The organism is Photorhabdus sp. S10-54, from assembly GCF_963878145.1.
GTDB lineage: Bacteria > Pseudomonadota > Gammaproteobacteria > Enterobacterales > Enterobacteriaceae > Photorhabdus > Photorhabdus kayaii.
This window is the reverse complement of sequence record NZ_CAWNXG010000015.1, coordinates 57,672-112,362: the sequence shown is the minus strand read 5'-3', so window position 1 is coordinate 112,362 and position 54,691 is coordinate 57,672. Positions and strand designations below refer to the sequence as shown.

Genomic DNA, 54,691 nt, shown 5'->3' with positions numbered 1-54,691 from the left:
TTTGGCAACCGGAAGTTTTGGTCGGAAGGTTACTACGTCAGCACAGTGGGGTTGAATGAAGCGACAATCCGTAAATATATCAGAGAGCAAGAAAAGTCAGATTTACTTCAGGATAAACTAAGTACACGAGAGTATAACGACCCCTTCAAGGGGTAAGCCAAAGCAGCAAAGACACTTAGCTTGAACGAAGAGAAAGCAGCGTCATTTAGGCGCAGTCGGTAACATGCCCTTATAGGGCTAGAGCAAACCACCCGCTGTGCGGGTGGTTATGATTTTGTTTTCATGACTATCTAAAAATTAAATTCTGTCTTTTCTTTTAGTCAGTAATAAATTAGCCAACAACCAAATTATTTTGCTTTTAGAGTTAATTATTTTTAGCCTAAATAAAAATTTATTTTTCTTCCGGATAAATTCAGCATCTTGTCTTTGATAAGAAAAATCGGATAAAAAAGAAGAAAGTTCATCAAACCTTTTGGAAGCTAGCATTTTCCACATTAACTGGCCTTTTAAGCTTAGGGCTTTTGACTTAACCTTTTTCATAAAGATTTCACGATCTTTTTTGTGGTATTGTAGGTTCATATCTTGATAGATTTTATCCCAAGCTTGGATTTCATCTATATAATTCTTTACATCCCACTTCTTATTCATGATGGAATCATTTCGGTAAATATAATTATAGAGATATTCTGGGATGTAAGAAAATTTCGCCTTACAGATACACAACAAAATAAATGAAATATCTTCTCCTACAATTAAGCTTTCATCAAACCAAATTTTATTTTTTAGCAAGAACTCGCGTTTTATTAACATGCAACAAATGCCAAAATAATCAAAATTCAAAAAATTGAATGCTAGATTATTTAAATTTCGATAATCTTTAGAATAAATCTCTTTGCCTGTATAAACGTTTTTGAACAAACAAAAAGTAATATCACTCTTTGTTTCACAATTTTTTCTCAATACTGATTCAATAAACGACGGCTCAAAAGAGTCATCACTATCTAGGAAGATGACGTAATCTCCTTTGGCTTTACTTAAGCCAAAGTTTCTTGCTGCGGAAATCCCTCTGTTTTCTTGAGAAAACACCTTAATATTAAAGTATTGTTCAGACAGCCGGTTAAGAGTATCCATTGTGCCATCAGTCGATCCGTCGTTGATAATGATAATCTCAGTGTTTTTATATGTCTGATTCAGAACACTATTAATAGCATTTTCTATAATATCTTCGACATTAAAGGCCGGGATGATAATTGAAACTAATATATCATTATTCATAATAGTACAATCCGCTAGTTACTTACAGGAATCTTTTAGATTTATTCAACAAAGAGCTTTCAATACTGAATATATACTCTGATATAAATACATGTGTGAATTGAACCAACATCGGTGTTCCTGCTCCTAATTGTCAAATTTAAAGACATTTAATTGATTATCAATCTGATTGATATGAGGTATTATACTGCTTTTCCCTCATTAATTGTATCAATTAATGACTAAGGTGAAGATTTACTGTGAAAAATGTTCTCTATCTAGCAACATTATTAATCCCTCACTAATAAATCAGTCCTGTATCATCACACTTCCATCATCTTTTTATAGCTTTTAAGCTATATTTTTGCTGTTATACCAGAACGGACATTAATTTTAGCACAATTTAGAAATATAGCTTCCTATAGACTGATAATTGCTGCAAGATTAAAAACGGCTATCCGAATCCAAATTTGTAGAACATCAGAATTTTCTGTATAAATAATCGGTATATTTTGCACCAATAAAGTTTACACAGCAGGATCATTTTTCATTATATGAAATCAATTACATAATATAATTATAATACTAATTAAAATAAAAAATTATTCAGAATAAAATTCTGATGAAAATATTTATCGTTAACCTAAAGAACGATGTAGAATGAAAAAAATCCATACAATATCAAGCTGAAAAATTAGAGCTTAATGTTGAATTCATTGAGGCTATAAATGGCCGAGAATTATCACAAGATGAAATTAAAATACTTTCCCCAGATTTTTATAAAAGTGCAATGACTTTGGGTGAGCCAGGTTGCTCTTTAAATCATTTAAAAATTTACTAAAAAATGATTAAAGAAAATATACAATTAGCTTTGATTATGGAGGAGGATGCTGAAATAGGTAGAGATATTAGAGAAATATTGGATTTTTCAATAACTATAGACAATAAAAAACCCCACATACCAACATGTTTTTTAAGCAAAGTTAATGAGTACATAGATACTTTCAAAAAACCACTCATCAAAGATTACCATTTAGTTAGTGTTATATACCTAATAGATTTCGAGTTGCAGCGAGGCGGCAAGTGAACGAATCCCCAGGAGCATAGATAACTATGTGACTGGGGTGAGTGAAAGTAGCCAACAAAGCAGCAGCTTGAAAGATGAAGGGTATAGATGCGGCTTTAACTCATGGTTATTTTATAAACAAATCTGCCACAAAACGTTTATTTGACTTCTTACGGCCTGTATGGATAGTGGCAAACGAGTGGAAATTACTTAGAGAAAATAATGTAATCAAACTTAAAGCTGTTGTGCCTTCCGTTATAAATCTCACAGAACATTCCTGTAACTCATCTATAGGAAATGAAGGACATTCAACAGTAAACGAGTTAGATATACAAAAAATAAAACGCAAATTTTTAACAGCCTTGCGTTTGATATTTTGGCGTGTATTTATCCGTTCATGGGTAAAAAAAGTCAGTCCATAATTATAGATACAATCAAATATGTATAACTATGAATTACATAACAGTCCTTTCATTCAACTTATCTTTTAAAGCTCCTTTGTTATTCAATATCGGAAACAATTGAGATATCAACCTCATTACTATAATCGAATTATATACCCGTTATCTTTCAAGTTGCCTCTTTGTTGGCTGCACTCGCTCACCCCGGTCACATAGTTTGCTATGCTCCCGGGGATTCACTCCCTTGCCGTCTCGAGGTATCTTGAAATCCATAGGGTATAGATTTATTAATGACTTTCCCGTTTTTATGATTTTATCTAATAATAATATTAAAGGCTTTTTTAACGCTAGGCGTATCCGTGCGGCTAGTATTAGCTGAATTCATGTCTCGCCGCTTCTGCTAAAAAGTGGCTTCGGTCTCGATATTGTGCCGGACTTTCTTTGACACGATTATCAATACGTTGAATGAGCGTATCAGGCAGTGAGACATTAATACGCTGCTGCTTTCCGGAAAATTCAGACAAATCAACATCAATAACAAACCAGCTATCAACATATTGATATTCTGTGTTTTTCTCATAAACCAGATAGCCAGTATCCTGAATATGTTCAACTGTTCTATTATTTGCGACCATATCTTCTACTGTTAGCAAGATAGCCTCACGCGCCATTATCGCGATGTCTTCTTTATTATCAGCGGCAGAAAAACAGCCATAATTTTCAGTACACAACGCAGGAATAACCAGACCATACGCAGTATTTTCATCTTTCGGCAACTCAACACCTACTGAGAAAAACATGATGACCTCCAAAGTCTTATAGACAATAGGTAAATCTTTTTTAGGATACAGAACTGGGAATATTTTTCCAGTTGTGGATGACTACCTCTAAGTTCACCCCCAAAGGTAATTAGCCCTTTATCAATTCAGTCGATTTCATATATCTTCTTAACCTAACATTAAGATACACACATGCACACAAAGCAAATTTATTTATCTTAAGTGAACTATATCAAAACAATGGATAGGAGAGAGATTGACTAATGTATAGTGCTGCAAAATATAGTGTTACGGTAGGTCTAAACCCAGAATTCAGAGAATTATTGCTTAGGATACATTGTGATGAAATCTCTGAGCAAATAAAGCAGATGACGCCAAATTTCATGCCTATTTATTAGACAAATGGTGCTTATAATACATTCATAGTTAGGGTGTTTTTCTTTCAATTATCATTTTGATTATTTATTGACACTCAGATCTGCCCAATTTTTAACATGTCGGGTCCCATTGAATACTTTTAAAAGCTGCTTTGACAAAGCTTGCTGTCAGTTAGTGAGCTACAGAAAACATTGGTTTATCAGAAACCGTCAATTTGGCGAAAAGTGCCGTGCCGGGCAGCCGGAAAATTAATGGCAAAGCACTGACCGGGGATGTCAGTTTGAATGCCGGGGATGTGGGGGCATGCTGGGCGCATAGTGGCGCTATTTCGATTGGCGGCGGGGGAACATGGACAACAGAGGAGTTTTTGCAATGGCTAAAAAGCCAAGGGGCCTTTAATTATCCATATTGGATGTGTAAAGGGTCCTGGTCATACGCCTCAAATCGCACAATCAATGACACAGGCTGCGGTAATGTCTGTTTAGCCGGTGCTGTTATCGAAGTCATGGGTGTAGACGGTATAACAACAATTCGTGTCACAACACCAACAACTACTGATAATAATGGCATCCCCAATGCACAATTTACGTATATTAATCATGGAGGAGCTTACGCTCCGGGCTGGCGTAGGGACTATAACACAAAAAACAAACCCTCTGCCGCAGATGTGGGTGCTTTACCGATTTCGAGTATTTTAAATGCTCAAACAGGCAGCTTAAGAATCAATAATGCTTCAAATTGGCCGCACCTCGAATTTGAAGCGGCAAACAAACAATTGATTGGAATTGAAGCAACTCTGGGTGGTCGTTTTACAATTTACGCTAACGATGCAGCTGTCAATCGCAGGTATACCCTATTAACACCAGAAAAAAACGGCACGTTAGCAACACTTGATGATGTTTTCGCTGTAAATAATATTCCGGTTGGTGCTCCAATTCCGTGGCCATTACCGAATGTGCCTGCTGGCTATCTTGCATGCAATGGTCAATCATTTAATAAATCGCTATATCCACAATTAGCCACTGCTTATCCATCAGGTGTGCTTCCTGATTTGCGCAGTGAATTTATTCGTGGTTGGGATGATGGGCGCGGTGTAGACAGTGGTCGGGGGATTTTGTCATGGCAACCACAACAAGTTCAGTGGCACCAGCACGTTGGTGGTCACGGTGGTCGGGCGCAAGGAGCATTCGGTGTAACAAATCTAGCCGGCCATCCTGGCTCGTATCGTGATGATGCACAGCAAACTTTACCGTTCACAAATAACGGTAGTGATTATCAAGGATTTACAAATAGCGGTGCTGTCGGCAACGAAACCCGTCCCCGCAATATTGCATTTAACTACATAGTAAGGGCAGCATAATGACAGAGCAAAAATACTCTTTAGAACCTGAAACGGCAGTCTTAGGTAAAGATGGATTGGCAGAAAATGCGGGCTGGTTGACGATCTACCATGCAGCACCTCATTCAAGGGAATTTATTGGCTCGACACCAGAATATCTGATGAAGGGGGTAGGCATACCGGCGAGCTCCTACACAGATGCGCCAACACTGCCCAAATCTGACTCTATGGCTGTTAGGCGCACAGCAGACGGAAATCACTGGGAAATTGTACCCGATTGCCGCGGAAAAACAGCTTACAATACACAAACTCGCTTACCGCAAGAAATTACTGATTTGGGTGAATTACCCGGAACTCTAACATTCAAACAACCTGCGACTCATTTTGATAGATGGGATGGCTCGAAGTGGGTAACTGACAAAGCGGCAATAAAGGACAGTGAAATTGAACAGGCAGAACAACTACGCGGCATACTGTGTGCACAAGCTAATGAAACCATTACATTGCTCCAATATGCCGTTGATGCTGAATTGGCTTCAGAAGAAGAACAGGCACTGTTGCTTGCATGGAAAAAGTATCTGGTATTGTTGAACCGTGTTGATACTTCATTGGTCCCCGATATTAAATGGCCTGAGATGCCAGAATGATAACAATAAGGGCTGCTTATGCAGCCCGATAACAAAAACACATATCATTATAGTTTTTTAGGCCAGTTAGTGTCTGGTTGTAGCGAGCAACATAATATCACACAATTAAACAGTGAAGTACTATGATTAAGCCGATCACCTGGCTTTCGTTTACTTCGGCATTTCCGGCCACTGAACATTAGGTGCTTGCAGAATATCTACACGAGTAAGCAATACTCTGTATTTCTTCCATTCCAGCAAAGCGGCTTTCTCTGAGTCTGTAGCGACTTCTAAGTCAACAGAGTCTTGTAGCAATGAGAGCGTTTCATTTGCTTGTTGTAACAGTGCTGCTTGTTGTTGCTTAGCTTCATTAATCTGATGAGATTTGAGAAGGTCTTTATCAACTATCCACTCTTTACCGTCCCATTTATCATAATCCGTATCGGGTTTTTTGAAGGTTAGTGTTGCGGGTAATTCCCCAATTTCTGTTATCTCAATCTGTGCTTGCGTTAACGTGTCGTAAGCTATTTTGCCACGGTAATCAGTAAGTATTTCCCAACACTTACTGTCTTCACTGCGACAAACGGCTTCGTCATGAGATGTCGGCAGTTCTGGCGCATCAGAATAGGCACCCGCTGATAAACTGACACCCAGCATGACATATTCAATGTCAGAGACTGTGAATTCTCTTGTTATCTGATTCGAGTGATAAACCTTTATCCAGCCTGCTTGAATTGCTAATCCGTCTTCACCCAATACGGCTGTTTCGTGTTCTAAAGAATATTTTTGTTCTGTCATTATGCTGCTCTCACTATGTAATTAAATGCGATGTTACGTGGACGGGTTTCGTTTGCAGTACGTACGACACGTGATGCGTCAAATGTTACGTTATCAGCACCAGTTTCCCCCGCTGATTGATTTACAGCAAGTCCCGACGACGAGTTAAATTTTCTATCAAAACAGCCAGTTACGTTTTCTAGCTGTGACCAGCTTCGATGACGACGAATTGTAAAACCGCCAATAATGTTTTGAAGTGCGTCACCTTGACACGACCCGCACACCCGACCCGGATCAACACCTCGGCTATCATCCCACCCCCGGATAAACTCGCCCCTTAAATCGGGTACCCTACCGGCAGGATAAGCTTCTGCTAGCATTGGGTATAAAGACTTATCGAATGATTGACCGTTGCAAGTGAGGTATCCAGCCGGGGTATATCTATGTGGATACGGAAGCGGGACGCCGACGGGGACGTTGATATCATCTAGCATTGCTAACATGCCGGATTTCTTCTGTACACTTGCGTAATAGATTGTATCGCCGTTTTTGTCTCTATATGAGATTGTTAATGGGTCTTGCCCGTCGGGATTTGCATAAATTTGAACGTATCTACCATCTTTTTTTTCTAATTTGATTCCAGGATATTCATGATTAGCAACAACATTTAAACTACCGCATGTAAACTCATCTTGTGATTTTTTCCGCGCATATGTGCTATCTGCATCTGTTTTAGATACCGCATTATTTGCCTTATTCACCGTTTCCACTAAACCAAGGTTTTTTATAAACTCACTTTTATTAGGGATATCTGCGCCATTTTGGTTTTTTGCCAATCTGCTGTTGGCATTATCTGTAGCCCTGTTCGCTTCATCATGAGCATTTTTAGCTGCTACATTTGCCGTATTTGCAAAATCGTATGCATTCTTAACTGCTTTTGGCGTCGCCGCTAAGGTTTCACTTGTGCTATTTGTCGCACTACTCAGTTGTACAACGCCCTTCTGAGTCAATGAGGCATCAGAAACACCACTCAATTTGCTCTCAGCGATTTTTCTAACATCGTGAACCGCTTTCGGCGTCGCCGCTTGATCTTCTCTGTCAGAATTTGTCGCGCTGTTGAGTTGCGATATGCCTTTCTGCGTCAATGAAGCATCAGGGATTTCTGTAGTAATTTTATGTTTTAATGCTAAATCCAATTGCGCTACGAGTTTCTCCAGGTCTCCATCATCCATAACGTCTTCACCGGTTTTTTCTGCAATGTATTTCCCTATCACCGCGGCAATAACCGAAGATTGGCGCCAAACTTTATTTAATCGTTCACTCCTCGCTATTCCTGATTTAAATCCCTCCTCAATAAAATCTGCACTTTCATATTCTTCTTGTGATAAAGTATTCGCGTTTTCACCAATGGCAAATGCTTTAAAATCATTTTTAGCCATTTCTAACCCTCCACTATATGGTAATTAACCGTTATCCCCATAGGTTTAAGTGAGAGATAACCCTGATGGATGATTTCTTTAGTAATAGTACTAATTGATTTACCTTTAACAGTCACGGTAAATGACATATCTAAGTTGTCTTCGAAAGATACAGACAGGCCATTATTTGAGTGAATAAAACTCAGGATGTTATTAAACGATTCGGCAGTTCCATCCCAGTTATTTGCGCCTATTTTAGCTTTGATGACGACGCGATAATTATCATCATCCAAGTTGATATAACTTTTATCACTGTCAAACCGCCCTTTCCATCTGCCACTATCAAATCCTAAGTCAGTAATATCAAAGGAGAAGTAATAGGAATCAATCGGAGTCTGAATCATTCGATTTCTTCCTACCCATTCACCAATAATATCAAGCTGTTTGCCAACCGCTTTATCAAGATCAAAACTGCTAATCAGTAAGTCTGTTGTCAACGCATTCTGGTTGAAAATATCCGTCACAGCTTCAAGCATCCTGACATATTTTTTACCTTCCATGTGATATGCAGGAATCAATTTCATATATTTGTTCATTCGATCACCGTTATTATTTTAATATTTTCAGGTGAACATGTCGGCGCTTCATTAAAAGCAATGTTAATGTTCTCCGCTCCTAATGTCGATGCTGATTTTCCCACTATCACAGATAATACTTCATATGTCTGTCCACCGTTTTTATTGCATAAATTTGCCGGTACAAATAAACGAGTCACATATACTCCATCACCAATATAAAGGGATTTTATATAGTTAGACATTTCATTACGAATATTATTGCCAATATCTGATGTATATCCGATAAAGGGTTTAATGTGTATTTCAACGTAAATTGGCACCAGTGTAGGGCGATAGAAGTTTATCGTTTTTTTATTACCATAATCATCGGTAATCGTTTCAGAGGTGGTGCCAAATGTCGGTATGCCCGGCGTTTTTTTCAATAAGATAGTCCGGGCAATCTCTTTCGAGTCTCCACCATCAATGACAAGTGCAATGCTATGAGCGGGTATGCCATTTTCATCCGCTTTGTCCGAGTCGTTGTCATATCCCCGGTAACGTGAAACCCCATGCAGGTTGGCAATTGCTCCCATCAGTCCATCTATAATAGTTCTCGAAGGCAGCGCAACGGAAACCGCTTGCCGTATTCGCAGTTCTACATCGGTTTCAATTCCCCGACCAAGTGTAGCCGCAACCGGGTTCGTCACGGTTTGCCAGCCCAATGTTGGCGTAGCAATTTGATTAACCGTGTGAGGTAATGCGCCGATTGCACCCGATTTTTGACAAATCGCGGTCACAATAGCCTGCCCGTGTGTATCTATAATGACTTCATCCGGTAGTGACCAAGCGTTTCCCGCATCATCCCGGACAGAAGCGTTACGGATAACGGTGCCAGCTCGACCAGTAACCAAAATATCCACTGTTGAGTTACTGGCGCTTTTTCTGGTGATGCCGTTGATTTTGACATTGCGGGAAAGCCCTTCGCCCACCGCGGTTGCCGGGCTAAATGAGTTATAGGAGGCAATGGTTGCGTTGTTACAACCGTGAATAACGTATGCTATTAGCGATAAAAAAACACCGTCTTTACTGTCAGATTCAATGTAAATATCGTCCCCATAAATATCCCTGAATATCGTCTTCCAGCTATTCAAGATGGTTTGATAATCAGGAGCATTGATCCCATTTTTATCAATAGCAGGTAACATTGTGTTGATAATACTTTCATACATCAGCAGTTACTCCTGTCTGTCCATAAATCGTGTCAATCGTGGCTGTAATGGTGATTTTTCTTGTTTCCGGGTTTCTTTCACTACGGTATTGGGTAATGCTCTCTACACCCGGCGTTTGCAGTATTCGCTGTCTAATAATCAGGTCATAAAAACCCGATGTGCCTTTACCCAACACGTCGTCGTAATCTGTCCCCTCTCGGTTATCAAGAAACCATTCGCCACTGCGCAACATCAGGCGAGTTTTCACTGCCTGTGCGACCGCTTCCGGTGAGTTGATAAGAAAACCCGCCTCTCCACGACCAAATACATAGTCGTTGTCAATTTCTCTTCTGTATCTCATTGAGGTTTCCCCGTCTTACCGCCACCTGATTGCACACCACTATGTACATGGTTTTTAAGGCTAATCCCTGCCGCTGTCACATCATTACTCACCGTGACCGGGCCTTGCATGGTTGCGGTGCCACCACCAGCGCCCATGCCCTGTGATAAATTGCCGTTAATGGTGACGTTGCCATTTAGGAAGATGTCAGGTGAAGTGATTTCAGTACCGCCATTGGCTGTCGCAATAAGTTTTGCCGATGTGATAATCGTGACGTTATGGCTGTTGGGATCGAGTTCGATATAAGCCGCTCCATCATCACTTCTCAACTGAGCAGCGTTTGTGCTGATACCCGATATTTTTTGTTGCTGGGATTGTGGGCCAATAATGGCAAATCCATCAGACAGGTTGTGCTGCCGGGGATCGACCGGCTCCTGCACACCGCCAGATTGCCACCAATAATCAATGCAGCGATCAGCAAATACGACCAGGCATTCATCACCGGCTTTTATCGGGAAGGTTAATGTCACACCACCGCCCCTTGGGAATATAACCGGCACATCCACTAACAGCGGTAAGGATACCGATTCCAGTTCCCCATCTTTTTGCCTGATTTTCCATCTGATGGCCGGTTGCGCGGTGATGGTTACCGCATCAGCATTAAATGATTGAATAATGCAAGGCAAGGAGACATACAATCCGGCGCTAATGACTTCTTGCATAGCAAAAAAGACCGCTTCAGGTCTATTGAGTCGTTCGTCAGTATTTATCATTCGCTCTCTGCCTTATCCTTATTGTGAGTTGATTGATTCAGCAAAGTATGATCGCTCTTGGCGATACACATTATTGTCATGTACCACTCTGTTTCGCGGGTATCGCCGGAATACTCCACATTGAAGACAATGTAATCACCATCAGCATCCAACATTGCCGGTTGTGCTTTTGCATCCTTATGATCACCAGATTGAGCAGCTTGTTTAGTCGCCGGATCAACCGGTTTGATTGAACGGTTATCCAGTCGGATTAATGTCCCGGGGCGGATATTCGGATTAATTAAGCATGTAACGTTAATACCTGAGCCAATAGTTTGTTCAGGCATACCGATAAGGCCTGTTTTTGATGTAAGGACAATGGCTTCAGTTAAGTATTTATTTTTGGGTACAATGTGTAGTTTGTTATCTTCATAGCGCCAATTAGCATCACATTGTTTTGCCAGATTAGAAACTTCATTGCGGTGCATGCCAAAAAGTACTTTTCCCCTGGGTGATGCTGATTTACTGAATTCAGGGCGTAGACCGGCGGTAATGCCATATTTGGCAATATCACGCATTAGCAAATGATCTAAATCTGCTTGCGAATATCCAGCCGCAATGGTGGTATTCACGGTCGCATAATTGTGTGCTTCATCCCCGTCCGCTGCATGAATTACAACACAAGTATCCGTTGCGTTGTCTCTTTTTACATACGTGTACTGAATTTGGCCTGAGAATATTTGTCCTGAGTTCTCCTTGTAACCCGCCACAAATTTAATCTTTTTAAATTCATTTTTACGTAATTTATTACTAGTTTCGTTATTGAGGTTATATATAGTAAAAATACCAGTAGCAGGATTGGAAGATTCCGTTCTGCTAATGTTAAATGTGATTTTCAGATCTGATAAATTTACTTTTTCGCCATCTTTGTCTACAACGATAAGGTGGCATTCTCTTATCCATTGTTTTGACATAATTCACCTAATTAATAGAAATAAAAGAACCGCAATTAAGCGGCGTATGTAATAAATTATTACAGAATATCTTACCCTTCCTCTCATCAAGTTAACTTATTACAAAGTATAACCTGTCCTCTTTACCAAGATTATTCCTGAAAGGTTTCTCCTGATTTATATCACCATAAAAAATTAATGAGCCGTTAAAACCAAGATGACGATATTGTTCCAGTAAGTCAACCCCAAAAACCAACGGTAAACCTGTGACAATAAATTCACTGTCCGGCGTCATAATATCCAAAATCCAACCCGCGATATCACGCCACATTAATCTCATTTTATAGTTAATGCCATTTAGCTGAATATCGAATTGCTGATTTTGCGGTGATAAAGGAATTTCTACAACCCTAGCCATTTTTTACCTCGCTCTATAATAAAATCAAGAATAATTTTTGGCATTGATGGCTTCACCGTGACTTTGGCGCCCATATTAACTACAGGTGCTGTATCTTCAGGATTTTTCATATTTTCCGCCGGCGCGGCCTTATTCGGTGACGTTTCAACAATAACAATTTCACGTAGGTTTAAAACTACCGATAAAACATTTTCACTGGTTTTATCTGTTGTGACACTGATATCTTTAATCAACATATTTTTATATAAGCGCTTTCCCGTTACGACATCAAACGGTTTATGTGATGCCCTTAGGTCAAGTAACTGTTGATATATATCGCGCGGGCTGGTTCCAAGGTTTAGCCCGGTAGAAATATCAAATACCTTTGTTGTATCAATAATATCAAGCAGCGAACCACCACCGGCGAAACCTAAATCCATTCTCACTTCCGATGGGCTGTCATAAGCATGATCACTGAATGTCACCCCCTGCTGGACCGGATGATCGGTGATATTCGATACATCCGTATGTGTTTCTGAAATAATGACACTCGGTACAATGACACCTATTTTTCTCTTTTGCTGAGAAAACATGACTGATAATATATCCATTGTTATCTCACCTGTGTTTGCATATTTCGAAGGAGCATACTGTGAGTGCGTTCTATCGTTTCTCCGGTCAGTCTCGCCGTTTCTTTGGGAGATTCAACGCCATTAATCTCAATATGATAATTTACTTCTCCTATTCCCGGCATATTATTGCTGGCAGATATTGGCACACGATATAATAAAGCGGGAGTAAATTCCTGATGATTCACCATATTATTGATATTTGTCACCGCACCATTGATCATTCGGTGATCAATGGACATATTTCGCAAAGAATGAACCACATGATTTAAATGTCCAGCCCGCTTTGGCGGTTTATTCGCTGGCTGTAGCTCTGCCATAATCGCTGACCTGATAAATTCTGGTGAATAGGGATTACCACCACTTTCCACTATCATCATGCTATCAATCAGCCGTTGCATCACATCAGGATCAGTGAGATCAAGGACCGTATCCTTAGAAACTCCCATCATTTTAGATACATTGGCAATGTACTGTTTGGTTTTATTATGATCTTTCTTTGGTGCCCATACCGGAACAATACTTGCAATAGTCTGTAGCTTTGTTCCTGTAGTTTTACCATGAAAATAACGACTCAACTGGTGAGCAGTAGCCCTTAATCCACTGAATGCATCTGGATACTTAGCAAATCTGGGTTTTGGGTTATCTTCAGGTACCGCTCCTGTCTGATGTACAAAGTTCATATTTAATGGATTGTTATTCCGTACTCCTCGCGAAGACTTTAATCTTTTTAGCTTTGCGGCTGTAAGCTCACTATTAAAGATATTCGTTGGCGGATTAACTGGAGTATTTAACTCCTTAGGAGCATCGTGATGCTCAACAATGCCAGCCTTAAGATGATCTTTATTTAATTGCTTATTCTTTCGTTTCTTCTTCGTTTTACTTGATCGTTCTGATACTTTACTGGAAATATCAGCAACTTTCTGGCTATGTTCTTTGTCGATTATCGTTTTCTTATCATCAATTTGTTCTTGGTATTTTTCATATTTATCTTTGCTGAAAAATGGAGTCAGGTCAGAAGCAATATAAATCCCATGTGTTGACATCCAATTATTAAGTTGATCATATGTTATAAGTGGTTTTTTATTTGCATCATATTCTCTTTTCCGCCGTGACAATGTTTCAGCTATTGTTTCGTGATTTTTCTTTGCTTCTTCCTGTAATGCATTTAATCGACTATTAAAATCAAATAATACTCCCAGAACAATTTTTCTTCCTGTAAATTTCCACAATTCATTCAATGTCGCCAATAAACCTTTCGCAGAAATTTCTCCTTTGTCTAACCATTTGACTAATTTCTCAACGGCATTAAATATGTCATCACTATCAAGTGTGCCGATATTTTGATTAGCACAATCCGTTGTTACTTTTAATAACTGCTCACCCATCGATGCAGCCAAGGAAGCAGTATTAAAATGGCGACCATTTGTAGCATGGGATTGAGCATCAATACACGGCAGAAATGTCTCTACGCTTCCCACAACTAGGCTGACACCACTATTAATAGATTTAATTTTTTCAATTGTTGCATCTGTTTTTTGCAACTGTCCGCAAAGTTTGTCCAGCCCATTAGCGGCTTGAGCGATAAAATTAACCACCGCTAATGTGGCTTCTTCAATTTCCGCCCTCATTTTGAGAATACTAGACGTGATTTCGGCAGTAACAGCCATAAATTTACGCTGCCCTACTTCATCAACATCAAACTTAAGTGATACCAGGAAATCTTTAATTATTTCAGCATTACTGCTCATTTCGCCACCTCTCTATCATGGCCTCATTTTCCGATTTAACATCAAGGGCATCGTTCATCAATGCAATATCAGCCAGATCAAGGACGCTGTTTTTCAACGATTCATAACGGCACATGCCCGCAATGACCGGGCGTAATAGATAATCACGCCCTTTCGGGAGGGTTTCAAAATTTAAACTGGCTTGTCCTGGGATTACATTGCGCTCTCTAATGGGGCGGGAAAAAAATTTCCCAATGAGTCTCGGATAATAAAACCGACAATTTTCAACAGTTCGAAGCCGTTGATGTCATCGAACATCAATACCTGCCCATCAGGTTCATAAATCCGGTTCCAGATACCATTCTGTTCACGGGAAACAACGGATAAGCAAATATCATTAATTTCATGCCGGTTGGATTTTCCTAATGCGCTGATGGATTCCACCAAATAAGGGAGCACTTCTTCAAAGCCCTCTATCCCATCATCACTTTTAGCTGTCACGATCTTTTTCATCAGCAGCCCAAGTGCCGGAATAGCCGGCGCTAAAGCCACCGCTAAATCCTGTTGCTGAAAAGCGTTTAATTTACCACTGCGATATTTTTTGCCATCAATTTCAAATTCCATGATCACTTATCCTCAAGCTCATTCAAACTACCGCAGCATAAGTCCGATGTTGAAAATGCGGACAAATGCTCCGGTAGATTTGACGGTGATTTAAATGGTTGTGAAGTAAGCTGGTTAGAATGTGCCTAACATGATGTCGATTTTTCCACAATCAAATACCCAAGCAACGGTATTACCAGCTTTGCTATTCTGCAAATCAGGCTGTTTCTGAAAAGCGACGGAACGTGCAACAGCAATGTCGTTACTTTGCTTATTTCGAATAACAATCACGTTATTGCCCCATGCTGCTGATGAAAGTGATTGCGTACTGAGCATCGCATTCAGTTTAGCATTTACCGGACTGGTCTTAAGTAAATTAACCGTAATGGTTCCAGACTTGGTTGCATGCAATGAATGCATGACTTCTCCGTCTGCGCCAGTGGTCATGGTGTTTTTACTCTCCGACATGGTGACTGTAATCCCCTCATCCGAGAGCGCGGCACCGTTACCAAGATCAAAAGAGCCGCCAACTCCGGTAATAGAAGCGGAAACATCAAGAAAAGAATATGTAGCCATTTTCAACCCTTATCTGTTTACATTAATAATGACATCAGCGTAGTGAACAGCGCCTGCTAATTTGATTGCACACTGAATAACCGGCGCTTTTCGAGCTTCCCGATCAGCCTGGGCCTGCGTTGCAATTGGCGGTGCGTAGACGTAGTAACCTTTGGTTAATGTTGCACCCGTATCCAGCGCACCAATCGGATCGCCGCCCCATACACCATGAGCGATTAATCCATTTGTCGCCGCTTGAGCCAGTGACTGCTCAACATTGGTAATTAGCCGTGTCACACCTTCATCAGTCTGTGGGATCTTGCTAGTACTGGTGTAAAGCAGGTTATAAAGATTATTCTGAACGTAGTTCTGCAACCAATCCAGACCGTGGCGCTCATCAATGAAATCCCCATTCGCCATGACACCTTCCTGAATAATGGCCGTATCGTTGTTGTATTTAACAAAAACGTTGCCATTTTTCTTTTTCAACGCATTGGCTTGCGTTGCCGTGAGGTTTTCTGCGGTTACAGCGGGTTCCTGTTTAAATTTCAAGGTTATGGTGGTGTTATTGCCGTTGAAATTGACGGTAAACATACGGCCCAACAGCGAAGCAACCGTGTAGGATTTACCGGTTGAATATTGCCAAAGTGTGCGTTGATAGTTCCTCCCTTTCAATTTTGTACCAATGTCGGTCTTAACGTCAGCATCCAATACGTCTGCTTTTTGCACTGTATGCCCATAGATACGGGAAACAGATGCGGATTCAATGTAATCAGCAACAGAGAGAATATCTTCATCCGTCAGAGAGTCATCAGCGATAACCAACCCATACCAGCCACTGGATACCGATCCCAATGCTGCCACCGCCTCGGCAATGGTTTCTGCTTTGGTAGATTCGATAGCAGTAGCACCCGATATTTCGTCCAGCTTTAATAAATCACCAATATAAGTTCCCGTCGTTGCCGGTGAAACATAGCCAACCGCCCCTACAGAATTCGACATAATAGCGAAACGCGAAGAAGAACTATCATATGTGACTGAACAATCTTTTAACTTATCCACTATCCGTTGGGCCACGCCATTAAGATTGGTCTCTTTACTCAAATCGATGCCGTTGTATACCGTTTCTTTACCGTTAATCGTCAACTTAAAAGAACCCTCGGTGACGGCAGTAAATTTGCTAATAATTTGCTGCTGTTTAGTCAATACTGCCCCTTGTAAAGAGGAGACCACATTGTCCTTAGCCCACCGACCAATATATAAATCAACCGGACGGGGTGACTGGGAATAATAAAGCGCCGCGGCCTGATATTCTGGTGAAGTCAGTCCAAAATCAGCACCGACACCATCGATATCCGAATACCGGCGTAAACGTTCTTGAGGGTTGATCACGTTGCTTGCGCCAATGATCAGTAACGCACCAAAGTTCCGGGATTGAGCCGCATGAGGAGCCATATTCAACGTGACATTGATAATGTTTGAAACAGGTAAACCCTGCATAATTTAATCTCCTAAGAATTTGACAGGCGCTTCCACCAGTGATTTAACACCGTATTCACGCACCACTTTTCGCCGCAAGGTGATCGTCATGTCATAACGACGCACCCTCTGGTTATTGATAAGTTCCGGTAACGAAGTCAGCCGGCTGAGTTTGTCGACTGAAAGACCGAAACGTTCCAATTCGTCATTGTTCTGACTGACCGCCACTCCATCACGAAAACGGGCGCCGTACCGCTGGCTGTTCGGGCCATAAAAGGAAATCAAGCACACAATCTCCTCATGACGCCATAACTTGGTTCCTTCATCAGTCTGGTTCTCAAAAACCGGCGAGGCATCCGCAATAAAATCCGTTATGTCAAAATCACACCCGTCATCATCTGCCGGTAACTGGGGCAGTTGTGCTGATGTCCATCGAGAACGCACTTTATCGTCAGGCAAACCAGAAACACCTCCCAGCCAACGACTCAGTATGTGCTCCAGCTCATCATCGTACTCAGGCCCAGACGTGACAGGTGTTAACCAACCCGCTTTATCACTACCGTTGCTCATCAAAAATACCTCCATCAAACAGCAATAACTCACCCTGTGCTTGGGTAAACCAAGCCCTGCATTGAGGACTAGTTCTTATGGAAACTTAGTTCTCAACACCGAGTTATGATTGATTTAATAGGGATACCGACCGCGAAAAAGGTAAAAAATATGCGTAAGCGATTCGCGACGGCAAATACGAAAAAGGCCGCAACACAGTGCGGCCTTCGACAATAATGATTTAAATTTTCACTTATTTATCAGAGTACAATAGAAGATACTTAAGGTTCACTCGTACTAAATAGAGTTCATTGGATAACAGGAATTTTTTAAACCGAATTTAATGGCTTAAATCCTAATTTCCCTCATTACCTGCAATATCCGAATGAAAAAAGCCCCGATATTTCTATATTTCATTTCTATCGGGGCTTATTCGCAACTTTAACTAATTAGTACACTACCATAGCTTTTTGCGTACGCGCAAGCTTTTTATGTTTTTGTACTTCATCATCCATTTCTAACTTAATATCAAGCATAGCCAAACATCCCTGAACAAAACTTTCTCCCTTTTGCAACCGGGAACGGACTTCAATATCAGGTACTTTAATTAAACGCGCGATGGATCGTTTGGAAAGCCTTAAAGCGTAGTACATAAATAAAACTTCAATTTCTTCAGATTTATCTACCGTCTGCAACTTTGCGATACAAGCATCAATGATCAAGCCATCGTTATCACAGCATGAAGGACGTAATGAACGAGTTGACGCAATCAGACCTTTAAATCCAGCAGCGATCGGTGGCCAATTAACACCAGTGGCATCATCAACCCAACCGCCCCAACACTCTAAAACTTGTTGAATATTGCGCATATATTTTGACCTTAACTTTTAGTAACAAATAGTAGTAAAAATTATTTTCATGATGGTCTCATGCATCCATGCATTTGGCATTATAACAAATTTCCCATTCTCTATTTTTGTGTTTCTCTGTTACGTAACTACATCGTTTAAATACATCTGTTTACTTAGTCTATTAAATACAAATAGTAAATAACCCCTATTCTTGACCAAGCTTAGTTTCAGAGGAAAACACATAAATATCGTTATTAATACGGATGACCATAAAGTGCTCTTCTTCCTCATCTACGTATTTATTATACAAATTTATAATCTTCATTTAATCCTCTAATGTACCTTCCTTTAAAACGCTTAGCACCTAAAGCAACACGCATGTTCTTTATTATTTATCAAAAGTTTTCAAGCAACATAACACCCCCTTTTTATTATGAGATGAAAAATTCATTAAATAAAAAATAGCACAGATTTTTTATCTCATGGATATTTGAGTGTAAAAAATATTTTTGATCGACGTTGAAATCCGTCATAAAATGCCGATTAAGAATGGTGTCAACACCTATGCCGAAGACACTGAAATCGGCCTGTTTACAAGGTGATGGACAACGAAACTGGTGCAAATGTGAGATCGCAACAACCCTATTCGCAATATCGCCAGCAGATCAAGCAAAACATTTAAGATATCCACAGAATTAATGTTGCTAACGATAAATTACCGATTATCAGGTAAATATCTACGTGAAAAGTTTTAACACTGTCAGATATATCCGCTTCTAACCAATGTGATTTTTAAACTCACACTCTTCAGTAGATAGTTAGCAAAAATATTCTTCTGAGCCGAAATTGCTTTTATCTGATACACTTTTACAACATCAATATCTTCTGCTATTTCCTACTCACCCTATCCCATCTTATTTTCAGCTCTCGCCAGACGAATAGATGGATACACACCTATAGCAAATATTTTTTCATGTCTGGAAAACAGATATCCCAAACGCTAATATTTTTTTCTGTCAGTTTTTACCAGCGAAAATAAATCCGTATTATCTAAAAATTTGCCGTCCTATATTTATAGCTACATGGTTTTATTTCGACCAGCCTAACAGTAAATTTAACCATGCCATGAATTCAGAAACTCGTTTTAGCGGGAAATTGTACTGGAAAATAGCAGAATTAACTGGATATATAAACAGCATCATCTACTATCAAGCAAGAAAAAAGCCGTTATCTTCTGAAAAGATAACGGCTTCTTATTTGATTTGGTGCCGGCTACCGGAATCGAACTGGTGACCTACTGATTACAAGTCAGTTGCTCTACCAACTGAGCTAAGCCGGCGTGTTTCAGGGCTAGCCCCCGAAAGCGAGCGCAGTATATTACAACCCATTGCAAACAATCAAGCATAAATAATAGATGATTTAAAAATATCACCAAAACACTCATCATTAGTGACATGCTCAACGACATACCATGGCTTGAAAGCCCATTAATGCAAGACTACTGCCTCGAATCCACTGAATTGCTGTAGTTTCTTATCAAAATACAGCCGATGAGCGAGTTATTTTCAACATCAAAAAAACTGGTCATTTACTGACAAATCAGAAATAACAACAAAATGTTTTATTATCTTTGCTACCTATTAGAAAATAGCCACTGGTCGTAAAATAGCCTGATCGTCTGGCAGAAGTGGAAGATAAAATATCCAAAATAACCTGTCTCCAAACAATATAAGGATCGGTTAACATGTTAAAAAACAAATACTCAAAATACGGTAGAACACAAGGCGACAAAATATATTTTCAAGGCGTAAGCGCAATCAAATTGAGCTTGTTTTTTATAAGCCAAAGGCAAGCCATAACAGCTTTCTTATCATTGTCAGAACCACAATATTCCCACTCTTTTTTAAATTATTACCATAGGGAAATAGTTGACTGCTATAAATGCAATGTGCTATTTAAATTAGACGCAAATCAAAAAAACTAAATCAGGCATGCGCTAATATTAGGTATAAATCAGATCGTTTCTATAGGTTATTATAACTCAAAATCATTAATTATGAGGTAAATTATGTTGGGCAAAAATAACTTAATTGCACACCAAGTCTTATTTACCTTCAAGGATGGAATAAGCTGGGATAGTGAAAAGGCTATATTAGCAGAGAAGGTGACTTTAAATCATATAAATGAGATAAGTGAAATAAAAGGATGGTTTTGTGGTCGCAGTACGGTAGACAGAAAGCAATCAGTTGACTTTAGTTTAATTGGTTACTTTGAAAGTTACGAAGACCTGGACATATACATGCATCATCCCGATCATATAAAAGGCGTGGTACTATGGAAAGAAATAAGTACATGGACAGTCTCGGATATTATTATCGATATAAATAAGTTGATAAATTTCACTCAGTTAATAGGAAAGTCGTATGGAATTTGACGAAAACCTACATAAAAGTGTCGTCGTTATCGCTGATAGTCTGCCACTTGGGTTAGCCATGAATGCACTGAGCGTCATTAGTGTTTCAATTGGTAGAAATATCAACGGGATTGTAGGACACGATGTCTTTAGTAAAGATAGCATTTGTTATCCCGGTGTCATTAAAACGCCTTTGCCTGTTTTGAAAGCTAGTCATGATGTACTGGCCGCTATTCATAATGAATTAAAATCTAACGATAATTTTAAATTGAGTCCTTTTTCCTGTTTAGCGCAATCATGCAGAACATATGAGGAATACGAAGGAAAATTATCTGCTGAACATTCGGATGAATTGAAGTTATCTGGAATTGGCATAGTTGGACCAAAGAAAGATATCAATAAAATCACTGGCAACTTACCACTTTATAAATAACCAGGTAATATATATGTATTCCATTTTTAGAAATGAACTTCATGAATTAGGTATGAAATACCTTACCGAGTTAAAAAAATATCTGTCTGGCGAGATAAATATCTCCGCATTGGAAAAAATACAATACGAAAAATTAAAAGAAATCATAAATTATACGAAAAATGGGTCAGCTTTCTATCAAGATCGTCTAGACGCAATAAACCCAAATGATGATGAAAATTTATCCTCATTGATTGAAAAACTTCCCTTTACTACAAAATCAGATCTAAGTAAGGCGGGAAACACGATATCTTCAGATAGCCTAAATAACGCTTGGATATATTATGAAACCACAGGGACGACTGGGCCATCAACACCTTGTCCTCGCAATGAAATAGACTCTTTAGTTAATAACAGTTTTCTGACTCTGCAATATGAGTCTATTTTCAATCAAGAAGGCAAACAACACATTATTGGCGTGATGGGTCCAACGGAATTGCACTCCACTGGAGATACATTTGAAGATGTATTTCGCAGTTTAGGGCATACCGTTATCAAAATGTGGCCTCGTTCGCCCGTTGTTGGTATGCACAGAGTACTCAGGCTGATACAAGACCTCAAAATAACCGCCTTAGTTTGCACACCTGCGGTCGCCGCTGAGTTGCTAAAATATTGTCGGAACAATGCATGTGATGCAAAAGAATTAGGTATCGAGATCATTTTGGTGCTTGGCGAACTTATTACCCCCAATAGATTAAGAAACTTATCTCGGAATTGGGGCGCTAAAATTTACAACTGTATGTATGCCTCACAAGAAACGTCAATTCTGGCGGCTTGTGACAATACCAATAAGCTTATTACTATTCCATACAACAATTATTACGAACTCATTTGCCCTTTTACTCAGCAAAAACTCAATGTTGGCGATAATCACGTTGCTGGTGAATTAGTGATTACCCATTTATATAAAGGGAATAAACCTCTGATTCGATACAAAACAGGGGATATGGTTCGGTGTAAAGCAATAGGCTTAAATCAATGGGAAATAGAACCCATCGGCCGGGTAAAAGATGTATTAGTATTAAACAATGCCAATGTGTATGCTTTTGATATTGAAAATGCCATCTTTGAAGAACTCGAATATTGTTTTGAATACTTTATTGAAATCAACAACACAGCCGGTACAGATGAGCTCAAGATCACTTTAGAGCCGAGTGACGAATTAAATGATGCGTCACTCATTAGTAAGATAAAGCAAAAAATGGAATCCAAATTCAATATGAATGTCGACATCCATGTAGGAGATGTCGGTGGACTTATTGGAACCGCAGCAATGGTAAGTTGGAAAGCAGCACGGATCCATGATCTGAGAGATGATACCAACAATATTGAGCGAAATTCGGCTTTAGAGATCATGAACAAGAGGGCCACTAAATGACAAACAATATCGTTAGCCCGGTTAATAAAGATTGGATCGTATTTCTAGACGGGGAATATCTCAATTTTAGCAATGCGACCTTTCTTGCCAATACACAAGCGTTAAATTATGGCACCGGTACATTTGAGGGAATCCGGGCTTATTGGGATCAAGACAATAACCAACTTAATCTATTTAGAGTGCATGAGCACTATGAACGGTTAATTCAATCAGCTAAAACATTAAAAATTGAATTGCCCTATACCAGTCAGGAGTTAACCGATATTACTAAAAATATCATCATTAAAAATGGTTTCAAACAAGATATTTATATCAGGCCATTAGCGCTTAAAAAGTCGTTAATGCCGGGTGAGAAATTTGGCGTTAAGCTAAGTGGTGTAAATTCAACCCTCTGTATTAACGCTTTACCTATGGGGGCTTATGCCAAAAAAGCAGCGTTTAAATGTCTTATTTCAAAATGGCGACGTGTATCAAATGCGGCAATTCCATCATCTGCCAAAATTACCGGCACTTATGTTAATTCCGCACTTGCTCATGAAGATGCCAAAGAAAACGGATTTGATGATGCTATCATGCTGAATGAACAAGGCATGTGCGCAGAAGCAAGTACATCAAATGTTTTTATTGTAAAAGATAATTGCGTTATTACACCATCGCTTAGCGCGGGCATTCTTAATGGAATAACCAGACAATCTGTTTTCGATATTTGTAAATTCCGCAATATTCCCTGTATTGAGTCAGAAATTCAACAAAAGGATCTCTATGAAGCAGATGGCTGTTTTTTAACAGGCACTGGCCTTGAAATATCAATTGTGTCACAAATAGACAATGTGTCATATATACAAAAAGAAGATTCTATAGCCAATGTTATTGCCAAAGATTATCAAGAAATAATCAGAGGTAGAATAGATAAATTCTCACATTGGTTAAATCCGGTTTATTAGTGTAATTCCAGGAGAGACATCATGGAATGTGTTTTTTTTAGTTTCTACAAAGATACATTTGATGTTCTAAATATTGCTACCTTAGGCCCGTCAGGCACAAGTAGCGAACAATCCGCTATTCGTTTTGGTGAATTTGCTATTAAAAATAAAGTCGCCAAAAGCTACCAGGTTGTTTTATGTAATACTTACGAAGAAGCAAGTAATCAAATTATTTTAAATAACTGTCAGGCATTGGTGGTCGCCAATGCTTATTACAATATCAGTGAATTTTATATGGATAACAGGTTTAACTTGTCATCCGCATTTTTAAATTACACGCCTAATTATGGTATCGCTATTCGTGATGAATTAACTACAGATAATATCGTCATTGCAACCCATCCGGCACCAAAGGCTTTAATCCCAGAGTTGTTGCCTGATAATCTAAGAATTGCAGATATCATTTTTAAAGATTCAACCAGTTCAGCCGCAAAAGCTGTTGCTAATTCAGAGGTAGATGCCGCACTCACGACAGAAGTGGCAGCAAAATTACACAATTTAAAATTTATTTCTCATATTCGGCCAATTCAAATGCTTTGGTCAGTATTTACAGCCGCATAAAAGCTAACGTTGCTTTAAAATAGGCAAATATATATACCCTATGGATTTCAAGATGCATCGAGACGGCAAGGGAGTGAATCCGGGAGCATAGCAAACTATGGTGACCGGGGTGAGCGAGTGCAGCCAACAAAGAGGCAACTTGAAAGATAACGGGTATAGACTTATTCAAAAATATACAGAGGTTATTATGTCTTTACTTACTCTACACACCATTACTACCACACCTGAAAAAAGTAAAAAATTACTTCAAAGTTCTATTAATGATTTCGGCTGGATACCTAACCAAAGTGGTTATATGTCAGAATCTCCTTCATTATTAGCCGCTTACCAACGAGCACACGACCTATTTATTGATAGTTCACTGAATGAAGAGGAAAAAGCTGTGGTGTGGATTACAACCGGAATAGAAAATGGTTGTAATTATACGGTTCAAGCACACGCCTATATTGCAATTCATAATGGCGTGGACAAAAAAACGGTTAAGGCATTGATTGAAAAAACCAACGATCTTTCCCCACGATTATTGGCACTGCGTGAATTTACCATAGAAGTCATTTATTGCCGGGGACAATTGAAAAGAGATGCTATTGATCTATTCTTAAACCGTGGTTTTAGCAAACAGAATATGTTAGATGTCGTGTTAGGTGTTTCTCAAAAGAATATGTCGACAATTCTCAATAGCATTGCTGGAACTGAGATTGATGATAAATTCAAGCTGGATGATCTATACCCTATGGATTTCAAGATGCATCGCGACAGCAAGGGAGCGAATCCCCGGAAGCATAGATAACGATGTGACCGGGGTGAGCGAGTGCAGCCAACAAAGAGGCAACTTGAAAGATGACGGGTATATAACTGATATTGAAAGGCATCAACATGCTTTATGTCGATAAAGAAACCGTTGCGCGTTATTTGACGATGGAACTTAGTCTTAAGCTAAGTGAAATAGCATTTAAATTGCAATCGGAAAGAAAAGTAGAACAACCTTTGCGCAATATTGTTAAAGGTGAAGATGGCTTAATGGGCACCATGCCGATTTATATTAAGGAGGGGCCATACAAAGGATTTGGGTTAAAGTCGGTGGTAGTGAGGTTTCAAAGCAACAGCGATAAACCTTCACACATCGGTAGCGTGCTAGTTTACGACGAGCCAGGTGTTTCAGGGATTGCCGCGGTGGATGCCGGCGCTATCACAGAAATCCGCACCGCCGCCGCTTCTGCTTATGCAACTCATCTTCTTGCCGCAAAGGATGCTAGCCGGTTAGCGATACTTGGCACTGGTTTACAAGCAAAAGCACATTTGCAAGCCATGTTATATGTACGCCCGATTAGAGAAGTCACTTTATGGGGTCGCAATGCAGAAAGATGCCGAGAATTTGCTATATGGTGTGATAAAACGCTCAATCTTCCCATTTCGATCAAAGCCTCACCGGCAGAGGCTGTACTCAATAGTGACATCATTTGCACAACCACGGCATCGCGTGACCCTATACTCAATAGAAAAGAGCTACCGGTTAAATGTCATGTCAATGCCATTGGCGCTTCGGCACTGGGATTCCAGGAACTCAGCGAAGATATGTATAGCAATACAACCCTATTTACTGATTCCAATGAATCGGTACTTGCCGCCTCTCAATCTGTTATTAAGGCAAGGGAGAAAGGTATTCTTAGTGGGTCAGACATTGGGATAGAAATTGGTACCGTTTCTCAATCTCATTCCAATTTGTGCGATCAGGGTGTGACTATCTTTCAATCCGTTGGTTTGGCCGTTCAAGATATGGTATTTTCTCGGGAAGTCATTCGACAACTAATAAAAATGTCTTAATTATTTTGGATGAAAATATGCCAAACTTAAGACGTTCAGCATTAGAAAAATGTCGTTATTGTCTATACCCAATGGATTTCAAGATGCATCGCGACGGCAAGGGAGCGAATCCCCGGGAGCATAGGTAACTATGTGACCGGGGTGAGTGAGTGCAGCCAACAAAGAGGCAACTTGAAAGATGACGGGTATATACTAAAGAGTCCTATTTGTCACTTGCATACGCAAGTGACATTTTTATGTTCTGTTACTTCAAAGTGTTATTTTGAGAGGAAAGATATGCTAGAAGTGTCACAAATAGTAACCTATACAGCGGCACTGACTGTTGCTGCGGCGATACCAGGCCCAGGAATGGCAGCATTGGTTGCCAGAAGTGTGAGTAATGGCGCGTTAGCGGGATTTAGTGTGTTGTTTGGCCTGATTATTGGTGATCTCACTTATTTGTCCTTTGCTGTTTTTGGCTTGTCCATTATCGCGAGCAGCTTTGACACTTTATTCGTTGTGGTGAGGTGGGGTGCCGCCTTATATTTGGGTTATTTGGCGTGGCAGTTTTGGTTTGCCGATCATCAATCCATTGGCGAAGACCAACCCATTAAGAAAAAGGAGTTGGCTGCGGCCTGGTTATCTGGCCTCACTCTAACGTTAAGCAACCCTAAAACCATTGCCTTCTATCTCGCTCTATTACCTTTGGTAATTAACATGGAATCTATCTCGTTGCAAAACTGGGGGCTCATGTTAGTACCACTGACGGTTTTTGTCTTATTCAGCGTAGGCGCGGTATTTATTCTCGGTGCTCTCAGTATTCGACATCTGTTATCAAGCCAACGGGCACAACGGATTTTATTTAAAGGTGCGGCTATCATTATGTTCGTAACCGCTGTAACTATGCTGTTCAAAGGCGATTAAAAAAGTTTAATTTCTTACTATTTCCACGGTTTTATTGAACAAGAATCCGCCCTGGAAAACCATTCTTGCCAATAAATCGTGGATACACCATAAATTAAAGACATAACTCGTCCCCGGAAACCATCGCACACACTTACTCATTGGAAATTGATAGATTTCAGATCAATCAGGCTGTGGACTTTCATCCCCCATCATTTGTTGCTCAATAGATGAATGGTCACCTTATGTCCATGAAAATGGATTGATTATTATCTAAATGGCATATGGAAATGAAAAAACCCCATGCAAGAAGATGCATAGGGTCATTATTTGGCGGAAGGATAGAGATTCGAACTCTAGGATGGTTTCCCATCGGCGGTTTTCAAGACCGCTGCCTTCGACCGCTCGGCCATCCTTCCATGGCGCGAGATTATGCGCCTAACATGATAATATGTCTAGTCTCTATCGTAAAAATTCTGTGATTTTTTTACTATTCGCTCAATCCTCAATCTATAATATCCTTTTCAGCCCTGATCCTGCTAAAATTAGCCTAAATAGATCGAATCACAAGATTCACCAATTTAACGAGCTCGCTAAACAGCCAAGCAATTATTAAGGCTTTTACTCAACGAATGTATAACAAACAATTTTCTATTAATTCATCGACCATAAACCGTTACTACGGTCTGTTCATTATTCTGCTTTTTGTTTCCCTGTTTTTATACAGCTATAACTACTTCAATGCCTGGCTAATGGGGAAAAAATATGCGCTAAATAGTGTCGCAACCAAAATAGTATTACAGATAGAAGATTATCGTTACCACGCTAATTCTATCTTTAAACAAGCCAATAGCTCATCTTTTAAACCACCAGAACTCGTCACACCGATGAAGCTACGACCTGATGTTTACTGGCTTGAGAATAGTTATCAAACTATCGACACGATTATTTTTGGTCACCACAACACTGCAAGTGTAGAGTTGGCACAGCGCCTTTCCAACTATATGGAGATTTTGTGGGGCACCCGCAATGAATACAACTCCATGTACTACCTGAATGGTAAAGATAACAGTCTGTTTCTGATAACCACTCACTCTATTCTTAAACCAGAATTGAGGTTTAAAGAAAGTTATCTAACACTGACTGCCGAATCAAAACGTTCAGAAATGCTGATGCAATCCACCGCGTTAGATGAACGGGAAAATATTTCATCAATCCGTAAGTTAAATGGCGAAAATATCCATTTTTATACTTATCGGGCGACGTTCAATTCACCGGGTCAATTGGCAACAGTTATCGCTTTTGATTTGCCTATTTGTCATCTTCTTCCTATGGATATGGCAGCGGCCAACTTCAGTCTATTGTTGGATGACGAGCAACCCCCTAATGAAATTAATAAAGTCAATATTTCACAAAATGGTTTCTGGCTCGAATTTTCCCAATCGCTTAAAGGTACGCAATACAAACTGCTGTATCGGATATCACTCAAAGATTTGCTAATCGATTTGTTATACAGAAACATCTGGTTGTTACTGGCTGATTCAGTATTTATTATCCTGTCCTTAGGTGGGCTTATTTACATTCGTAGAAAATATATCGCGCCAAATGCCCTGATGAGTCACCAGCTACAAATCAAGGATGCGTTAAGTCACGATATTATCTCCAATATTCCGATTGGCTTATTGATTTATGATTTCTCAGTAAATCAGATAATTATGTGCAATAATATCGCCGATCATCTGTTGCCGAATGTCGATTTAAATAAAATTAAGATGATGGCAAAGCAACATCATGGTGTCATCCAAACCTCAATTGATGATTCAGTCTATGAAATTAACATGTACAGCATTCGCCTGTTGCCAGAAACTTATCTGTTTTTACTGCAAGATAAAGATCAGGAAGCATTAATTAGCCGGCGTCTACAACTTGCCCATTTGGAACACGATAAGAGTGTACAAGCTCGGCGTTTTATGTTGACCAACATTCGTTCTGAATTACAACAACCAATAAAGGAATTAGATCATATCGCTTACCAACTGAAACAAATTCTTATAGAAGAAAATAGTGTTCGTATCGTCGATAATTTATTAACTAAATCTGAATATATATCCGACTGGATCGAGAATATTTCATTACTCAATGAATTAGAATCAGGTGAATGGCAAGCAAAAAATGAATCATTTTCATTATCAGTCATTTTAGAAGATATTATTAAAAAAGTGTTTCCTAAGATGAATAATAAAGGATTGAATTATTATTATCATTGTAATATTAATCCTGAATCACTATTTATTGGCGATAATACTGCCATCAGTAAGATCGTCCTGATGTTAGTCAATTATGCAATCACGCTCACATCTTATGGCAAAATATCTCTCATCGTTAATTATTCTCAGGAATACAAAGAACAAATTCAAATCGAAATTATAGATACAGGAACCGGACTTAATTCAACAGATTTAACAAACTTGAATTATCCATTTTTAAGCAAAGCCACAGGTGATAAATATCAATCCAATTCAGGACTGACCTTTTATCTATGTAACCAATTATGTAGAAAATTAAATGGTCATTTTACTATAAACAGCAAACCCAGCCTGGGTACGCGCTATGCTATCAGTCTGCCCTTAATAATCGGCCAAGACCAATGCCCGCCGCTCCTGGAAGACATTACTGCCTTGCTGGATATCAGCAATACGGAGATCCGTAAGATCGTGCAAAATCATCTGCATCATTATGGCGCTGTTTACTTCGATAAAAAGCCAGAAAATATGGATCGAGAATACGATATCATGTTGACGGATAAACCCTACGATTCGGCAAAATCGACTATATTACTGGTTGATAATCTGGCCAGCTTTGAGCAGATAAAACCTGACTATATTCGATGTAACTACAATCTGAGTGAAGCGGTTATCAATGCCATTTCGTTATTAATTGAGAGAAGTTTCAGTTTTAACGAATTCACTGCAAATTTAGAAATGTCAGCATTTAACGATGAAAGCAGCGATTACGATTTTGGCAATGTTATAAATAGTTATCAAAAACAGCTAACTGATAGCGATTACCGACAATTATTTGTCGAGACAGTACCGATAGATATTAATAAGCTGTATACTGATATAGAACAATATGATCTGATATCGCTTTCGCAAACAGCACATCGCCTGAAAGGCGTCTTTGCTATGTTAGACCTAGAACTCCTCAAACTTTCTTGCGAAACACTGGAACAACACATAACAGACAGTAATGAAATAGAGATTAAGAATAGCATTGGCCGTATTGAATCCTTCACCAAAAGGCTATTGCAGCAGGGTAACTAATAAGATGAATAACCTTAACGTCATTATTGCTGATGACCATCCGATTGTCCTGTTTGGCATCCGCAAATCACTTGAGCGGCTTGAATGGATCAACGTCGTCGCTGAGTCTGAAGACTCGACCACATTGATCAACAATCTGTCCTGTATTAAAGCAAACGTACTGATCACGGATCTGTCCATGCCTGGGGACATATACGGCGATGGGATCAATTTGATTAAATACATCAAACGCCATTATCCCAGGCTATCCATCATTGTTCTAACCATGAACAATAATCCAGCAATTTTAAGTGCTGTACTCGAACTTGATATTGAAGGCATTGTCTTAAAACAAGGAGCACCAACAGATTTACCTGATGTATTAACGGCCCTGAAACAAGGGGAAAAATTTATGCCAGAAAGCGTTTCTGAACTGTTGAAAAAAGTGACGAAAACCCCCTATGGCGATAAACCGTTATCACAAAAAGAGAGTGAAGTTATACGTCTATTTGCCCAAGGCTTTTTGGTAACAGACATTGCCAAAAAACTTAAACGCAGTGTCAAGACTATCAGCAGTCAGAAAAAATCGGCTATGGTAAAACTGGGGGTAAATAACGATATTGCATTACTCAATTATCTTGCTTCTGTCACTATCGGTACGAACAATCACGTTCAGTAAATATCGTTCGTTATTTTAACCTGAAAGTCGTCCTGATGCCCGGTAACTATTTGTTTGTACCGGGCATTATTTTATAAATCATCGTTTCAAATCATTTTCGTCAGTGTCTGTCTGAGAGTCACCAGAGAAACCGGTTTAGACAAACAATCATCCATTCCTGCATCAATACAGCGTTGTTTTTCTTCTGCCAGTGCATTTGCCGTAATACCAATAATCGGCAGCTTACACCCATCATTCCGTAAATACATTGTTAACGCATAACCATCCATATTGGGCATATTGACATCCGTCAGAACAATATCAATCCCCCCGTTCTTCAAATATTCCAACGCATCTAATCCATCATTTGCCACCGCTGTTTGAAAACCAATGGATTTCAACTGATCGGCCAATAAACGGCGGTTGATAGGATGATCATCTACCACCAGAACCACAATAGTATTAAACCGGGTGTTTGCCTGAAAAACAGGTGCGGCGGTATTCAATACCACATTATGATTCGGCGAAATCAGCCGCTCAATCATTACCGACAAATCATGTAAATGGTAAGTGTTATGTAACCAATAGTTTTCTCTGATTTGTTCCGGTGAGCCAATATAGTCCGTCGATAATTCAATATAAGCGTATACAGGGGAAATAACCGCATCAGGAAAATCGCTGATAACAATTTCACTACCCTCTGTGTTTTGCTCACTGTATAAAACAGTGTGTAAACCATGATGAACCAGAAAACGCTGTAAAAACTCCTCCAGATAAAGATTACGTATAGCCAAGATGATTTTTCGCTGATACTCATTTATTAACTGAGTTTTTGGCCTATATTTCGCACCATATAAAGGTAAACGAATAGAAAACATACTTCCTACCTGTGGTTGTGAAATGACTTCAATATCACCATCCATCAGATTGATCAGTTTTTCACAAATCGCCAGACCAAGCCCTGTTCCCTGAGATGAACTTTCCGTATTTGGCATAATCTGAAAAAATGGATCAAACAACTGAATAAGCGCTTTATCAGAGATACCGACGCCAGTGTCCTTTATTCTGACGTATAAGTAATCTCTATCAACTGTCACATGGATAATCACACATCCGGTATCAGTGAATTTAATCGCATTATTTAATAGATTAGATATAACTTGTTGTAATCGAACCGGATCATTGCAGATATAATCTGGAACATCCGGTTCAATATAGCAATACAAGGTCAACGGCTTTTTCACTACTAGTGGTAAATAGTTAGAAATAACATGAGAGATAACTTCCTGACAGGAAAATTCTCTAGACTCAATTTTAAGCTGTTTAGATTCAATCTTTGAAAAGTCGAGAATATCACTGATGATTTTTAGCAACAGCGCTGAGGAGTTGTTCATCGTTGATAACAAACGGACAGATTCAGCAGGCAATGAATGTGCTTGTAATAACTCCAGGTTGCCAATAATACCGTAAAGCGGCGTTCTCAACTCGTGACTGACGGTAGCCAAAAACATAGATTTAGAATAGTTAGCCTGTTCTGATGCCAACGCCATTTCCTGTAATGATTTTTCCATCCGCACACGGACACTAATATCAACCAAGACACAAATTGCCACCTCTTCATTCCTGTAGCGGGAATGAACAAAACTGATTTGCAAATGATGATGATTACTGGTTACAACATCAACATAACTGCTGGTTCTGTCACAAATAATATGAATAATCCGTTCCCGATCTTCGTGCGTTAGCATTCTCAAATAATTATGTGCCAACTCATTACTCAGAATACTACTGCCATCACTGACCCGCAATATACTGATCCCAACCGGCGCTGAAGCCACAATTTTATGATTAAATTGCTCATGCTCTTCCAGGCGAATGGCATTCTCTTCAGCCGGAACAAACATTTTCCGTTCAAACAGATACACCAAGATAATGATGACAAAGGCAGATAATACATTAAGCACAAAACTGCTAATAATCTGTAGCTTAAAACCTTCAAAAATAGTTTTCAGTGGCAGTGCATAAATGATACTGAATGAAGATGGCATTAACCGACGTTTTAACAGTAAATCAGTAAAATTATCATCATAGCCAAAATAAGGCGCTTCCAACTGATAATCAGCATAATGAAGTTTATAGTCATCATTTACTGGATAATGCAACACCGGTTGATTACTGCGATTCAATAACGTTATTGAAACTGGGCGGTCTTGTCTCTGAATAAAAGAGTCCAATCTGATGAATTGTTCAATGCCTATCATAGCAACCATCTCACCATTGACATATACCGGAGCCAACACGTAGAGATGGCCGCTATCAGATCTTGCACCCGGTATAACCCAATAAATATTTCGTTCTTTACCTTGCTCTTTCAGGCTGATAAGCCTACGTGAATTTTCATAAACTATTTTTTTCAACGTATCGGGTTCAGTCGTGGTATTACGGATAGAAAAATTCACCATACACATACTTTGTGTGCCCACCAGAAAAACCTGATTCAACCCTTGAGGCGCAGCAAGATTATCTTTCCAATAGAAGATAAGGTTATTCAACGAATTTAAATAACTATGAGTATTGTTGCGAAAAGTACGACAGTCAGCGCTTTGGTTCAAAGGATGGTAAGAAAACGCCGGGCTATTATGTGGAAAATCAAAAATAGCATTTTTTCCATTAGAATTCAGTAAATGCTTCTCTGTCATATATTGGATATCCCGCAGAACACTTGCTGTATGACGCACATAAGAGAGTGTGGAATCATAATTAGCATTGTATTCTTGCCGAATATCCGACTTGACTTCATTAAAGATATTAACCAGGTAAAAAGCTGTTAATAAAGCGCCTAACGCCCACAACATTAAGCCAAGCACCCGGAAAAGATAACGGGATATTTTCAGCGATGTACGAAAAGAAGAAAGATATCTCAAAAGGTTACCTGATAAAAACCAGCATCATTCAACGTCATTAATGACAAGATATACCAGAACTTAAAGATTAAAAAGGCCCATCTGTTGCATATTTCGATATTAAAAAAACAGGTACCGAAGTACCTGTTTCTTAAATCAAGTGAAAAACTATCCTCACTTAAACCGGATCAACTGACCCGCTGCTGTTAGCATCAGGTAAATCGGTGCTATCACTTTTCACTTCTTCCCCTTCTACTGCCAGCCCATCTTCATCATCGTCATCATCTTCGGGCTCAGCAACCCGCTGTAAGCCGACAACTTTCTCATCTTCAGCGGTACGAATAAGTGTTACGCCTTGAGTATTCCGGCCAACAACACTGACTTCCGACACCCTTGTTCGTACTAATGTGCCAGCATCCGTAATCATCATTATTTGATCGGTTGGTTCAACCTGAATTGCCCCGATCACATTACCATTACGTTCGCTGACTTTAATCGAGATAACCCCCTGTGTTGCACGGGATTTAATTGGATACTCGTTTTCAGCGGTACGTTTACCATAACCGTTTTCAGTGACCGTTAGAATTTCTCCTTCTCCACGCGGGATAATCAGAGAAACAACTTTATCTTTACCATTTAGTTTAATACCCCGTACACCGGTAGCGGTACGCCCCATTGAACGAACCGCTTCCTCTTCAAAACGAACAACTTTCCCTTCCGCGGAGAACAACATAACTTCGTTATTACCGTCAGTCAGGTCAACGCCGATCAGCTCATCACCTTCATTGAGATTAACGGCGAGAATACCCGCACTGCGCGGACGGCTGAAATCTTGCAACGCGGTTTTCTTCACGGTCCCACTGGCAGTAGCCATAAAGACATACAGCCCTTCTTCATATTCACGCACCGGCAGAATCGCCGTAATTCTCTCATTTTGCTCTAACGGCAACAGGTTAACAATCGGACGACCGCGTGCGCCACGACTAGCCTCCGGTAATTGATAAACCTTCATCCAGTACAGGCGGCCACGGCTGGAGAAGCAGAGGATCGTATCGTGAGTATTGGCAACCAACAACTTGTCAATAAAATCTTCTTCTTTAATACGCGCTGCGGATTTACCTTTACCACCACGGCGCTGCGCTTCATAGTCAGACAATGGTTGATATTTGACATACCCTTGATGTGACAAGGTGACAACAACATCTTCCTGATTAATCAAATCTTCAATATTGATATCAGCCGTATTTTCCGTGATTTCAGTACGGCGAGCATCACTGTATTGCGCCTTAATTGCCAACAACTCTTCACGGATCACTTCCATCAAACGCTCAGGATTTTCTAGAATGAATAGCAACTCGCCGATTAATGTCAGCAATTCACGATATTCATCCAGCAGTTTTTCATGCTCCAAGCCGGTCAGTTTCTGCAAACGCAGATCCAGAATGGCTTGAGCCTGTTGTTCGGTCAGATAATATTTACCGTCATGCACACCATATTGTGGTTCCAGCCATTCAGGGCGGGCGGCATCATCACCGGCACGTTCCAACATGGCAGCAACACTACCTAATTCCCACGGCTTAGCAACCAATGCAGCTTTTGCCTCGGCTGGTGTCGGAGCAAGACGGATAAGTTCGATGATAGGATCAATATTCGCCAGTGCCACGGCCAATGCTTCAAGAATATGGGCACGTTCACGGGCTTTACGTAATTCAAAGATGGTACGACGAGTGACCACTTCACGGCGGTGGCATACGAAGGCCGAAATAATATCTTTCAGATTCAGCAGCTTCGGCTGCCCCTGATGCAGGGCCACCATGTTGATACCAAAAGAAACCTGGAGTTGAGTCAAAGAATAGAGGTTATTCAGAACCACTTCCCCCACCGCATCCCGTTTCACTTCAATCACAATCCGCATGCCGTCTTTATCAGATTCGTCACGAAGTGCACTAACCCCTTCGATGCGTTTTTCTTTCACCAATTCGGCAATTTTTTCAATCAGACGGGCTTTATTGACCTGATAAGGAATCTCGTGCACTAAAATAGTTTCACGACCATTCTTCTCATCCACTTCAATTTCCGCACGGGCACGGATATAAATTTTACCGCGACCAGTACGATAAGCCTCCTGAATACCGCGACGACCATTAATAATCGCAGCAGTAGGGAAATCTGGGCCAGGAATATACTGCATCAGCCCTTCAATGCTGATATTTTCATCTTCAATATAAGCCAGACAACCATCAATAACTTCGGACAAGTTATGAGGAGGAATGTTAGTTGCCATACCCACTGCGATACCGGAAGAACCGTTGATCAGCAGGTTTGGTACTTTCGTTGGCATCACTTCCGGGATCTGTTCTGTACCATCATAGTTCGGCACAAAATCGACAGTCTCTTTTTCCAGATCCGCTAACAGTTCATGGGCAACTTTCGCCATACGCACTTCGGTGTAACGCATAGCGGCGGCTGAGTCACCATCAACTGACCCAAAGTTACCCTGACCATCAACCAACATATAGCGCAAGGAAAATGGCTGAGCCATACGAACAATCGTGTCGTAGACTGCACTATCCCCATGTGGGTGGTACTTACCGATGACGTCCCCGACAACACGGGCAGACTTTTTGTAGGGTTTATTCCAATCATTTCCCAGTACACTCATGGCATAAAGTACGCGACGGTGTACCGGCTTTAGTCCGTCTCGAACATCTGGTAGTGCGCGCCCGACAATAACAGACATCGCATAATCCAAATACGAGCTTTTCAGCTCTTCTTCGATATTGACCGGGGTGATTTCTCTGGCAATGTCGCTCATGGAGCCCACTATCCCTCATACATTCCGAATTCAAAGGTTTAGAACTATACCACACCCCAACAGTTTTATAAAAATCAGATACGGGTATTTAAAAATTAAGCCGTGTATACTATCTCAGAACTGAGTGAATCCGCCTGTTTAAAGAAAGTTTAAGGAGCAACAACCGCTGATGAACATCAAAACCCCTTCCACCCCAAACAATGTTGATCAACAGGAAATAGAAAAATTTGAAGCGATTGCTTCTCGCTGGTGGGATTTGGAAGGTGAATTTCAGCCACTGCACCGGATTAACCCACTACGCCTGAATTATATTTTGCAGCGTTCTGGCGGCATTTTCGGTAAAAAAGTGTTAGATGTGGGCTGTGGCGGCGGTATTTTGTCAGAAAGTATGGCCCGTGAAGGGGCTGATGTGACCGGGCTGGATATGGGTACGGAACCACTTCAAGTTGCCAGACTACACGCCCTTGAAACAGGTATCTCCGTGACCTATGTACAGGAAACAGTAGAAAGCCACGCCGAAAAATATCCACAAGCTTATGATATCGTCACCTGTATGGAAATGCTGGAGCATGTCCCAGATCCACAATCGGTCGTTCAGGCTTGTGCTCAGTTAGTGAAACCCGGCGGACACGTCTTTTTCTCTACCATTAACCGCAACAAAAAAGCCTGGCTTATGGCAATAATCGGCGCGGAATACATTCTAAAAATGGTACCGAAGGGAACTCATGATGCGAAAAAATTTATCCGGCCATCAGAATTGATAGGCTGGATTGACAGAACACCCCTACGGGAAAAGCATATTATCGGCCTGCATTACAACCCGTTAACAGATAAATTTAGCCTTGGTCACAATGTAGACGTCAATTATATGTTACACACCCAGTATGTCTGACATGTTTATCTGACAGATTAATAAAGCGGCAAATAAATCACATTTTCAGGAATTTTTTTACCCATTTTTGCCGATGTTTCTGTCAGAGCAACCGCTAGTAATGATGCAGGCTTCCGGCTTTTTAATAAATTTTAGTCCTCAAGTTATCCACAAGAATCCGCATTTTTGTGCACTTGATAAAAGCTGCTTTTAACATTATCTTGTTGTCATTATTTAGTGTACCCCCTACATATTGTGTTCCTTAACATTCCATTACCACTACTCTCTCGTGGGTTTCTTCGCCACTGAGAGGGTTATGTTTTGGTCTAAGTCAAAGACACAAAGCAGGTGGGAGCGAATCTGAAAGTAAATGTAAGGTATGCCTGTCCATGAACCATAGTCTGCTAGTAACAAAGCGTGATGGCCACAAAGAACGAATTGACCTTGATAAAATCCACCGGGTTGTTAACTGGGCAGCCGATGGACTGAAAAATGTCTCGGTATCACAAGTAGAACTGCGTTCTCAAATCCAATTTTACGATGGCATCAAAACCTCAGATATTCATGAGACGATGATCAAAGCTTCCGCTGATCTTATCTCCGGTGATGCACCTGACTATCAGTATCTGGCCGCCCGCTTGGCAATTTTCAACCTGCGTAAAAAAGCTTACGGTCAATTCGAGCCACCCGCACTCTATGACCATGTATCCCGTATGGTGAAAATGGGCAAATATGGCAAGCACTTGCTTACAGACTACTCGAAAGAAGAATTCGAGCAAATGAACGAATTTATTGACCATTGGCGTGATATGAACTTTTCTTACGCGGCGGTCAAACAGCTTGAAGGTAAATACCTGGTTCAGAATCGCGTTACCGGTGAAATTTATGAAAGTGCCCAATTCCTCTATATTCTGGTCGCGGCTTGCCTATTCTCCGGTTATCCGAAAGAGACACGTCTGGACTATATTCGCCGTTTTTACGACGCAACTTCCACATTTAAGATTTCTCTGCCTACCCCGATCATGGCAGGTGTACGCACCCCGACTCGTCAATTCAGCTCCTGTGTGTTGATTGAATGTGATGATAGCCTAGATTCCATTAATGCGACTTCCAGCGCGATTGTAAAATATGTTTCTCAACGTGCTGGTATTGGTATCAATGCAGGCCGTATTCGTGCACTGGGAAGCCCAATCCGTAATGGTGAAGCCTTCCATACCGGCTGTATTCCTTTTTATAAACATTTCCAGACCGCGGTCAAATCCTGCTCTCAGGGGGGCGTTCGTGGCGGCGCTGCGACACTGTTCTATCCATTATGGCATCTGGAAGTTGAAAGCCTGCTGGTACTGAAAAACAACCGTGGCGTTGAAGGAAACCGTGTTCGTCACATGGACTATGGCGTACAACTTAACAAACTGATGTACGAGCGCCTGATCAAAGGTGAAGAGATTACCCTGTTCAGTCCATCCGATGTTCCAGGGCTATATAATGCATTCTTTGCCGATCAGGATGAATTTGAGCGCTTGTACACCAAATATGAGCAGGACAGTAATATCCGCCAGCAACGTCTGAAAGCGGTTGATCTCTTCTCCCTGATGATGCAAGAGCGTGCTTCTACCGGCCGTATCTATATTCAGAACGTAGATCACTGCAACACCCACAGCCCATTTGATCCTTTAGTCGCCCCGGTGCGCCAATCAAACCTGTGTCTGGAAATTGCACTGCCAACCAAGCCATTGAATGATATCAATGATAAAAATGGTGAAATCGCACTGTGTACCTTGTCCGCATTCAACTTGGGGGTAATTGAAAATCTTGATGAGCTGGAAGAACTGGCTACTCTGGCGGTCCGTGCCCTTGATGCCCTGCTTGATTATCAGGACTACCCTATCCTTGCCGCCAAACAAGGGGCAATGGGTCGCCGTACATTAGGCATTGGTGTCATCAACTATGCTTACTATCTGGCGAAACACGGTGTACGTTACTCAGATGGCAGCGCTAACAACCTGACTCACAAAACATTTGAAGCTATCCAGTATTACCTGTTGAAAGCCTCTAATGAACTGGCGAAAGAACAAGGCGCTTGCCCGTGGTTTAAAGAAACCACCTATTCTAAAGGTATCCTACCTATCGATACCTATAAAAAAGCGCTGGATACATTGACCAATGAACCGCTGCACTATGACTGGGAAGCATTGCGCAACGATATCAAACAATATGGTCTGCGCAATTCCACATTATCTTCTTTGATGCCGTCAGAGACCTCTTCCCAGATCTCTAACGCCACCAACGGCATTGAACCACCTCGTGGTTATATCAGCATCAAAGCATCAAAAGATGGCATTTTGCGCCAGGTTGTGCCGGAATATGAGCGTCTGAAAAGCGCTTACGAACTCTTGTGGCAAATGCCGGGCAATGATGGCTACTTGCAGTTGGTTGGTATCATGCAGAAATTTATCGATCAATCGATCTCTGCCAATACCAACTACGATCCAACACATTTCCCGAGTGGAAAAGTGCCGATGAATCAACTGCTGAAAGATTTGCTGCTCGCTTACAAATATGGTGTGAAAACACTGTATTACCACAATACCCGTGATGGTGCGGAAGACATTCAGGATGACCTGGAAGAAGTCGTGGAATCTGCTGATTCCGATTGTGAAGGCGGCGCGTGTAAGATTTAATTTGAGGAAGTTATGGCCTATACCACTTTTTCACAAGTCAAAAACGATCAGTTACAGGAACCAATGTTTTTTGGTCAGCCAGTAAACGTAGCCCGTTATGACCAACAAAAGTATCCGATTTTCGAGAAATTGATCGAAAAACAGCTCTCTTTCTTCTGGCGCCCGGAAGAAGTCGATGTGTCTCGCGATCGCATTGATTACAATGCGCTGCCGGACCATGAAAAGCATATTTTTATCAGTAACTTAAAATATCAAACGCTGCTGGACTCTATTCAGGGCCGCAGCCCGAACGTGGCTTTTCTGCCCTTGATCTCCATCCCTGAGCTGGAAACCTGGGTTGAAACTTGGTCTTTTTCTGAAACGATTCATTCACGTTCTTACACTCACATCATCAGGAATATCGTTAACGATCCGGCGGTTGTGTTTGATGATATCGTCACCAACGAAGAGATTCTGAAACGGGCGAAAGATATTTCCGCTTATTACGATGATCTGATTGAGATGACTAATCACTACCAACTATTTGGTGAAGGAACACATCAGATTGCCGGTAAAACCATCACGGTAAGTCTGCGTGAACTGAAAAAGCAACTGTATCTGTGCCTGATGAGCGTTAACGCGCTGGAAGCGATCCGCTTCTACGTCAGCTTTGCCTGTTCATTTGCCTTTGCTGAACGCGAATTGATGGAAGGTAACGCGAAAATCATCAAATTGATCGCTCGCGACGAAGCACTACATCTGACCGGCACACAACATATGCTGAATCTGTTGCGCTCCGGTCAGGACGACCCGGAAATGGCAGAAATTGCCAAAGAGTGTGAACAACAGTGCTATGACCTGTTCGTTCAAGCGGCGGAACAAGAAAAAGAGTGGGCAGATTACCTGTTCAGCGAAGGTTCCATGATTGGCTTGAACAAAGATATTCTGTGTCAATATGTTGAGTACATTACTAACATCCGCATGCAGGCTGTCGGGCTGAAGCTGCCATTTGAAACGCGTTCTAACCCGATTCCGTGGATTAACGCCTGGCTGGTGTCTGATAACGTTCAAGTCGCGCCGCAAGAAGTTGAAGTCAGCTCATATCTGGTTGGTCAGATTGATGCTGAAGTTAACCCTGACGACCTGAGTGATTTTGAACTCTGATGACAAGCTATAAAGTAACCCTGCATGGTATGCAGGGTTATCATATCTACAGCTCTCCCAAGCTACATAACAGTCTGCTAGAGGCACTGGAACAAGGTAGAGTTCAAGCTGAATACCAGTGCCGCGAAGGTTATTGCGGTTCCTGCCGTGTCAAATTGATAAAAGGCAAAGTCGGCTATCGACGCAAACCTCTGGCTTTTGTTAATGAAGGCGAGATCTTACCCTGCTGCTGTCATCCACTTAGTGATATTGAGATTGAGCTTTAGTAATTAAAATTGGTCTTCTTGGTGGGCAGATAATAGTGATTATTTGCTCATTATTACACGCACCAAGAACGTAAGCCCATAAGTAATAACAACTATGTTATTAGCCCTTCCAAGGGTTAATAACAGTAAGCCCGGCAGCTTCAAAGGGTGATGTGTCACGGGTTGCAACAATCAGCCCATTCGCCTCTGCAATAGCCGCAATATACCCGTCAGCCTTCCCAATGGCTTTCCCCTCGCTCTTCGCTCGCGCCATAATATCGGCATAAGCTTCCGAAGCGGCCGCATCGAATGGCAAGATACGGCCGGTAAATAAAGGGACAACACTCCGCTCCAGGTTTCTATGCAGGGTATCTTTGCGCTTACCATTGGACAGCGCTGCAACCCCAAAGCGCAGCTCAGCCAAGCTGATCGCGGACAGGTAAAGCGTCTCGACATTCTGTGCATCTATCCAGGCAACCACAGCGGGGTGGCCGCTGAGCCACAGCGGCTCGGAAATCACGTTCGTATCTAGCAGTATCATTCAAAACTCATCGGCTCGGCAGGTGTCTTATCACGCTCGATCTCAAGATCGACGCCCCCCGCCTCGCGGCCGATTTTTGCCAGCAAGGAACCCAGCTTGATGCGCCCCGCCGGTTGTACGGCGTTTTCCAGAATAAACCGGATTTCAGCCTCAGCACTACGACCGTGTGTGGCTGCACGTACCCGCAAAGCACGATGCACTTCGTCCGGTACATTTCTGACAGTAATGGATGGCATAGATTCATTTCCTCATTTAGCATGCATTGCAAGCAATATATATTACTGCAATCATGACTGCAAGCATGTGGGATAGAGCGAGAGTTAATTGCATTCAATCAAAGTCCATTAGCCATTAGCAAAGAGTTGAAAAGAAATCAGCACGCAAAAGAATATTATTCGAATAACAGAGATTTAAGCGTTTTCTTGCCATTACTTTATGAAGCAAATCATAAAAAATAATACGATAGAAAAATGGATAAAACGGTTAATGTGGTAGGGTTTAAGCCCTGAAAAAGCTTAATTATCGGAAAAAACATAAAGGAGTATCTTTATATCATCAAGATATTTACTGACTGATTTATCCCCTTCATCTTTTAAGTTGCTACTTTGTTGGTTGCTTTCACTTGCCACCATGCTGTAATTTGAAATCTAATTGGGCATAGATGTGAACCCACATGTCACTTTGGTATAATAGATTATAAGAAATACGATGAAGATGATATTAACTCACTTGATTCAAAAGTAAGAAACATGTTATATAATCATATATTGGAACGAAAAAAATGGGATAAATCAGAATGTTACTATAATCTCCATCAAGATTTTATTAGGAAAGAATTTAATATAAACATATTGAGAAAATAAGATGCAAAAAACAATAAAATGGGGCATTATTGGTTGTGGTGATGTTACTGAAGTAAAAATCGGCCCTGCTTTTTATAAATTAGATAACTCTGAATTGGTTGCAGTAATGCGACGCAATGCTAATTTAGCCGAGGACTTTGCCAAGAGGCATAATGTGCCTAAATGGTATTCTGATGCTAATTCACTTATTAATGACAAAGACATTGATGCAGTATATATTGCAACACCACCCTCTACACATAAAGAATATACCATTTTAGCGGCTGAAGCTGGTAAAGCAATATATGTAGAAAAACCTATGGCATTAACATTTGAAGAATGTAATGAAATGATCGCTACCTGCCAGTCTCAAAATGTCCCTTTATTTGTAGCTTATTATAGGAGAGCATTGCCAAGATTCTTAAAGATCAAAGAATTAATTGAGTCAGGTGCTATAGGAACACCAAGAATTGTAAGTTGTATACTTTACAGAGAGATAGAGCAATGTTACCAAGATCCTCATCATTTACCTTGGGTCGTTAATCCAGAAATTTCCGGTGGTGGATTATTTGTTGATTTAGCATGCCATACTCTTGATATATTAGACTTTCTTTTAGGGAAGATTATTTCTGTCAAAGGACATGCAAATTCTCAAGGGAATGCTTATCCTGCGGAAGATTGCGTATCAATGTCATTTATGTTTGAAAATAATATTCAAGGTGTGGGTATCTGGAATTTTGCATCGAACTCTAGAGGAGATAATGTTGAAATAATTGGTACTAAAGGAAAAATATCTTTCTCCACATTTGGAAATTCGGCCATTTCATATTATGACGAAAATAGTAAATTACGCCAATTTAATATTGACAATCCAAAACATATAGAAATGCCATTAATTAATACTATCATTAATGAATTGCAAGGAAAGGGATTTTGCCCATCAACAGGAGAATCAGGCTCACGAACCAGTTGGGTAATAGACCAAGTATTAAAAGAGTATAGAATGAAGAATTATTGACAATATAAAAATGAATAAATCTGTTTTTATGGGGAAATAAAAAATAAATATATATGAGCTCATTAAAAATATCGGAAGTTAATAAATGACCTAAAAGCCTTTATTAACTTCTTTTTAATTAGTTTGAACGTTTTTCTATTTAGTTATAATTTCGTCTTCGATATTATTGGTAGGCTGTATAATTCATGAGAGGTATTTAGACTGGAAATGATAACAAATTTGCCTGTTACTTCTTGAATTTATTATCTGTAGTAACGAAAAAACCGTATATCCATCTAAGATAAAACCAGCTTGACATATTCTAGCCAATAGAATTAAAGAAATTATTAATGTCTTCTTTCGATAACTCTTTTATTAGGATACTAATGATATTTTCATCATTATCCAGTCCCAACCATAAAGAATTATTACATTTAACCCAACTTGATAATTTACATTTCTCTTTTATCATCAACATAATAGCCTCCTGATAAACATCTACTTTAATCACATAATTAAATTCATCAATAAAACGATGGCTGAAATTATTACTTTCAATAAATTTCCACGGACTCATATCAACTATAGGAAAACCACATTTACTTTCATATGATTCAATAAGATAATCATCTGCATATTGAATAAAATCTGGATTAATTATAACCAAAGTAATCGCTGCTATTCTGCCATCGCTAGGTAAAATAGCAAACTCTAATAAACTTTTCTTATTATCACCAATTCTCCAATACAAAGGGGTTTCGTTTATATTATCAATTAATTGGATATCAATAGGTATATAACCACCAATATTGATGGTTACTTCTTGAATATTTACTAATTTAACTATTTTCATCATTATTTATCCAACTCATGTTTCAATACCGGAAAAATAAATCACTCCCTTATCCTAAGATATAAATTTCCATTATAGCTATTTGATATAGATAATCACAGTTATCAGTACCGAATATAAATAGAATTTTATATCAATCATAATGGCCCCCTATCTACTCATGGCCCCGGCCAGATTAATTTCTCTTTTAAATTTTCAGGGATAATACTAACATTTTTATATATACTTCATTTTTTTTCATTTACATACCTCATTAATATCAAGCATCATTTTTTACTAGTAATGGTTTTACGCCTACCGGAGTATTCTTAGTTTGCGTCTACAAACCGTTTTATAAAAGTTTTTCTATATACAATAAGTCACCAGTTTTACGATATATTTCCTAGGCTGCTACCATACGATGATTTCCTTCCGCTATTTAATTCTTTTTTGCTTATGGCCGCTTGTAGGATTGCGTTTAATCCCTGAGCGGCAGCACTGGCTCTGGCATACCCCAACCTATAATCCACACGGTGTACCCTGATGAAAAGTCAGGCGCCAATTATGTTCATTAGAAAATACCCAAATTGATGACCTCAGTGCTGCATGACCACCGTCCTGATTGTAAGTTCTGTAAAGTAAAATAACGCACATTTCTCCCACTATCGTCAGCCGGAAGTTGGAACTTACGATGCAGTTAGTACTATTTTCAGCTATCAGGGCGTCAATCGTTTCACTGCGGCCGACTAAGTGACCTGAGCGAGTTATTTCGAGAAAATCAGGATGCAGGATTTTCTCAAGCCATGCTCTGTCATACCGCCGGACACCGTGAAGACTGCATTCCAGAGATGTTATTGTTTCAAGAAGCATATATATCCTCCTGCATGGATATAGAAACTCGGATTTACACCAAAAGGTGACATTTTAAATTTGGAATAACAAGGCATTTTTCTGGTGATTATGCTAACCGTCATGACGCATCAAAAGCACTAACCTAGCGTCAATGCTTTTAGAGCAAGGTTTGGTATTATCCGCTATTCCCATGGTATTCACCTCTTCTTGGATAATGCATCAAGAAGCGCCATACTTAATTGCTCGTCATTTGTATTTGGGGGCAATAAATAGTGGCCTCCCTGTAGATCAAAACTGAGCATTCGATAATCAGAAAAGATCTCAATGAGGTAAAAATCTCTATTAAATACGCATCCGGCATTTTTCCATCGTTTAAAAATCTCACTCATTATTTCACCACCGTGATTTTAGGGGTAAGTCTCATTTAATAATTATTTAGATTCTTCTGAGATAATTAACGGACACATAATAGCTATTACGTGTCCACCTTAATTAATTCTATAAATCAAAACTCATGACTAATCAGTACAAAAGCCGTTGTTTTATTGTCAAACATAAATTCTGCAACGTGAAAAAGCCAATCGTAATGCCGAACCAACTTCCTCAAGGGAACTGTCTGCCGGAATAACGACATTATCAGATTCTACAATACCTTTTCCTGTCCAAAGCTCAAGTTTCTCGTGACCATAAGGCATAATAGTTATAACACCATCTAATAAACAAATATCACAACTGTTCATTTTCTTAAATAACTGACGTTTTGAGCAGTAATTATAAATTTCCATTAAATGCTTAATCCACTCTTTATATCGTTCAGCTGCCCTTTCGTTGTCGAAAAAATCATCATCAGGATCGACCAACCGACTTTTAGAAAGTGAATCTAAAACGGCACCACCCAATTGGCTATCAGTTACATCGGGAGATAGAACATGTTCGTGACCTTGAGGATCAGCTCGAAGCAGGCGATACCCAGAATAAGTTTTGACAGAGTAAAAATCACCATTAAATTTGGCGTTTGCATTTAACCCTTGTTTAAAATCTACATTCATGCCATTTTGACGGCAAGACAAATTTAATAACTGCTTGAGCCTTTTTAAGATAATTAGGAAACTCATAAATAGCTATTCCACCCTATTGATCATATAAATCAAAAATTATGATTAATCAATACAAAAATAAACTGCTACTTTATCGTCAAACATAACTCCTACAACGTGAAAAAGCCAGCCGTAATGCCGCACCAACTTCCTCAGGGGAACTGTCTGCCGGAATAATGACATAATCTGACTCGACAATACCTTGCCCTGTCCAAAGTTCAAGTTTTTTATGACCATAGGGTTTAATAGTTATGACACCATCTAACAAGCAAATATCACAACTGTTCATCTTCTTAAATAACTGACGTTTTGAGCGATAGCGATGAAATCCCATCATCTCTGTAACCCACTGATCATATCGTTCTTTTCTTTTTTCATTATCTAAAAAATCACCAAGACTCTCATAGGGAATAAATCGACTGTTAGAAAGAGCATTAATAACCACGGCACCTAATTCTGCATCAGAAGTATCGGGAAATAACATATGGTTACCCCCTAAAAGGTCTAAATTCAGTGAACGATAACCTGAATAACTTGTTATTGAATAAAAATCACCATTAAATACGCATCCGGCATTTTTCCATCGTTCAAAAATCTCACTCATTACTTCACCACCGTAATTTTAGCGATAAGGCTCATTGAATAATGCTTTAAACCTTTTGAAATAATTAGCGGACACATAATAGCTATTACGTGTCCACCTTAATTAACTCTCTAAATCAAAGATCATGAATAATTAATGCAAAAGCAAACTGTTACCTTATCGTCAAACATAACTTCTGCAACGCGAAAAAGCCAGCCGTAATGCTGCACCCACTTCCGCAGGGGAACTGTCTGCCGGAATGATGACATAATCAGATTCAACAATGCCTTTTCCTGTCCAGAGCTCAAGTTTTTCATGACCAGTAGGTCGTATTGTGATATTTCCATCCAGCAATTGTATACCACAATCTCGCATTCTTTTAAATAATCGACGTTTTGAACGATAACCATAAGTTTTGATTAATTCATCAATCCATTCTTTATATTGTCCATCACACTTCTCTGGCTCAAAGAAATCATCTATCTCTTCCAAAGGAATGAGCCGACTCTTAAATAACGCATCAAGAACTGCCATACCTAATTGCTCATCATCTACATCAGGAGATAGCAAATAGTAACTCCCTTGTGGATCAGCGCCTAACATCCGATAACCAGAAAAAGTTTCAATGCAGTAAAAATCGCCATTAAACATGCATCTAGCATTTCTCCATCGTTTAAAAATTTCGCTCATTATTTCACCACTATAATTTTGACATTAACATTTTTTTCTGAGCCATAAGATATTGCACGGTTAATTTGCTCCCATTGTTCTATTGTTGTAGCTTTGGGTACAGCAATCCGAACTTCACGCTGTGAAATCATTCCCGCATTTAAATTCTTTTTACCCAGTCTCGCCTCGGTAAAGTTTACTGTGGCATCTATATTCCCTTTTATAGAAGTATAAAGTTGTTTTGGATTCTTAATTCTGGAAACAGTACGTGTATCCAATGTTTTTACACTGATAGCCAAACCTGTTTTTCCATCATAAAAATCAAAAACCTCAAACCTTTCAGGCAACCGAGAACCTGCTGGCATCTGCGTAGCAACAAAATCCTCAAAAGGATACCCCTGCTTATAGATATCTCCTCCCCACTCCATTTGGGTTTTACTACCATCTTTTTCTACCCGATATACACTCCGTATGTCTACTGTTGGGTGCGGATCTTTTGAGATGACTTTCGACAATTTAGCCGTGGCAGATGTAGACCCTTTGACCGCACCAAAGCCACCGCCGGCCATACTGGCTATTCCAGTAACCAGTTTTCCTATCTCCAGACCCGCATTATAAGCCCCTCCCGGACCCGCTTTTTCATATTCAGCTTTGACAGTATCAAGCTGCTTGAGATAACTATCCTTTGTTGCCTGCCAGATAAAACCGGGCATATCCTCCTGAATCAACAGTGTTCTAAGCGATTCAATGACTTCCGAAGGATTAGATACCGCGCCGACAATTGCCACCACACTATCATAGAGTTCTGATGGAATACCGGATACAAAACCCGCGGCCAGATAGCCATCTTGTGTGTGACTAATCAAGCCCCATTTAGCAAAAATCTGCGCTTTTTTAAGGTAACTGGACTCAGCGGCAAGCTCTTTTTCCATTAATTCCCGCTGATGATGGGCCAGATAGTTATAACGGAAAGTGTTTTCTGCACTGCTCGCTCCACTGTAAGCGCCATCTGCTTTACCGGTAAATACTGCTCCGGCAAAGCCGCCAAAAACACGGGCAATTTGCGCCTGCCGCTCAGATGTTCTCTGCCATTCTTCGGCTTTGATGAGATTATCTCCCATCATGACGCCAGCCAATTCCGCAGCCAAAGCCCCCGCCATTGCGCCTTTAACATTTCCTCTGCCAATTTCAGCGCTGACCCCTGCTACAACCGCGTGGCTTAACATTTTACCCGGTATTCCCAATACCTCGCCATTATCACCAATCAATCTGGCGCCTTCAGCATTAATCTGGCTGCCAATATTAGCCAACAGAGCCGTAGTCAAATTATCTTTAAAACTGCCGCCGTTAATGACTGTATTCAGGCTGGAACTAATAATGGATTGACCAGCTACCCGCTGGACGACTTTGTTCCAGTCACCATTGCTGATTTGGGGTAATTTCGCTTTTGTGGGATCTAATGTAGTACCATCAGCCGCTTTATCCCATCCCATGTAGGAATCAAATCCGGCCAATGCGCCACCAATCGCCATTGAGGTAATTGTTGATTTAACCGCATCACTGCTACCTAATACTTTTAGCGCTTTGGATATGTCCCCCTGATTATCCACAATAGCAACCGCCGCCTGTGCCGCCAGTGATGACATACCCGCAGTTAACGCCCCACCCGCAACGCTATTACCCGCATAAGATGCAACAGATGCCGCCAAAGAGCTGCCTGCGGTTGCTGCCGCTGCCGCAATCGCAATCACCGCAGAAACCACCGGGTTTAAATGCTGGCTCTTGTGATCCCAACTGTCATAAGCGTCTTTGACCACATTCCATTGGATATCTTTATTTTCACGAAGCCCTTTCAACCAGGCTGTTTCTGGCGTATTTCCCAATACGGCCAGGACATTTTGCAATGACTGACCATTTTTAGCTTTAATATCAGCACTAACACCATTGGCTGCTTCCACTGTCAGCTTTCCACCAGTGAAAATCTGCGGTAATACCCATTGGGTTTCGGTATAACCTTTATCCCTTTGCTTAATATAAAAGCCTTTGGAAGACGTAATAGTCTGTTCAAAAGCGGTATTTTTGACCGCCTTAAAATTGACTTTACCGTGAGTGCTGGTCAGTTTGGCGTTTTTATTAGTCGCAATTTTACTGGCTTCGTAAGTGCTGTCATCCCGACTTAACAGATTAATATCACCACCCGCAGTAAATTCAGTGACTTTATTAGTAACATCATGACGGGTACGTTTAATGGTTTTCTTTTTGCCATACCACTTACGTTTGGTTTCTGTTTTCTCATAATGGCTGGATTCTTCCATCGCCTGAGCGTATAGATAGCCACCTTTGGCCGTCAGTTTAGTGGCTTGGAAAAGAATACTGCCGTTTGAAATAACAGTTAGTATACCGCCACTAGTCAATGCAGTACCTTGCTGTGTGACTGATTCGGTAAATTCCCTGCCTTTTTCTCGGTAAAAGTGATTCTGCACTGATTCAAAACGCATATTGCCGCCGGAAGAAATCGTTGTATTTCCGCCTGAGCTTAATGTCGCGCCTTGGGTAATCAGCGTTCCATTAGCAGCCAGGGTAAGCTGTTTTCCACCATTAACTACAGCAACAATATGGCGATCATCTTTATTGTTATCATTCTTATTATCAATAGCGGAATAGCCCAGCGCTAATAAGTTAATATTCCGACCTGCTGATAATAATGTGTTACCTTTAGCGTTAATTTGAGCCGCTTTGCCATTGATATCTGCACCACTGATAATATTGATATTATTTCCTGCGGTTAACCGGCTACTTAACTCACCAGAACGGGACGAGGGAAATAATCTACTCAACGAAGGTGATAACTCACGGGGAGTGAGATCAATACTTTTTGCAGAAGTTAAATTGATATCTTTTACTGCTGAGATATTAACTCCCTTAACAGATAGATTGCCTCCAGCATTAATCACAACCGAGCTTTTGGCATCAAGCTTACCTAGCTTAGATAACATCTGATTAAAGAGCGTTTGTTCTTTACTCTCAGCGGTCACGTCTCCCATTCGTTTATGTGTCAATAAATCACTGTTATTATCAATGGTAATATCATTATTCGCAGATAAAGAAATATTATGACTTTTCGTTAAGAAAATATTGCGAAGCAGAATATTCTTACCTGCATGTAAGAGTAAATCACCCGTAGCTTCCAGGCTACTTATTTTACGCGTATTATCAGGATTAAAATACTCTGGCTTACTACTACTCTGAAACTGAATATTCCCGTTGCGACTGATAATAGTTACATATTTACCTTTTAGTTCACCTTGCAAGGCATTAATGTTATTAGCTGCTGTTATAGATAAACTATTTGACGAAATCAATGCGGCATTATTAAGATTAATATCATTCTCGGAAATAATATTTAACCCATCAGTCGCCTTTAGTTTATCAGTAATATTGATTTTACCCGCGTGAAGCAAAATGTTTTTTGCTGATAATGTGTCAGGTCGGGCAGTTACAGTTACTTCTGACAGATTTTTTGCATCATCAGGAATCAACGTTCTGATATTTAAGTTATTTTTAAAATCCGCTACTAGATTTTTTTCCGCACTAATTGAAGACGATATATAACTTTCTTCTCCCCAAGTATATAACTCTCCTTGCTTGGTATACTCTGCGTCTTCATAAACATAAAATAAATCCCAATCACCAGGTGGTGCATCATCATCTTTGAATTCACTGCCAACCAGAGGGTTTGATGTAGTATAATGCCAAAATGTATTTTTCTTACCTAATTGACGGCTGATAATATCAATATTTTCCCCAGTGAGAATAAGATCCTGCTTTGCATATATAGATGAAACATCATTTCGCAAATTAGTTGCATTAATATAAGCATTACCACCAGAAATAATATTTCCCGCTGGGCTTATCGCCTTTATTGAAAATCTATCCTGTTTAATGTTGATAAAGTTATTTTTTAATAAATCAACAATACCAAACCATTTATCACGATTAAAATCTTTCAGTTTTACAGCCAATGTAATGACGGAATCAACACCTTGTCTAATACCATAAAAACTACCAGCCCATTTATTAATTTCTACTGAATCAGCCGGGATAGTTTTCCATTCCGTTATGGTTTGATCTCTGATATTATCCAGTTTATCAGTGCGAACAACCAAATCCCCTTTCACAGTCTTTATCGTCGCAGACTTGTTTTCAATCAGAGCGCTCTTATTCCCCTGAGCATCTTTCTGTAACCACATATTATTATTAGCTTGCAGAAGTGATTTATTTCCGGCATTACGTATAGTATCACCAAATATCCGCATATCCCGGCCCGCAGTTACACTCCCTTTATTATCCAATTTAGTACTTGCCAGAGTAATATCCCGTTCCGCTTGTACCTTGATATTTTGCGCAATATGAGTCTCTTTAGCGCTAAGATTAAAATCCGTTTTGGCTTTGGCATTTCCCAGCTCAATTTTGCCATTAACGTTTAAGGTAATATCACGCTGATTGCTGATTAAATCCTTAAGATTAACACCGACACCATCTTCTGTAGCAACCAAACGGATTTTATTGGCATACATGCCGCCTAATGCTTTGGTATCAACGGCTAATTGAGGTTTAGCACCTTCTCCAGTGATTTTTTTCACTGTGCCATCGTTAAAATCAATCCGGTTAGCTCCCTGCGTCAGGGATAAATTATTAGCTTGAATTTTTCCATTTAATTCAGTCGCTCGACTGATAATATCGATATAATCCGTTGTCTTACCATCCAGCCCTTTGCCACCAATAGTAATCTGGCCTTTTTTAACCTCCAATGCTTCCAACACGCCCTGTTTATCAAATTGAGGTTTACCGGTAGTCAATGTTGCACTGCCGGTATTGATAAAACCACAACCATCACAAGTAATGCCATTAGGGTTGGCAATCATCACATTGGCTTTATGACCAACTATCTCCAATTTGCCCTGAAGATCAGATCGACCACTGCCAATAACTTCATTAATAATCAGTTCAGCCGATTTCCCTTTTAAGTTAGGGTTAGCATTAAGTTGCCCGGCTAATTGTGATTTAACTGCCTGAGTGGCGTTATTTAATACGGCACCCTGAGTGGCAACATTAAATTCTTTATAGGTGTTGTGAGATATTCCTGCGCCATTAGGCGTAGCAATATTTACAATCGGCACATTACCCTGGTTTTGTACCTGTGTTCGGTTATTATCTGGCGCGATCCCAGCCGCAATAGCAGGATGAAGGGGATATACGGCAGTAAGATAAATTAAAAGATAACAAGCGCCCCTTGCCATAGGGCCGTTACGTCTATCCATTATTCTGTCCTTTCTTAATTTGAGTACAAAGTTATTGGTATATACCCGTATTACATCGCTAAAAAATCAGTGATACAGACCAGTAAACTACCCAGTTATCCGGTTTCAGATGGTCTGGATAAATCAGTGGTGTTCCCAATGTCATCGTTTGATTGAACCTGCGGTGAGTCAGTGATATGCCAAGCGCTGTACCGGTAACATTACCACCATCGATTTGTCCGGTTTTTCCCTGTAACCAGCCAGTATCCAGCGCCCCTGTTAAGGCAAGTTCACCTACAGGAAGAGTTGCAATCTGCCAGTTCAGCTCATTACGCCAATACCCACCGCGATTGCCGGTCAGGTATTGTTCTTTAAATCCCCGAACAGAGTATTGCCCGCCCAATGAGAGACGTTCACTGGCATAAAGGTTGTACGGTGTGGTTTGACCGTAAACAGATGAGAGGTAATAAATGGAGTCGGTGACCGGGATAAAATAGCTAGCACTCAGACTGAATTTGCGGAATTGGCTACGTGGAGCATCCGGGAAATACGGGTCATCTTTTGTTGCACCTAACACGGGTAAGCCATAACTCAATGCAGGGTTGAACGTGATATAGCCACCCGCCAGTACCGAACTGTAATTGATACCAAGATTGGCAACACTTAATGTCGGGCTGCTGATGGATAATTTCTTTCCTGCAAACAAATTCGTTGTCTGACGATGTCTTATTCCTGCATTCAGAGTCAGTTTCTGCTCACCGTCACGATATAACGTCCGGTTTATTACTAGCCGGTGAGTCTGATTGTCACCTTCATAGCGGTAGGTTTGTGAGCCAATCGGAACCTTCTGAAAAGAATCGTTCCACGCATATTGATAGCTGAACAACCAGTCACCATAAGGAACCGTCACATTGGAAGAGAAACTTCGACTACGGTGATTATTACGGAAATCGCTGTTGCGGCTGGCAGATAATGACCATTGGTCAGCAAGGCGTAATAGATTATCTACATTCACACTGGCGTTAATTTGCCCGGCACCAGTACTTTTTTGACCACTATTATCCACCCCCAAACTGGCGCCAACCGGCAAACGAGTCGATATTCGTTTTAAGATAACCGCAGAATAACCAAGCTGTTTTCCCGGCTGAATATCAATGGTTATCTGCTGGGAAGGAAGCCGGTTCAGTTGTTCCATCCCCTGTTCAA

The 54,691-nt window shown here is 40.2% G+C and carries 50 protein-coding genes, 2 tRNA genes and 1 pseudogene (1 of these 53 running past the window's edge); 21 read left to right on the top strand and 32 right to left on the bottom strand.

Going from position 1 to position 54,691, the window contains the following annotated elements:
• A partial coding sequence (locus AACQ83_RS10845) for a transposase (RefSeq protein WP_192881008.1) occupies positions 1 to 156 on the top strand: 156 nt, incomplete at its 5' end.
• A 141-nt stretch (positions 157 to 297) separates the two neighbouring features.
• Here the strand turns inward: AACQ83_RS10845 and AACQ83_RS10840 are convergent.
• On the bottom strand, positions 298 to 1,275 hold the full coding sequence (locus AACQ83_RS10840) for a glycosyltransferase family 2 protein (RefSeq protein ID WP_112877487.1): 978 nt from the start codon (positions 1,273 to 1,275) through the stop codon (positions 298 to 300).
• Positions 1,276 to 1,927: 652 nt separating this feature from the next.
• Between AACQ83_RS10840 and AACQ83_RS24630 the strand changes: the two genes are divergently transcribed.
• Both AACQ83_RS24630 and AACQ83_RS10835 read left to right on the top strand, forming a co-directional pair.
• Positions 1,928 to 2,095, top strand: a complete 168-nt coding sequence (locus AACQ83_RS24630) for a glycosyltransferase family 25 protein (RefSeq protein WP_112877640.1) — start codon at positions 1,928 to 1,930, stop codon at positions 2,093 to 2,095.
• Between the two features lie 320 nt (positions 2,096 to 2,415).
• Positions 2,416 to 2,742, top strand: a complete 327-nt coding sequence (locus tag AACQ83_RS10835) for a hypothetical protein (protein WP_112877489.1) — start codon at positions 2,416 to 2,418, stop codon at positions 2,740 to 2,742.
• A gap of 350 nt (positions 2,743 to 3,092) precedes the next feature.
• Here the strand turns inward: AACQ83_RS10835 and AACQ83_RS10830 are convergent, their stop codons facing one another.
• Positions 3,093 to 3,521 (bottom strand): type II toxin-antitoxin system HicB family antitoxin, encoded by a 429-nt coding sequence (locus AACQ83_RS10830; protein WP_112877491.1) that lies wholly within the window; start codon positions 3,519 to 3,521, stop codon positions 3,093 to 3,095.
• 649 nt (positions 3,522 to 4,170) lie between these two features.
• Between AACQ83_RS10830 and AACQ83_RS24625 the strand changes: the two are divergent.
• From AACQ83_RS24625 to AACQ83_RS10820, 3 genes and pseudogenes are all read left to right on the top strand, one after another.
• Positions 4,171 to 4,590, top strand: a pseudogene (locus AACQ83_RS24625) (hypothetical protein); the annotation flags it as partial.
• Between the two features lie 63 nt (positions 4,591 to 4,653).
• Positions 4,654 to 5,238 (top strand): tail fiber protein, encoded by a 585-nt coding sequence (locus AACQ83_RS24620; protein ID WP_445260529.1) that lies wholly within the window; start codon positions 4,654 to 4,656, stop codon positions 5,236 to 5,238.
• A complete protein-coding gene (locus tag AACQ83_RS10820) occupies positions 5,238 to 5,864 on the top strand; it encodes a tail fiber assembly protein (RefSeq protein ID WP_112877494.1) in 627 nt (208 codons plus the stop codon). The genes AACQ83_RS24620 and AACQ83_RS10820 overlap by 1 nt, the downstream gene beginning before the upstream one ends.
• A gap of 150 nt (positions 5,865 to 6,014) precedes the next feature.
• Here AACQ83_RS10820 and AACQ83_RS10815 read toward each other — a convergent pair whose 3' ends face one another.
• The 17 genes from AACQ83_RS10815 to AACQ83_RS10735 all read right to left on the bottom strand — a co-directional run bounded on the left by AACQ83_RS10815 (position 6,015) and on the right by AACQ83_RS10735 (position 19,980).
• Positions 6,015 to 6,641, bottom strand: coding sequence for a tail fiber assembly protein (locus tag AACQ83_RS10815; RefSeq protein WP_112877496.1), 627 nt, complete (start codon positions 6,639 to 6,641; stop codon positions 6,015 to 6,017).
• Complete coding sequence (locus AACQ83_RS10810; RefSeq protein WP_112877498.1) at positions 6,641 to 8,059, bottom strand: phage tail protein; 1,419 nt, start codon at positions 8,057 to 8,059, stop codon at positions 6,641 to 6,643. The genes AACQ83_RS10815 and AACQ83_RS10810 overlap by 1 nt, the downstream gene beginning before the upstream one ends.
• Before the next feature lie 2 nt (positions 8,060 to 8,061).
• Positions 8,062 to 8,634, bottom strand: a complete 573-nt coding sequence (locus tag AACQ83_RS10805; RefSeq protein WP_112877500.1) for a DUF2612 domain-containing protein — start codon at positions 8,632 to 8,634, stop codon at positions 8,062 to 8,064.
• Positions 8,631 to 9,824 (bottom strand): baseplate J/gp47 family protein, encoded by a 1,194-nt coding sequence (locus AACQ83_RS10800; protein WP_112877502.1) that lies wholly within the window; start codon positions 9,822 to 9,824, stop codon positions 8,631 to 8,633. Before AACQ83_RS10800 ends, AACQ83_RS10805 begins: the two co-directional genes overlap by 4 nt.
• Complete coding sequence (locus AACQ83_RS10795) at positions 9,817 to 10,164, bottom strand: hypothetical protein (RefSeq protein ID WP_112877504.1); 348 nt, start codon at positions 10,162 to 10,164, stop codon at positions 9,817 to 9,819. Before AACQ83_RS10795 ends, AACQ83_RS10800 begins: the two co-directional genes overlap by 8 nt.
• Entirely contained in the window at positions 10,161 to 10,916 is a 756-nt protein-coding gene (locus tag AACQ83_RS10790) for a phage baseplate assembly protein V (RefSeq protein WP_112877506.1), read from the bottom strand. Before AACQ83_RS10790 ends, AACQ83_RS10795 begins: the two co-directional genes overlap by 4 nt.
• Positions 10,913 to 11,869: a phage protein gene (locus AACQ83_RS10785; RefSeq protein ID WP_112877508.1), complete on the bottom strand. Its 957-nt coding sequence runs from the start codon at positions 11,867 to 11,869 to the stop codon at positions 10,913 to 10,915. The genes AACQ83_RS10790 and AACQ83_RS10785 overlap by 4 nt, the downstream gene beginning before the upstream one ends.
• A gap of 91 nt (positions 11,870 to 11,960) precedes the next feature.
• Positions 11,961 to 12,266: a phage baseplate plug family protein gene (locus AACQ83_RS10780; RefSeq protein WP_112877510.1), complete on the bottom strand. Its 306-nt coding sequence runs from the start codon at positions 12,264 to 12,266 to the stop codon at positions 11,961 to 11,963.
• Positions 12,251 to 12,856 carry a phage baseplate protein gene (locus AACQ83_RS10775; protein WP_112877514.1) on the bottom strand — a complete coding sequence of 202 codons (606 nt, stop codon included), beginning with the start codon at positions 12,854 to 12,856 and terminating at the stop codon, positions 12,251 to 12,253. The genes AACQ83_RS10780 and AACQ83_RS10775 overlap by 16 nt, the downstream gene beginning before the upstream one ends.
• A gap of 2 nt (positions 12,857 to 12,858) precedes the next feature.
• Complete coding sequence (locus AACQ83_RS10770) at positions 12,859 to 14,625, bottom strand: hypothetical protein (RefSeq protein WP_112877516.1); 1,767 nt, start codon at positions 14,623 to 14,625, stop codon at positions 12,859 to 12,861.
• Positions 14,615 to 14,740, bottom strand: coding sequence for a DUF6889 family protein (locus AACQ83_RS10765; RefSeq protein ID WP_255417038.1), 126 nt, complete (start codon positions 14,738 to 14,740; stop codon positions 14,615 to 14,617). The genes AACQ83_RS10770 and AACQ83_RS10765 overlap by 11 nt, the downstream gene beginning before the upstream one ends.
• Positions 14,741 to 14,817: 77 nt before the next feature.
• The gene (locus tag AACQ83_RS10760; protein WP_112877517.1) at positions 14,818 to 15,228 is read right to left on the bottom strand and encodes a phage tail assembly chaperone; all 411 of its coding nucleotides are present in this window, start codon (positions 15,226 to 15,228) and stop codon (positions 14,818 to 14,820) included.
• A gap of 114 nt (positions 15,229 to 15,342) precedes the next feature.
• Positions 15,343 to 15,783: a DUF3277 family protein gene (locus tag AACQ83_RS10755; protein WP_112877519.1), complete on the bottom strand. Its 441-nt coding sequence runs from the start codon at positions 15,781 to 15,783 to the stop codon at positions 15,343 to 15,345.
• Between the two features lie 9 nt (positions 15,784 to 15,792).
• A complete protein-coding gene (locus AACQ83_RS10750) occupies positions 15,793 to 17,262 on the bottom strand; it encodes a DUF3383 domain-containing protein (protein ID WP_112877521.1) in 1,470 nt (489 codons plus the stop codon).
• Between the two features lie 3 nt (positions 17,263 to 17,265).
• Entirely contained in the window at positions 17,266 to 17,814 is a 549-nt protein-coding gene (locus AACQ83_RS10745; RefSeq protein ID WP_445260528.1) for a phage neck terminator protein, read from the bottom strand.
• A gap of 425 nt (positions 17,815 to 18,239) precedes the next feature.
• Positions 18,240 to 18,659, bottom strand: coding sequence for an antiterminator Q family protein (locus tag AACQ83_RS10740; protein ID WP_112877524.1), 420 nt, complete (start codon positions 18,657 to 18,659; stop codon positions 18,240 to 18,242).
• 1,245 nt (positions 18,660 to 19,904) lie between these two features.
• A tRNA-Thr gene (locus tag AACQ83_RS10735) sits at positions 19,905 to 19,980 on the bottom strand.
• Between the two features lie 729 nt (positions 19,981 to 20,709).
• Between AACQ83_RS10735 and AACQ83_RS10730 the strand changes: the two genes are divergently transcribed.
• The 8 genes from AACQ83_RS10730 to AACQ83_RS10695 all read left to right on the top strand — a co-directional run bounded on the left by AACQ83_RS10730 (position 20,710) and on the right by AACQ83_RS10695 (position 27,175).
• A complete protein-coding gene (locus AACQ83_RS10730) occupies positions 20,710 to 21,075 on the top strand; it encodes a Dabb family protein (RefSeq protein WP_112877528.1) in 366 nt (121 codons plus the stop codon).
• On the top strand, positions 21,065 to 21,487 hold the full coding sequence (locus AACQ83_RS10725) for a DUF2000 domain-containing protein (RefSeq protein WP_112877530.1): 423 nt from the start codon (positions 21,065 to 21,067) through the stop codon (positions 21,485 to 21,487). The genes AACQ83_RS10730 and AACQ83_RS10725 overlap by 11 nt, the downstream gene beginning before the upstream one ends.
• Before the next feature lie 13 nt (positions 21,488 to 21,500).
• A complete protein-coding gene (locus AACQ83_RS10720) occupies positions 21,501 to 22,904 on the top strand; it encodes a phenylacetate--CoA ligase family protein (RefSeq protein ID WP_112877532.1) in 1,404 nt (467 codons plus the stop codon).
• Positions 22,901 to 23,848: a branched-chain amino acid transaminase gene (locus AACQ83_RS10715; RefSeq protein WP_112877534.1), complete on the top strand. Its 948-nt coding sequence runs from the start codon at positions 22,901 to 22,903 to the stop codon at positions 23,846 to 23,848. Before AACQ83_RS10720 ends, AACQ83_RS10715 begins: the two co-directional genes overlap by 4 nt.
• A gap of 21 nt (positions 23,849 to 23,869) precedes the next feature.
• Positions 23,870 to 24,448, top strand: a complete 579-nt coding sequence (locus tag AACQ83_RS10710) for a prephenate decarboxylase (protein WP_112877536.1) — start codon at positions 23,870 to 23,872, stop codon at positions 24,446 to 24,448.
• 139 nt (positions 24,449 to 24,587) lie between these two features.
• Entirely contained in the window at positions 24,588 to 25,238 is a 651-nt protein-coding gene (locus AACQ83_RS10705) for a carboxymuconolactone decarboxylase family protein (RefSeq protein ID WP_240000769.1), read from the top strand.
• 86 nt (positions 25,239 to 25,324) lie between these two features.
• Positions 25,325 to 26,272 carry an ornithine cyclodeaminase family protein gene (locus AACQ83_RS10700; RefSeq protein WP_192881009.1) on the top strand — a complete coding sequence of 316 codons (948 nt, stop codon included), beginning with the start codon at positions 25,325 to 25,327 and terminating at the stop codon, positions 26,270 to 26,272.
• 276 nt (positions 26,273 to 26,548) lie between these two features.
• Complete coding sequence (locus AACQ83_RS10695) at positions 26,549 to 27,175, top strand: LysE family translocator (protein WP_112877540.1); 627 nt, start codon at positions 26,549 to 26,551, stop codon at positions 27,173 to 27,175.
• A gap of 310 nt (positions 27,176 to 27,485) precedes the next feature.
• Here the strand turns inward: AACQ83_RS10695 and AACQ83_RS10690 are convergent.
• A tRNA-Ser gene (locus AACQ83_RS10690) sits at positions 27,486 to 27,573 on the bottom strand.
• Positions 27,574 to 27,786: 213 nt separating this feature from the next.
• On the opposite strand from AACQ83_RS10690, the gene rcsD reads away from it, so the two are divergent.
• The gene (gene rcsD, locus AACQ83_RS10685; RefSeq protein ID WP_112877542.1) at positions 27,787 to 30,477 is read left to right on the top strand and encodes a phosphotransferase RcsD; all 2,691 of its coding nucleotides are present in this window, start codon (positions 27,787 to 27,789) and stop codon (positions 30,475 to 30,477) included.
• A 4-nt stretch (positions 30,478 to 30,481) separates the two neighbouring features.
• Positions 30,482 to 31,135, top strand: a complete 654-nt coding sequence (rcsB, locus tag AACQ83_RS10680) for a response regulator transcription factor RcsB (protein ID WP_112877544.1) — start codon at positions 30,482 to 30,484, stop codon at positions 31,133 to 31,135.
• Between the two features lie 86 nt (positions 31,136 to 31,221).
• Here rcsB and rcsC read toward each other — a convergent pair whose 3' ends face one another.
• Together rcsC and gyrA are read right to left on the bottom strand one after the other, a co-directional pair.
• Positions 31,222 to 34,038, bottom strand: a complete 2,817-nt coding sequence (gene rcsC / locus AACQ83_RS10675; RefSeq protein WP_112877546.1) for a two-component system sensor histidine kinase RcsC — start codon at positions 34,036 to 34,038, stop codon at positions 31,222 to 31,224.
• A 157-nt stretch (positions 34,039 to 34,195) separates the two neighbouring features.
• Positions 34,196 to 36,832, bottom strand: a complete 2,637-nt coding sequence (gene gyrA, locus AACQ83_RS10670; protein WP_112877548.1) for a DNA topoisomerase (ATP-hydrolyzing) subunit A — start codon at positions 36,830 to 36,832, stop codon at positions 34,196 to 34,198.
• Between the two features lie 169 nt (positions 36,833 to 37,001).
• Here gyrA and ubiG point away from each other — a divergent pair, with 169 nt between their 5' ends.
• The 4 genes from ubiG (at position 37,002) to yfaE (ending at position 41,793) form a co-directional block, all read left to right on the top strand.
• Positions 37,002 to 37,724 carry a bifunctional 2-polyprenyl-6-hydroxyphenol methylase/3-demethylubiquinol 3-O-methyltransferase UbiG gene (gene ubiG, locus AACQ83_RS10665; protein ID WP_112877549.1) on the top strand — a complete coding sequence of 241 codons (723 nt, stop codon included), beginning with the start codon at positions 37,002 to 37,004 and terminating at the stop codon, positions 37,722 to 37,724.
• 368 nt (positions 37,725 to 38,092) lie between these two features.
• Positions 38,093 to 40,384, top strand: coding sequence for a class 1a ribonucleoside-diphosphate reductase subunit alpha (gene nrdA / locus AACQ83_RS10660; RefSeq protein ID WP_112877551.1), 2,292 nt, complete (start codon positions 38,093 to 38,095; stop codon positions 40,382 to 40,384).
• 12 nt (positions 40,385 to 40,396) lie between these two features.
• Positions 40,397 to 41,527, top strand: a complete 1,131-nt coding sequence (gene nrdB, locus AACQ83_RS10655) for a class Ia ribonucleoside-diphosphate reductase subunit beta (protein WP_036781046.1) — start codon at positions 40,397 to 40,399, stop codon at positions 41,525 to 41,527.
• Positions 41,527 to 41,793: a class I ribonucleotide reductase maintenance protein YfaE gene (yfaE, locus tag AACQ83_RS10650; RefSeq protein WP_036811868.1), complete on the top strand. Its 267-nt coding sequence runs from the start codon at positions 41,527 to 41,529 to the stop codon at positions 41,791 to 41,793. Before nrdB ends, yfaE begins: the two co-directional genes overlap by 1 nt.
• Positions 41,794 to 41,893: 100 nt before the next feature.
• On the opposite strand, the gene AACQ83_RS10645 is transcribed toward yfaE, so the two are convergent.
• Together AACQ83_RS10645 and AACQ83_RS10640 are read right to left on the bottom strand one after the other, a co-directional pair.
• A complete protein-coding gene (locus tag AACQ83_RS10645; RefSeq protein ID WP_112877553.1) occupies positions 41,894 to 42,313 on the bottom strand; it encodes a type II toxin-antitoxin system VapC family toxin in 420 nt (139 codons plus the stop codon).
• Positions 42,310 to 42,549 carry a FitA-like ribbon-helix-helix domain-containing protein gene (locus AACQ83_RS10640; RefSeq protein WP_036848206.1) on the bottom strand — a complete coding sequence of 80 codons (240 nt, stop codon included), beginning with the start codon at positions 42,547 to 42,549 and terminating at the stop codon, positions 42,310 to 42,312. The genes AACQ83_RS10645 and AACQ83_RS10640 overlap by 4 nt, the downstream gene beginning before the upstream one ends.
• A gap of 628 nt (positions 42,550 to 43,177) precedes the next feature.
• On the opposite strand from AACQ83_RS10640, the gene AACQ83_RS10635 reads away from it, so the two are divergent.
• Positions 43,178 to 44,173, top strand: a complete 996-nt coding sequence (locus tag AACQ83_RS10635) for a Gfo/Idh/MocA family protein (protein ID WP_112877555.1) — start codon at positions 43,178 to 43,180, stop codon at positions 44,171 to 44,173.
• A gap of 301 nt (positions 44,174 to 44,474) precedes the next feature.
• Here the strand turns inward: AACQ83_RS10635 and AACQ83_RS10630 are convergent, their stop codons facing one another.
• The 8 genes from AACQ83_RS10630 to AACQ83_RS10595 all read right to left on the bottom strand — a co-directional run.
• Positions 44,475 to 45,008 carry a hypothetical protein gene (locus AACQ83_RS10630; protein ID WP_112877557.1) on the bottom strand — a complete coding sequence of 178 codons (534 nt, stop codon included), beginning with the start codon at positions 45,006 to 45,008 and terminating at the stop codon, positions 44,475 to 44,477.
• Between the two features lie 495 nt (positions 45,009 to 45,503).
• Positions 45,504 to 45,854, bottom strand: a complete 351-nt coding sequence (locus AACQ83_RS10625; RefSeq protein ID WP_112877559.1) for a nuclear transport factor 2 family protein — start codon at positions 45,852 to 45,854, stop codon at positions 45,504 to 45,506.
• Positions 45,855 to 46,033: 179 nt separating this feature from the next.
• The gene (locus AACQ83_RS10620) at positions 46,034 to 46,225 is read right to left on the bottom strand and encodes a contact-dependent growth inhibition system immunity protein (protein ID WP_112877561.1); all 192 of its coding nucleotides are present in this window, start codon (positions 46,223 to 46,225) and stop codon (positions 46,034 to 46,036) included.
• A gap of 159 nt (positions 46,226 to 46,384) precedes the next feature.
• A complete protein-coding gene (locus AACQ83_RS10615; RefSeq protein ID WP_112877644.1) occupies positions 46,385 to 46,885 on the bottom strand; it encodes a contact-dependent growth inhibition system immunity protein in 501 nt (166 codons plus the stop codon).
• A 145-nt stretch (positions 46,886 to 47,030) separates the two neighbouring features.
• On the bottom strand, positions 47,031 to 47,537 hold the full coding sequence (locus AACQ83_RS10610) for a contact-dependent growth inhibition system immunity protein (protein WP_112877563.1): 507 nt from the start codon (positions 47,535 to 47,537) through the stop codon (positions 47,031 to 47,033).
• Between the two features lie 162 nt (positions 47,538 to 47,699).
• Complete coding sequence (locus AACQ83_RS10605) at positions 47,700 to 48,206, bottom strand: contact-dependent growth inhibition system immunity protein (RefSeq protein ID WP_112877565.1); 507 nt, start codon at positions 48,204 to 48,206, stop codon at positions 47,700 to 47,702.
• Positions 48,206 to 53,506: a DUF637 domain-containing protein gene (locus AACQ83_RS10600; RefSeq protein ID WP_112877567.1), complete on the bottom strand. Its 5,301-nt coding sequence runs from the start codon at positions 53,504 to 53,506 to the stop codon at positions 48,206 to 48,208. The genes AACQ83_RS10605 and AACQ83_RS10600 overlap by 1 nt, the downstream gene beginning before the upstream one ends.
• 58 nt (positions 53,507 to 53,564) lie before the next feature.
• A protein-coding gene (locus AACQ83_RS10595) for a ShlB/FhaC/HecB family hemolysin secretion/activation protein (RefSeq protein WP_112877569.1) crosses the window boundary here: on the bottom strand, positions 53,565 to 54,691 show its 3' portion. 550 nt of this gene lie beyond the right edge of the window; the window shows 1,127 of its 1,677 coding nt (coding positions 551-1,677); its start codon lies off the right edge, out of view — the gene reads right to left on this strand; it ends in the stop codon at positions 53,565 to 53,567.

What these genes read in the sequence shown, in the direction of transcription:
- AACQ83_RS10715 (WP_112877534.1), top strand. Translation starts at nt 22,901, where the DNA reads ATGACAAACAATATCGTTAGCCCGGTTAATAAAGATTGGATCGTATTT.
- AACQ83_RS10840 (WP_112877487.1), bottom strand. Translation starts at nt 1,275, where the DNA reads ATGAATAATGATATATTAGTTTCAATTATCATCCCGGCCTTTAATGTC.
- AACQ83_RS10695 (WP_112877540.1), top strand. Translation starts at nt 26,549, where the DNA reads ATGCTAGAAGTGTCACAAATAGTAACCTATACAGCGGCACTGACTGTT.
- ubiG (WP_112877549.1), top strand. Translation starts at nt 37,002, where the DNA reads ATGAACATCAAAACCCCTTCCACCCCAAACAATGTTGATCAACAGGAA.
- AACQ83_RS10770 (WP_112877516.1), bottom strand. Translation starts at nt 14,625, where the DNA reads ATGAGCAGTAATGCTGAAATAATTAAAGATTTCCTGGTATCACTTAAG.
- AACQ83_RS10610 (WP_112877563.1), bottom strand. Translation starts at nt 47,537, where the DNA reads ATGAGTGAGATTTTTGAACGATGGAAAAATGCCGGATGCGTATTTAAT.
- AACQ83_RS10760 (WP_112877517.1), bottom strand. Translation starts at nt 15,228, where the DNA reads ATGGAATTTGAAATTGATGGCAAAAAATATCGCAGTGGTAAATTAAAC.
- AACQ83_RS10750 (WP_112877521.1), bottom strand. Translation starts at nt 17,262, where the DNA reads ATGCAGGGTTTACCTGTTTCAAACATTATCAATGTCACGTTGAATATG.
- yfaE (WP_036811868.1), top strand. Translation starts at nt 41,527, where the DNA reads ATGACAAGCTATAAAGTAACCCTGCATGGTATGCAGGGTTATCATATC.
- AACQ83_RS10755 (WP_112877519.1), bottom strand. Translation starts at nt 15,783, where the DNA reads ATGGCTACATATTCTTTTCTTGATGTTTCCGCTTCTATTACCGGAGTT.
- AACQ83_RS10805 (WP_112877500.1), bottom strand. Translation starts at nt 8,634, where the DNA reads ATGAACAAATATATGAAATTGATTCCTGCATATCACATGGAAGGTAAA.
- AACQ83_RS10640 (WP_036848206.1), bottom strand. Translation starts at nt 42,549, where the DNA reads ATGCCATCCATTACTGTCAGAAATGTACCGGACGAAGTGCATCGTGCT.
- gyrA (WP_112877548.1), bottom strand. Translation starts at nt 36,832, where the DNA reads ATGAGCGACATTGCCAGAGAAATCACCCCGGTCAATATCGAAGAAGAG.
- AACQ83_RS10780 (WP_112877510.1), bottom strand. Translation starts at nt 12,266, where the DNA reads ATGGCTAGGGTTGTAGAAATTCCTTTATCACCGCAAAATCAGCAATTC.
- AACQ83_RS10725 (WP_112877530.1), top strand. Translation starts at nt 21,065, where the DNA reads ATGGAATTTGACGAAAACCTACATAAAAGTGTCGTCGTTATCGCTGAT.
- AACQ83_RS10620 (WP_112877561.1), bottom strand. Translation starts at nt 46,225, where the DNA reads ATGAGTGAGATTTTTAAACGATGGAAAAATGCCGGATGCGTATTTAAT.
- AACQ83_RS10730 (WP_112877528.1), top strand. Translation starts at nt 20,710, where the DNA reads ATGTTGGGCAAAAATAACTTAATTGCACACCAAGTCTTATTTACCTTC.
- AACQ83_RS10790 (WP_112877506.1), bottom strand. Translation starts at nt 10,916, where the DNA reads ATGATAAATACTGACGAACGACTCAATAGACCTGAAGCGGTCTTTTTT.
- nrdA (WP_112877551.1), top strand. Translation starts at nt 38,093, where the DNA reads ATGAACCATAGTCTGCTAGTAACAAAGCGTGATGGCCACAAAGAACGA.
- rcsD (WP_112877542.1), top strand. Translation starts at nt 27,787, where the DNA reads ATGTATAACAAACAATTTTCTATTAATTCATCGACCATAAACCGTTAC.
- AACQ83_RS10720 (WP_112877532.1), top strand. Translation starts at nt 21,501, where the DNA reads ATGTATTCCATTTTTAGAAATGAACTTCATGAATTAGGTATGAAATAC.
- AACQ83_RS10605 (WP_112877565.1), bottom strand. Translation starts at nt 48,206, where the DNA reads ATGAGCGAAATTTTTAAACGATGGAGAAATGCTAGATGCATGTTTAAT.
- AACQ83_RS10820 (WP_112877494.1), top strand. Translation starts at nt 5,238, where the DNA reads ATGACAGAGCAAAAATACTCTTTAGAACCTGAAACGGCAGTCTTAGGT.
- AACQ83_RS10635 (WP_112877555.1), top strand. Translation starts at nt 43,178, where the DNA reads ATGCAAAAAACAATAAAATGGGGCATTATTGGTTGTGGTGATGTTACT.
- AACQ83_RS10740 (WP_112877524.1), bottom strand. Translation starts at nt 18,659, where the DNA reads ATGCGCAATATTCAACAAGTTTTAGAGTGTTGGGGCGGTTGGGTTGAT.
- AACQ83_RS10810 (WP_112877498.1), bottom strand. Translation starts at nt 8,059, where the DNA reads ATGGCTAAAAATGATTTTAAAGCATTTGCCATTGGTGAAAACGCGAAT.
- rcsB (WP_112877544.1), top strand. Translation starts at nt 30,482, where the DNA reads ATGAATAACCTTAACGTCATTATTGCTGATGACCATCCGATTGTCCTG.
- AACQ83_RS10630 (WP_112877557.1), bottom strand. Translation starts at nt 45,008, where the DNA reads ATGATGAAAATAGTTAAATTAGTAAATATTCAAGAAGTAACCATCAAT.
- AACQ83_RS10645 (WP_112877553.1), bottom strand. Translation starts at nt 42,313, where the DNA reads ATGATACTGCTAGATACGAACGTGATTTCCGAGCCGCTGTGGCTCAGC.
- AACQ83_RS10615 (WP_112877644.1), bottom strand. Translation starts at nt 46,885, where the DNA reads ATGAATGTAGATTTTAAACAAGGGTTAAATGCAAACGCCAAATTTAAT.
- AACQ83_RS10775 (WP_112877514.1), bottom strand. Translation starts at nt 12,856, where the DNA reads ATGGATATATTATCAGTCATGTTTTCTCAGCAAAAGAGAAAAATAGGT.
- AACQ83_RS10765 (WP_255417038.1), bottom strand. Translation starts at nt 14,740, where the DNA reads ATGTGCCGTTATGAATCGTTGAAAAACAGCGTCCTTGATCTGGCTGAT.
- AACQ83_RS10700 (WP_192881009.1), top strand. Translation starts at nt 25,325, where the DNA reads ATGCTTTATGTCGATAAAGAAACCGTTGCGCGTTATTTGACGATGGAA.
- AACQ83_RS10800 (WP_112877502.1), bottom strand. Translation starts at nt 9,824, where the DNA reads ATGTATGAAAGTATTATCAACACAATGTTACCTGCTATTGATAAAAAT.
- AACQ83_RS10815 (WP_112877496.1), bottom strand. Translation starts at nt 6,641, where the DNA reads ATGACAGAACAAAAATATTCTTTAGAACACGAAACAGCCGTATTGGGT.
- AACQ83_RS10835 (WP_112877489.1), top strand. Translation starts at nt 2,416, where the DNA reads ATGAAGGGTATAGATGCGGCTTTAACTCATGGTTATTTTATAAACAAA.
- AACQ83_RS10625 (WP_112877559.1), bottom strand. Translation starts at nt 45,854, where the DNA reads ATGCTTCTTGAAACAATAACATCTCTGGAATGCAGTCTTCACGGTGTC.
- nrdB (WP_036781046.1), top strand. Translation starts at nt 40,397, where the DNA reads ATGGCCTATACCACTTTTTCACAAGTCAAAAACGATCAGTTACAGGAA.
- AACQ83_RS10795 (WP_112877504.1), bottom strand. Translation starts at nt 10,164, where the DNA reads ATGAGATACAGAAGAGAAATTGACAACGACTATGTATTTGGTCGTGGA.
- AACQ83_RS10785 (WP_112877508.1), bottom strand. Translation starts at nt 11,869, where the DNA reads ATGTCAAAACAATGGATAAGAGAATGCCACCTTATCGTTGTAGACAAA.
- AACQ83_RS10830 (WP_112877491.1), bottom strand. Translation starts at nt 3,521, where the DNA reads ATGTTTTTCTCAGTAGGTGTTGAGTTGCCGAAAGATGAAAATACTGCG.
- AACQ83_RS10600 (WP_112877567.1), bottom strand. Translation starts at nt 53,506, where the DNA reads ATGGATAGACGTAACGGCCCTATGGCAAGGGGCGCTTGTTATCTTTTA.
- AACQ83_RS10710 (WP_112877536.1), top strand. Translation starts at nt 23,870, where the DNA reads ATGGAATGTGTTTTTTTTAGTTTCTACAAAGATACATTTGATGTTCTA.